This window comes from Paraburkholderia sp. RL17-383-BIF-A (assembly GCF_046028015.1).
Taxonomy (GTDB): domain Bacteria; phylum Pseudomonadota; class Gammaproteobacteria; order Burkholderiales; family Burkholderiaceae; genus Paraburkholderia.
Window position 1 is genome coordinate 1 of the sequence record NZ_JARESR010000023.1, and the last position, 57,671, is coordinate 57,671.

Consider the following 57,671-nt stretch of genomic DNA (forward strand, 5'->3'; position numbering starts at 1 on the left):
CAATTTGCAAGTATCCACCAACTCGTATGGGACCAAAGCGCGCTGCGCGAGACCGGAGTAACGAGCTTTGCATGGGGCCGCATTACGCACCAAAGCGCGAACTCCGGCGACAGCTAAAGCGCTAACTCTGGTCGACACAGGAGACACGCATGACTGACGCCGTAATCGTATCGACCGCCCGCACGGGCCTCGCCAAATCATGGCGCGGCGGTTTCAACATGACGCACGGCGCGACGCTCGGCGGCCATGTCACTCACGCTGCCGTCGAGCGCGCGAAGCTCGACCCGGCGCGCGTCGAGGACGTGATCATGGGCTGCGCCAACCCGGAAGGCGCGACGGGCATGAACATCGCGCGGCAGATCGCGCTGCGCGCCGGTTTGCCGGTCAGCGTGCCGGGTATGACGGTGAACCGTTTCTGTTCGTCTGGATTGCAAACTATCGCGCTTGCCGCGCAACGCGTTATCGCCGGTGAAGGCGACGTGTATGTGGCGGGCGGCGTGGAGTCGATCTCGTGCGTGCAGAACGAGATGAACCGGCACATGATGACCGAAGGCTGGCTCAGCCAGAACAAGCCCGAAATCTACTGGTCGATGTTGCAGACCGCGGAGAATGTCGCGAAACGCTACTCGATCTCGAAGGAACGCCAGGACGAATATGGCGTGCGTTCGCAACAGCGAGCGGCCGCCGCGCTCGAAGCCGGCAAGTTCAAGGACGAGATCGTGCCGTTGACGGTGCTCGCGGGTGTTGCCGACAAGGCGACCGGCCGTCTCTTCACGAAAGAAGTGACCGTCAACGGCGACGAAGGCATTCGCGCCGACACGACGCTCGAAGGTGTGTCGAAGATTCGTACCGCGATGCCGGGCGGCGTGATCACCGCGGGTAACGCAAGCCAGTTCTCGGATGGCGCGTCGGCTTGCGTGGTGATGAACGCGAAGGTGGCGGAGCGCGAAGGCTTGCAGCCGCTCGGGATTTTTCGCGGCTTCGCGGTGGCCGGTTGCGAGCCGGACGAGATGGGCATCGGCCCGGTGTTCGCGGTGCCGAAGCTGCTCAGGCAGGCGGGTTTGAAGGTCGAGGACATCGATCTGTGGGAGCTGAACGAAGCGTTCGCGGTGCAGGTGCTGTATTGCGCCGACAAGCTCGGTATTGCGCACGATCGCCTGAACGTGAACGGCGGCGCGATTGCGGTGGGCCATCCGTATGGCGTATCGGGCGCGCGTTTGACCGGCCATGCGTTGATTGAAGGCAAGCGGCGCGGCGCGAAGCTCGTCGTCGTGACGATGTGTATTGGCGGCGGGCAGGGCGCGGCGGGTTTGTTCGAAGTGGTGTGATCCCGTTCGAGCGGTAAAGAACGGCGAGTGCCGTGTGGTTCGGCGCGACGGCGACGAACCCGCGGCACTCGTTTTTTTATCCGCGCGGTGTAGACCCCGATTACCCGTATCACGGCAACGCCATGCCGGTCGACGGCAGGCTCAACGTGCCTTGATCGACGAATCGCGTCGTGCCCGTGAGGCCACCCGCGAGCTTGCCGCGCAGAATGTACGGAATTTGCCCCGACTGCGCCGCGCCCGCGAAGGCGAACGCCTGGCGAACCGCGGCGAATGCCGGCACGGTCAACGGCACATTGACGACCGTTTCGCCGAAGCGCGGCACGCTGCCGGCCTGATCGCTCACGCCGCTTGCAAACGGCTTGCCGTTCAGTTCGAGATCGAGCGACACGCCGTTGAAGCTGATCGTGGAATCGTTGGGATTCTGCACGCGCAGTTTTACGTTGAAGCGCATCTCCAGACCCTGGCCGTCGATCGGTTCGAGACCGGCCACGTTCACGCGCAATGGATCGCCGCCGAACAGGCCCGCGCAGCCGTTGAGCGTTAGCGTGACGATGGCGAGGACCGTGGCCAGACGAATGGAACGGCCTAACAGCAGCGCGCGGAAGAAGGACATGACCTGCACCTCGAAACAAGCGGCTTGGATCATGCATTGTACCGGGCCGTGTTGGCCGCCGAGCGGCGTTTCAGGCTGTGCGCCGCAGGCGTGTTTTGACGAGACTGGCCAGATGGCGCGCGGTTTGACGGATCAGACTGCGGCGGTCGTGAAGAGCGCGCGAGGGCTGCACGACGAACGCGGCAGTGTTCGCACGCACGCCGCTGATCGACACGACGCCGCGTTGCGGCGTAACGAAGCACTCGCCCTCGTGCAAGGTGATCGACGTGACAGGCACGGCGTCGCCCAGCCAGGCGAGAGCGTGATCGCGGAACGCGAGCTGAAGATCGCCTTCGACGGCGACAATCGAAGTGCCGGCGCGCAACTCATGCACGGCCATTTGACCTGCGGCAAGACGAGAAGCAGTGCGGTGCGCCGGATCGGAGCGACATTGACGAAGAGACATGGCCGTTTCCTTGAAAGCGTTTTCATGCCACTCAGCTTATTGAGTCCGCTCAAATGAAAACAGCCGCAGCCATCAGCAATGTGAACCGGTACAGCAACGCGGTTTAGTGCGCTGTATCGGCTGGAATCGTGCGGATGTGTATCTGTTGCGACGCGCGAACTGTCCGCACCATCGGCGGATGATTCAATCCATTCTGACCCGGCAGGCTGCGGACCCGCTGCCCGATAACCAGCCGCTGTACCGGCAGCTGGCCGATCAATATCGCCGCGCGATCGGCAGCGGCGTGCTGCGCCCGGGCGACCGAATGCCGTCGATACGCGCATTCATGCGCCGGCACGGCGTCAGTCTTGCGACCGCGACCGAGAGCTACCGCGTACTGGAACGCGCCGCGCTGATTGACGCCCGTCCGCGCGCCGGTTACTTCGTGCGTGTGCCGCCCACGGCTGCGTTGCCGGCCGCGTCCGAGCCCGATCTGGCGGTGCTGCCGGGCGCCGCGCAGTTCGTCGGCATCCATTCGGCGATTTCCGCGATCGTGTCGAGATTGCAGCGACATCCGGACGCGCTGAATCTCGGCGGCGCGACCGCCTCGCCCGATCTCTATCCCACCGATGCATTGCAGAAAGCCGCGCTGCGTGCACTGCGCAAGCGGCCCACCTTGCTGACCGCCGCCGGGCACGACCAGGGCGATCCGGCCTTGCGCGCGATCATTGCGCGCCGCGCGCTCGACGCCGGCATCCAGATCGGCGCGGACGACATCATCATGACGCACGGCGGTATCGAAGCCGTGAATCTTGCATTGCGAGCGGTGACTCAACCCGGCGACACCGTCGCGGTCGAATCGCCGTGCTTTTTCGGTCTGCTGCAGGCGCTGGAAAGCCTCGGCTTGCGCGCGCTCGAAATTCCCGCCAGTCCGACCACCGGCCTCGCCATCGAAGCGCTGGCGTTCGCGCTGCACACGCATCCCGACATCAAGGCCGTAGTCGTGGTGCCGAACCTGCAGAACCCGCTCGGCAGCGTAATGCCCGACGCCCACAAGGCGCGGCTCGTCGAACTGTGCGCGCGAGCCGGTATTGCGCTGATCGAGGACGATCCATATCGCGAGCTGGCCGACGCGGCACAGCCGCCCAGATCGTTGAAGGCCTGGGATACGGACGGCACCGTGATCCACTGCACGTCGTTCAACAAGGTGCTGGCACCCGGCATGCGGGTCGGCTGGATCAATGGCGGCCGCTGGCATCCACGTATCGGCATGCTGAAGTTCGCGCAGTCGCGTCACAACGAACAGCTGTCGCAAGTCGTGCTCGCCGAGTTTCTGGAGACGAACGCGTATGAGCGGCATTTGCGGCGTCTGCGCGAGCGGCTGCGGCTTCAGCGCGAACGGATGGCGGCGGCGATCGCCACTTCGTTTCCGGATGGCACGCGCTTCACCCCGCCGGCCGGCGGGATGTTTTTCTGGATCGAATTGCCGCGAGAGACGTCGTCGGCGGCGCTCTTCGAGGCGGCGTTGAACGACGGCATTCGCGTGATGCCGGGGACGGTGTTTTCGAACGCGGGGCGTTTCGATCATTTCATCCGGCTCAGTTCACCAAGCACGGATCTCGATCGCGCCGACGATGCCGTGCGCAGGCTAGGGCGCCTGGCTGCGCGTCTGGCGACGCACGCGGGCTGAGCCGGCGCGGCACGGACGTGGCGCCGACGTACAATTGACAAGTATCTGAAAAAGCATATTGCCCGGCTAGTGGCATCTCCCCGCCATTAGCAATCCGGTCATCTGCTGATTGCTCCCCGGCGGCTTCTGGCAGATCGTTTCCCGGAGGCCAATGGCGATCTGCACCGCGCCACGATTCGAAAATCATCACGGAGACCGATATGCCATTCATTTGCGAAAACGTCGAGTGTCGAGCTGTGCTGGCCCGCAAACAGGTCAAACCGAATCGGGATAACAACGCGTTTTTCTTCTATTGCCCCGACTGCAACACGCGCAACGAGCTGATCGATGTGGGCGCGGCAGGTGGTCCTCTGGAACTGATTCAACCCGTGCGGCAAGGACTCCCGCACAAAGTGGTGGCAACGGCCCGGCCTCTCGAGGACGGCAGGTACGCGGCGCAGTTGAGCATTCAGAAGGCGCTTGGAATCAAGGGGCCTTTCGCGGCGGAAGAACGGTGGGACGAGCTTGGCATTTTCCCCGACGCACAAGGCGCCGTCACTCATGCTAAAACCACTGCAGCGGGTTGGTTGGGGGCTGACTTCAGCCACTAGATCGCTGAAAGAATTGCGTGTCTGAACGTCTGGCAGCCACTCTCTGATTTATCGTCGATAAAGTCCTTACCCGATTGGCGCAACTCGCGGAGCGCGGAGCCCGATCGGGTCACCACCCCTCCAATCGTCCTTCATTTCGATCCTGCCGGCGCAATTCACAGCGAAGCGCAATGCTCGCGAGCGAGCCATTACCGGTGTCGCCTGCGCCTTTGCGTGCCGGCCCGACCTCCTGATAAAGCTCCATCGAAGGTGTAAGTTTGATAGGCTTAGTGTTTGCCTCGGCCGAAGGCATTCTCGCGTCCTGCATCAACCGCATGAACGCACTGACCACGAAATTTGAAAACAGCCATGACCGATTCGCCTTCATCCAAAGCGAGTACCGAAACCCTGCTCGAGAGCCCGTTCGTCGACCGGTTAGGCGCGCAGTTAGTGTCGGCTGCGGACGGCGCTAGCGAAGTCGCGCTGCCGTTGCAGCCGGATCATATGAATACGTGGGACGTCGCCCACGGCGGCGTCACGATGACGCTCGCCGACATCGCGCTCGCCATGGCCGCGCGCAGTCTCGCGGGCGACGGGGTGGGCGTGGTCACGGTCGAAATGAAGGTCAACTTCATGCAGCCGGGCCGCGGCGAATTACGTGCCACTGCCCGCGTGTTGCACCGCTCGACCACCATGGCTTATTGCGAAGGCGAGATTCGCGACAGCGAGGGCCACTTCGTCGCCAAGGCGCTCGGCACGTTCAAATACATGCGGCGTCTCGCCGTCGGCCGCGAGGTGAGGCAGCAGCGTTTGCGCAGCGACCCGTCGGCGAAACCCGGTCCGAGCGACGGCTGAGCGCTGCCTTGAACCGCGCGTGTCAGGGAGGCGTCCGCGCCTCCTGGCTCCGCCTTCGTGTAAGCCGTTCGAATCATCCGCCGATCCCATCGGCAACTTATGGAGACGATCGCCATGACCCAGATCAACCGCCAACTCGTGTTGGCGTCGCGCCCGCAGGGGGCCGTGACCCCCGACAACTTCCGCCTCGTCGAAACGCCGCTCGCGCCGCTGGCCGAAGGCGAATTGCGCGTGCGTAATCACTACCTGTCCCTCGACCCCTACATGCGCGGCCGCATGAACGACAGCAAGTCGTATGCGCCGCCGCAGCCGCTGAACGAAGTGATGATCGGCGGCACGGTGGGTGAAGTGGTCGAGTCGAAAAATCCGAAGTTCGCAGTCGGCGACAAAGTCGTCGCGATGTTTGGCTGGCAGGAGTACGGCACGTCGAACGGAACGGGCCTGCAGAAGGTCGACGACACGCATGTGCCGCTATCGGCCTATCTCGGCCCGGTCGGCATGCCCGGCGTCACGGCGTGGTACGGCCTGAACCGCATCATCGCGCCGAAAGCGGGTGAGACGGTGGTGGTCAGCGCGGCGAGCGGCGCGGTGGGCAGCGTGGTCGGCCAACTGGCGAAGCTGGCCGGCGCGCGCGCAGTCGGCATTGCCGGCGGCGCGGACAAGTGCCGCTATGTCACCGAGACGCTCGGCTTCGACGCGTGCGTCGACTACAAGGCCGGCAATCTCTATCAGGACCTCAAGGCGGTGACGCCGGACGGCGTGGACGGCTACTTCGAAAACGTCGGCGGTGAAGTGCTCGACGCGACGCTCGCGCGTATGAACGCATTCGGCCGGATCGCGCTGTGCGGGTTTATCGCGGGCTATGACGGCCAGCCGTTGCCGCTCAAGCATCCGTCGCTGATGCTCACGCAGCGTCTGCTGGTGCAGGGTTTCATCGTGAGCGAGCATATGGACGTATGGCCCGAAGCGCTCACGCAACTCGGCACGCTGGTTGCGCAGAAGAAGCTGCACTATCGCGAGACCATCGCGCAAGGACTCGATGCGGCGCCTGAGGCGTTCATTGGCCTGCTCAAAGGCAGGAACTTCGGCAAGCAACTCGTCAAGCTGATCTGAGCGCGGCGGCAGTCGGGCAGATCACGCAAGGCGCCGCTCAATCCAATGGAGTGACACGATGTTCGATTTCGCAGGCAAGGTGGCGGTGATCACCGGTGCGGCCAGCGGCTTCGGCCGCGCATTCGCGCAGAAGGGCGCCTCGCTCGGCATGAAGCTCGTGCTGGCCGACGTGAATCCCGGTGCGCTCGCGCAAACCGTCGACGCATTGCGCGCCGGCGGCGCCGAAGCGATCGGCGTGCCGACCGACGTCGCGAGCGCGGCGCAGGTCGAAACGCTGGCGCAAGCCGCACTGGCCGCCTACGGCAAGGTGCATCTGCTGTTCAACAACGCAGGCGTAGGCGCGGGCGGCTTTCTGTGGGAAAGCTCGGCGAACGACTGGTCGTGGGTGTTCGGCGTGAACGTAATGGGCGTCGCGCACGGCGTGCGGGTGTTCACGCCGATCATGCTGGCGCAGAACGAGCCCGCGCATATCGTCAACACGGCGTCCGTCGCGGGCTTGCTGTCGCCGCCCGCCATGGGCATCTACAACGCGTCGAAACACGCGGTGGTGTCGCTCACCGAAACGCTGTATCACGATCTGCAGCTGGCGCAGGCCGCGCAGGCGGGAACGGCAGGCGGCCAGGTCGGCTGTTCGCTGTTGTGCCCGGCCTTCGTGCCGACCGGCATCGCCAATGCGGAACGCGCGCGGCCTGCTGATCTGCGCAACGACAGCGGTCCGACCCGCTCGCAGATCGCCGCGGGCAAGCAGCTGCAGCGCGCGGTGCAGTCGGGCAAGCTGAGTGCCGACGACGTCGCAGACATCACCTTCGAAGCGATCGCGGCGCGGCGTTTTTACATCGTCACGCATCCGGGCATCATGGCAACGGTGAAGCTGCGCCACGAGGATATCGAGCAGTTGCGCAATCCCACTGATCCAATGTCGCTGAAGCCGGAAGTGAACAACGCCGGCTAGCCGGGACGCTTGCCGTATCGCCTGCGCCCGCTGAGATCCAGGGCGCCGGTTTCCTTTTGAACCGCGCCGGTTTATTTCAAACCTTCGGCGCTTATGCGCCATAAGACGCACCATGCCGCTGAATCCGAAGATCGAGCAGGTGCTCGATATGATCGAGCGGGCCAGGCGCCCGAAGCTCCATGAAATGACCGCGCAGGACGCGCGGGCCTCGTACGAGAAAAGCGCGCCGATTCTGGAGATCGCGAGCGCGCCGATGTTCGCGATCGAAGATCTGCAAATCGCGACACGCGACGGCGCGACGATTCGTGCGCGTCTGTACCATCCGGTCGAGCCGAGTTGGGCCGAGCCCGCGCCGGCGTTCGTGTATTACCACGGCGGCGGCTTCACGGTGGGTAGCGTCGATACGCACGATGCGCTGTGCCGGATGTTCGCGCGCGACGGCAATTGCGCGGTGTTGTCCGTGGACTATCGCCTCGCACCGGAATACAAATTTCCCACTGCCGTCGAGGACGCTTTCGACGCCTTGAGCTGGCTGCACGCGCACGCAGCCGAATACGGGCTGGACGCCGGCCGGCTGGCAGTGGGCGGCGATAGCGCGGGCGGTACGCTGGCCACGGTCTGCGCGGTGCTCGCACGCGACGCCGGTATCGAGCTCGCGCTGCAATTGCTGATCTATCCGGGCACGACCGGCCATCAGCAAACCGATTCGCACTCGCGCTTCGCCAACGGCTTTCTGCTGTCGGGCGACACGATTCAATGGTTCTTCGACCACTACGTGCGCGCGCGCAGCGACCGTGACGACTGGCGTTTCGCGCCGCTGGACGGCCAGCTTGGCGCGCCCGAATTCAGCGGCGTCGCGCCTGCGTGGATCGCCACCGCCGAATACGATCCCTTGAGCGACGAGGGCGACGCCTACGCGGAGAAATTGCACGCGCTGGGTAATCGGGTCACGCTCAAGCGCTATCCGGGCATGATCCACGAGTTCTTCAAGATGGGCGGTTTCGTGCCGGACGTCGCGCAGGCGCACGCGGATGCCGCAGCGGCCTTGCGCGCGGCTTTCGATTCCGACTGAGGGCGTTCATCGGGTTGTCGGCGGCCGAGGAGCCACCGGACCCTGGTCACGCGATCTCGCGTTCGATATTGAAGGCGAAGCTGCGCTCGAAGTCGCCGGGCCGCGCGATCCGATGCGAGCCGTTGTCGTCGCTGCGCTCGGCGACGGCCACGCTGATCACTTCGCCGTGCAGGGTCACGCGCAGTGCGGTCGTCCCGCGTGTGCCGTACTCCGGCGTTTCGATGAATGCAGCCGACAGCGCCCGTTCGCGTTCGAGCGGAATGCCGGTGGACGGCAGTTCGTCGTCGCGGGCGAGGCGCGGATCGCGCATCAGGTCGATCAGGCGTTCGAGCGGCGGCATCGCGTTGCGCGCGAGCAGCGTGCCCAGTTCGGCGCGCTTTTTGACGAGCTTCGGCCACGCGGTATCGAGCACCGCGTTCGAGATGCCGTGCGTGCCGGGTTCGAGCAGCGTCGGCGCGCGCTCGGAACGGTTGCAGTACCAGGCGAGTTCGCGGCGCGTCCAGTCGCCCACCAGCAGATTGAACCCGTTATAGATGTCGCCGGTTTGCGCTACGTGCCGCAGGTACGCGAGCGGAGTGCCGTGCGGGTTGCCATTCGAGTCGCGCGTGGCGCCGCTCAGCCAGTCGCTGACGAGCGTGCCGCGGGTCGGCGCGTCGGCGCGCATTTCGTGCGGCGCGCGGTAATTGGTCAGCGCGGCGAAGCGGCCGTCGCGCGACGAGCCGAGCCACGTGCCACCGCCTTGCAGATCGCGCCCGGCCAGCACCGTCGGCGCGTCGTGCCACCAGCCGACCGGTTCGGCCGTGCGGCGAAAGAACTCGTCGCGATTGGCGGCAAGCGTGAAGAGCGGGCCGTCGACCGCGTCGGGTCGCCAGTCGAACACGATCAGGCACATCGGGGGCGTCTCCCGGTGGAGGCGTTGCAGTTGAAAAGGCCAGTAAAAAGCGGCGCCTGACTGCGCCGCTTCGTTCCCCGCGAGAATGTCAGACTTCGGTGGGCAGCCCGTAGGGCAGCGTAAGGAACCGCAGCGCCGGGCCGTCCGCCGCGCCCAGATGTACCGAGCCGTTTTCCAGCGCCGCGAGCTTGATCTCGACCAGCAGATCGACGCCGCCTTCCGGCGCCGACGCCGCGTTCACCACCATGCCGCACGGCTGGCCCGGATCGTCCGAATGGAACAGTTCCGCGCCCGCGCGCACCGTGTCGAGTTCGCCAGCCACATTGGCGAGCGAAGTGCGCCGCTTGATCGTGCCGCGATACTGGCTGCGCGCCACCACTTCCTGGCCGGGATAGCAGCCTTTGCGGAAATTCACCGCGCCCAGCACGTCGAAATTGACCATTTGCGGCACGAACTGCTCGACCACCGGCTGGGTGATGCGCGGCTCGCCCGCGCGAATGTCGAGCCAGTCCCACACGGCCGGCGAGACGCGTTTGAGCTTCTCGTCCAGCAAGGGCAGGTGCGACTCGATCTGCGCCTTCGGGCCGATCCACAGGTAACGCAGGCGCCCGAGCGCGTCCGGTACGCGAATCAGCGAGCCCGCCGCGCCGTCCACTTTCACGTGCACGCCGTCCGGCAGCGCGTCGAACACGTTCGAGAGCGCCTTGCGCACGTCGCCGGCAAGACCGATCACCGCCAGTTCGCCGCTCGCGTCAGTGAGTTTGGCCTTGGCGCGCAGCACGAACATGGAGAGCCGCTTCTGCACCGCGGCCTGCACGTCTTTCGACACCAGCAGGCGGATCGTGTCGCCGCTGCGCCACGTGAGGAACGACGCCAGCAGACGCCCCTTGGCCGAGCAGTAACCGGCCAGACGCGCGTTGGCGGCGTCGAGGTGCTGGGTGTCGTTGGTCAACTGGCCGTGCAGGAAGCTTGCCGCGTCGTCGCCGGTGGCGTCGATCACGCCGAACTGCGTGAGCGGCATATACGCGCCTTGCTGAACGAGCGCGTCGAATTCATCGGCGGAGGGGCGCGGCAGCGCGGGAAGACTAGCCAGTGTGGCGGCGGCTGCCGGAGGAGCTGTGTTTGGAGGCGTGCCTGAAGCGGTAGCGAGCGGTGTGTTCATGGATTCCGGGAACAGTCAATTCTGACTTTGGCTAAGGCAAACAAGTATTATATGCAGTCCAACCCTGCCACGTTTCGCATGTCCCTGTTCAAGAAATGTTTCATTGCCGGCTCACTCGTCGTTGTGCTGGCCGCAGCCGCAATTGCTGGCGGATACCATTGGGCCACCAGTCCGCTCGATCTGACTCCTGCGCAACTCGATGTCACGGTCAAGCCGCATAGCAGCTTGCGCAGCGTCACGCTGCAACTCAATCGAGGCGGCGTGCCGGTCGAAGCGGAGCTGTTCGTCATCATGACGCGGCTGCTCGGACTGCAAAGCGAGCTGAAATCGGGCAACTACGAGTTCAAGACGGGCGTGACGCCGTATGAGGTGCTGCAGAAAATCGCCCGCGGCGACGTCAACGAATACGTGGCGACCATTATCGAAGGCTGGACCTTCAAGCGCATGCGCGCCGAGCTGGATGCCAATCCGGCGCTCAAGCACGACACGGCCGGGATGAGCGACGCCGACCTGATGAACGCGATCAACGCGCCGGAGGCGTCGATCGGCAATGGCGAGGGACTGTTTTTCCCCGACACCTACCTGTTCGACAAAAACACCAGCGACCTCGACGTGTACCGCCGCGCCTACCGTCTGATGCGCCTGCGGCTGGACGAGGCATGGACCGCGCGCGCGGCGAATCTGCCGTACAAGACGCCGTACGACGCGCTGACCATGGCGTCCATCATCGAAAAGGAAACCGGCAAGCCGTCTGACCGGCCCATGGTGGCCGCGGTGTTCGCGAACCGGCTGCGCGTGGGTATGCCGCTGCAAACCGACCCGACCGTGATATACGGCATGGGCGAGAGCTACAGCGGACGCATCAGAAAGAAAGACCTGCAGACCGACACTCCCTACAATACCTACACCCGCATGGGGCTGCCGCCAACGCCCATCGCGCTGCCCGGCGTGGCGTCGCTGCAGGCGGCGCTGAACCCGGCACCCAGCACCGCGCTGTATTTCGTCTCGCGCGGCGACGGCAGCAGTATCTTTTCCGACACCCTCGGCGATCACAACAAGGCCGTGGACAAATACATTCGAGGGCAATGATGGCGCGGGGCAAATTCATTACGTTTGAGGGCATCGACGGAGCGGGCAAGACCACCCACCTCAGCTGGTTTCGGGAGCGCCTCGAACAGAAAGTGGCAAGCACCGGCCGCGCGGTCGTCATGACGCGCGAACCGGGCGGCACGCCGCTCGGCGAGCAGATCCGCGAAATCGTGCTGCATCAGAAAATGGACCTCGAAACCGAGGCGCTGCTAATGTTCGCGCTGCGCCGCCAGCACCTGGCCGAAGTGATCGAGCCTGCGCTCGCACGCGGCGACTGGGTGCTGTCGGACCGTTTCACGGATGCGACCTTCGCCTATCAGGGCGGTGGCCGCGGACTGCCGCGCGACAAGCTGGAAACGCTGGAGCGCTGGGTGCAGGGCGGTTTCCAGCCGGACCTGACAGTGCTGTTCGACCTCGCGCCCGAAATCGCCAGCGAGCGGCGCAGTGCGGCACGCGATCCGGATCGCTTCGAGAGCGAATCGGCGGCATTTTTCAATCGCACCCGCGCCGAATATCTGCGCCGCGCCGAAGAAGCGCCGTACCGGTTCGCTATCATTGACTCCGCGCAGAGCATTACGCAGATTCAGAGAAGACTTGAAGAATTGATCGCAGTTCTTTGATTTAAAAAGAATATAACCTTGGTTTATATCGGTTTTCAGAGTTCATGCGGTACTGCATGTAACGTCTGCAACCGTTTGATCGAAAAGAGAAACAATGATTTATCCGTGGCAAGCCGATGACTGGAACCGCCTGCAGCAACTGCGCGGCCACTGGCCGCACGCCCTGTTGCTGCATGGGCAGGCGGGCATCGGCAAGCTGCGCTTCGCGCAGCATCTCGCGCAGGGCTTGCTGTGCGAGGCTCAGCAGGCCAACGGGGAGCCGTGCGGCGCGTGCGTGGCCTGCAACTGGTTCGCGCAGGGCAATCATCCGGACTACCGGATCGTCGTGCCCGAGGCGCTGGCCGCCGAAGCGGGCCTGAACAACGCCGCGGACGAAAAAGCCGACAAGGCCGATGCCGACGAAGGCAAGAAGACGCGCACGCCCAGCAAGGAAATCAAGATCGAACAGATTCGCGGTTTGCTCGATTTCGTCGGCGTGGGCTCGCACCGCGGCGGCGCGCGCGTGGTCGTGCTGTATCCGGCGGAAGGGCTAAATATCGCCGCGGCCAATGCGCTGCTGAAGACGCTCGAAGAACCGCCGGCGGGAGTCGTGTTCCTGATGGTGTCGGCGCGTATCGATCGCCTGTTGCCCACCATCATCAGCCGCTGCCGCCAGTGGCCGATGACCATGCCCGCGCCGGACGTGGCGACGAAGTGGCTTGCCGCGCAAGGCGTGGCCGAGGCGCCCGCGCTGCTTGCCGAAGCCGGCGGCGCGCCGCTCACGGCGCTCGCGCTCGCCAGCGACGAGAACCGCACGCTGCGCGACTGGACGCTCAAGCAACTGGCCGCCGGCCCCGGGTGCGACGCCTTCGCCTGCGGCGAGGCGTTGCAGAAGCTGCCAGTGCCGCTGGTGCTAGGCTGGCTGCAACGCTGGATGTACGATTTGCTGGCGCAGCGCACGGCCGGCGCGCCCCGTTACTTCCCGCAAGCCTCGGCGGCATTGACGCGCTGCGCGTCGCAGGCCGACGCCAGCGCGTTCGCGCGCTTCATGCGCACTGTGACGCGCCAACGCGCCGTCGAGAACCATCCGCTGAATGCGCGGCTGGTGTTCGAAGAGCTGTTTATCGGCTATCGCGAGTTGTTCGCGTAAGCCGCCGCTGCGTGCGGGGCGCGTTCTCGGCCGCTGGCGCGCTGCGCCGCGCCTCACAGCCGGCGCCGGCCCGCCATTCGTCCTGCGCCGTTCGTCCGCCGTTCGTCCATTATCCGCTTCCATCTCACGTTCAACGCACCATGAGCCTTTCCTACCGCGATGCCACGCTCGACGATCTGCCCGCTATCGTCGCCATCTACAACTCGACGGTGCCGTCGCGGCAAGTCACCGCCGATCTCGAGCCGGTCAGCGTCGAAAGCCGGCTGACCTGGTTTCACGCGCATGGCCCGCACAAGCGTCCGTTGTGGGTGGTGGAAGACTCGCAACAGCCCGGCCGCGTGATCGCATGGCTGAGCTTTTCGGACTTTTATGGCCGCCCGGCCTATCTGCGCACCGCCGAAGTCAGCATCTATCTCGACGAAAGCGCGCGTGGCAAGGGTCTCGGCAAGCAATTGCTGGCGGCTTCGCTAGCGGCGGCGCCGGCGCTCGGCATCGATACCGTGCTCGGCTTCATCTTCGGCCACAATGACGCGAGCTTGCGCCTGTTCCGCGGCTTCGGTTTCGACACGTGGGGATCGTTGCCGCGCGTGGCCGTGCTGGACGGCGTGGAGCGCGATCTGGTGATTCTCGGCAAACGCCTCGACACCGCCGCGACAGCTCCGGCCTCCGCCTGATTCCCTTCGAGCCAGCCCTACGCAGGACACCCCCATGTTTGTCGACTCGCATTGCCATATCAACTTCGAAGGACTCGCCGACCGCCTGCCGCAGGTGCTCGAGAACATGCGCAGCCATTCGGTCACGCATGCGCTGTGCGTGTCCGTTGATCTCGAAACGCTGCCTTCCGTGCTGGATATCGCCAGCCGCCATGAGAACGTGTACGCGTCGGTCGGCGTGCATCCGGATCACGAGCACATGCGCGAGCCGAGCGTCGCCGAACTGGTCGAACTGGCCGCGCATCCCAAAGTGGTCGCGATCGGCGAGACCGGCCTCGACTACTACCGGCTGGAAGGCCGCACCATCGCCGACATGGAATGGCAGCGCGAGCGCTTTCGCACCCATATCCGGGCGGCGCACGCCGCGAACAAGCCGCTGATCATCCATACGCGATCGTCGTCGGAAGACACGCTGCGCATCATGGCCGAGGAGCGCGCAGGCGAGCCGGGCGGCGTGATGCATTGTTTCACCGAGCCGTGGCATGTCGCCGAACAGGCGCTTGCGCAGAATTTTTACATCTCGTTGTCGGGCATCGTCACGTTCAAGAGCGCGACGGACGTGCAGGACGTCGCGCGCCGCGTGCCGCTGGAGCGTTTGCTGATCGAAACCGACTCACCGTATCTCGCGCCCGTGCCGTATCGCGGCAAGCCTAATGAACCTGCGTACGTAAGTTATGTCGGACGGTTCATCGCGCAACAACGCGACATGCCGGAAGCGGCGCTGGCCGAGGCGACCACGCAAAACTTCTTCCGCCTTTTCAAGATTCCCGCGCCGGTTGGTGTGTGAGGCGTAAAGTCGATAAATATCAACAGGATAGGGAATTTTCCTAAAGTTAAATATGAGAGAAATTTCGATGTCGTTGACTGCCCAGCAGGACACTTACGCAGGCGTGACAACGCGTGGCGCGCTGGCTTCGGCACGGCGCGGCGTCTCGCGCTTCACGTTCGCCGCTGCGCTCGTTTGTGCCGCGCTGACTTCGCTGGCGGTGTCGCCGGCCCAGGCGGCGCCGATCGATTCGCTGATCAAATCGGTCAAGTTCGACGACGTGGACGGCGTCAACAAGTTGCTCGCCAAGGGTATGGACCCGAACAGCGTGGATAACCAGGGCATTCCGCTGCTGGTGCTGGCCGCGCGTGAGAAATCGGATAAAGTCGGCGCCGCGCTGCTCGCCAATCCGAAGACCAACATCGAGATTCAGGACAAGGCCGGCGAGAACGCGATGATGATGGCCGCGCTGAACGGCGATCTCGCCTTCGTCAACCAGCTGATCGCGAAAGACGCCGAGGTCAACAAGAAGGGCTGGGCGCCGTTGCACTACGCGGCGGCGAACGGCAACGACGACATCGTCAAGGTGCTGCTCGACCATTCGGCCTACGTCGACGCCGGCTCGCCGAACGGCACCACGCCGCTGATGATGGCCGCGCGCGGCGGCCACGTGTCGACCGTGAAGCTGTTGCTCGACAACGGCGCGGACCTGACGGTGAAGAACCAGATCGGCATGACGGCGCTCGATTTCGCGAAGACCTACAAGGAGCCGGACGTGGTCGAAGGGTTGACCGCGCGCCTGCAGCAGATGCAACAGAAATAGTGTGCGCGGCTCACGGCGGCCGGTTTGCCGGCGGCTTGGAGCGCGGGTAGAAGGTCTAGCGCTCTGTCGGCGGGCTGGAGCGCGAGTCGAAGGTGTATGCGCTCTGCCGGCGGGCTGGAGCGCGAGCCGAAGGTGTATGCGCTCTGGCCGGCGAATTGGAGCGCGAGTCGAAGATCTACGCGCTCTGTCGGCGGCCCGGAGCGCGGGTCGAAGGTCCACCCGCTCTGCCTGCCGCCTGAAGCGCCAATCGAAGGCCCACCCGCACTGACAGCCATCTGAGCTCCTGTCAAAAGCCCGCGCGGTCTGCCTGCCGCGACGGGCGCCGCCCGCGAAACGCTGCCGTGGCATCGCTGAAGCACACGAGTGCCGGAGCACTTGGCGCCGCCAACTCACCCGGCTTAAAAAAAGTGCCTGAAGATAGCGGTGGCGCGCACGCTTGCGCTTCGCAAAACAGTGCAGAATGTCGACTTTGGCGCGCCACATGTGCGCGCCCTTTGGATGCGGCGAAAGACCGCCTGATAAACGACCCTGGAAAGGAACACCATGCTGCGGGCTTTGATTTTCGCCAGCGCGCTCGCCGTACCGCTATCGGCAGCCGCGTTTACGGGAGGCGACCTCAACAAGCTGTGCACCAAGACGGACGTGGCATCGCGTAGCGCGTGCGCCGCTTATATCGAAGGCGCCGCCGACGGCATCTTCAACACCATCGACGCGATCGGCGGCACGACCGGCCCGCGCGTCGGCCAGTACTTCTGCCTGCCGCAGGACGCGCGCTCGGCGCAGCTGACCGACGCGGTGCGCAAATATATCGCTGAGAATCCGATCGTCGCGGGCTATAACGCCAGCACGGCGATCTCGCTCGGGCTCGGTAAAGCGTTTCCCTGCAAGAGCGGCAGTTGAAATGAATCACGGCTGATGCCCTGCGCGTCGGCATCCGGCGTGTTGGGCGTTTCGGCCCATGAGGGTTTTCCGGCTTTTCAGCCGTGGGCACTTCGGGGCATTTCTCATAGCTCTACCTGAGACCCGGTCTCAACGCCGGCTGTCCGCTTGTAGAGGCGGCGGGCCTCGCCACCTTTCGCGGATCGCGCGGAAGAACAATCTAAGATGTCAGTAGGCAGGTCGTGCAGTCGTGCGGCCTCGCGTCCGCTTCAGCGGCGCCTCGCGACCGGCGCCTCCCGGCAGCCGGGCGCCTTTCGCCACTCCGCGGCTACCCCGCGGCCATGTCGGTGGCCGGTTCCGCGCCGGCTCAGCTCAGCACTCATGCCAGGAGGACATTCCCCTTCATGCCTACTCTCGACGACCTCAGCCGTATCGCCGAAGCGCCGCTGCACACGTGGCTCGGCGCGTTGATCGTCTCGGTGATCGCGGTGGTGCTGGCCGTGGGCATCCATCGGGTCGGCGCGCGTATCGTGACGCGGCTCGCGCGGCCTTATCCGCTCACCAGCGTGGTGCTGCGCTATATCGACAGGCCTGCGCTATTCATGCTCGTGATCCTCGCGCTGGAGGCAGTGGGCTGGGAAGCGCCCGACACGCTGACCTTCATCACGCCGTTGCGCGACGCCGCCGCAATCGCGCTGATCGGCGCGATCACCTGGCTCTCGGTGCGTTCGGCGGCGGCGATCGGCGAGGCGATCATTCAGGCCCATCCGCTCGATACCGCCGACAACCTCCAGGCGCGCCGCATCCATACCCAGGCGCGCGTGCTCGCGCGTTCGGTGATGTTCGTGATCGTGATCGTCGGCGTGGGCGGCGCGTTGATGACGTTCCCCAATGTCCGGCAGATCGGCGCGAGCCTGCTTGCTTCGGCGGGTGTGGCGGGACTGGTCGCCGGTATCGCCGCGCGGCCGGTGCTCGGCAATCTGATCGCCGGCTTGCAGATTGCGCTGTCGCAGCCGATCCGTCTCGATGACGTCGTCGTGATTCAGGGCGAGTGGGGGCGTATCGAGGAAATCACCGGCACGTATGTATCGGTGCGTCTGTGGGATCAACGTCGGTTGATCGTTCCGCTGCAATGGTTTATCGAAAACCCGTTTTCGAACTGGACCCGCAGCAGTTCGCAGATCATCGGCACGGTGTTTCTCTACGTCGACTACCGCATGCCGCTCGCGCCGTTGCGCGAAGAACTCGCGCGCATTGTCGAGGACGCGCCCGAGTGGGATCGCCGCGTGCAGGTGTTGCAGGTGACGGACGGCACCGAGCGCTCGATGCAATTGCGCGCCCTCGTCAGTTCGCTCGATTCCGGCCTGAACTGGGATTTGCGCTGCCGGGTGCGCGAGGGATTGCTCGACTACATTCAGAAGCACTACCCGCAGTACCTGCCGCGGGCGCGCGCGGAAGTGTCGGCGGAACTCGAAGCCGGCAAGGGCGAAGCGCTCGACTGGGTGCCGCGCAGCACGCAGACGCCGGCCGGCAGCACGGCCGCGCACACCGAGGCCGATCCGGTGGCGAGTCGCGCCGCGAGGCCACCGGCGGGCGAACTGCAGCAGCATGTGAAGGAAAAAGTTTGACGGCGGTCTGACGGCGGGCTTGACAGCGATCAGACAGCGAATCAGGCATGCGGCCAGACAAGCGGCCAGACAAGCGGTCAGACAAGCGGTCAAACAGGCGGTCAAACAGGCGGTCAAACAGGCGATCAAACATGTGGCTTGAGGGCGTTTTGACGGAGGCTTGACAGCAGTCCGGCGGCAGGTTCGATCGCGGCTTTAACCACGGCTTTGACCACGAAACCGCCAGACTGTGGCACGCCGACGCCGATGAATGCAACTGATCGGGCACCAAAGCGGTCGAACCGTCCACTCACTCACGAAGCCGGCGCGGCTTCGCGTGTCTCATCGTGTTTTGGGTTCTCCTCGCGCGATGGCGCACGAGACGAGACATCGCGAAAGACCCGATGATCGATACGCGAGCGCGCCGCGCGAACCAAGGAGGACATGCAACATGGGCCGACTCATCGTCGTGTCGAATCGCGTCGCAACGCCGACGGAAACCAAAGGATCGGCCGGCGGCCTCGCGGTCGGCGTATTCGGTGCGCTGAAAGATGCCGGAGGCGTGTGGTTCGGCTGGAGCGGCGACGTGGTCAGCGAGACCGTCGCCAATGCGGGTCCGACGCTGGAGCAGGACGGCGCGGTGACCTTCGCGACCGTGGGTCTGACGCGCAAGGATTACGACCAGTACTATCGCGGCTTTTCGAACGCGACGCTGTGGCCGGTATTCCACTACCGCAACGACCTCGCACGTTACGAGCGCGAGGAGTACGCGGGCTACCGGCGCGTCAATGCGTGGCTCGCGCACAAGCTGATCAAGTTGCTCGAACCCGACGACGTGATCTGGATTCACGACTACCATCTGATCCCGTTCGCCGAGGCGCTACGCAACGAGGGCGTGACGAACCGCATCGGCTTCTTCCTGCATATTCCGTTTCCCGCGCCGCAGATCCTGCTCAACATTCCGCCGCATGAAGAACTGGTGAAGTCGCTGTCGTGCTACGACCTGCTGGGCTTCCAGACCGCCACCGACGAACTCGCGTTCAAGGATTACGTCACGCGCCACGCCCGCGGTACGGTGGGCGCGGACGGCGTGGTCGAAGCATTCGGCCGCAAGCTGCGCACCGGCGTATACCGGATCGGCGTGTTCCCCGACGAAATCGCCGAGCAGGCGAAGCGCTACGAAAGCCGTCAGCACGTGCTCGACCTCAAGCAGAGCCTGGAAGGCCGCAAGCTGATCATGAGCGTCGACCGGCTGGATTATTCGAAGGGACTCGTCGAGCGGTTCCGCGCCTTCGAGCATCTGCTGGAGCGCTCGCCGGAGTGGCGCGGCAACGTCACGCTGGTGCAGATCGCGCCGCCCACGCGCTCGGACGTCGCCACCTACCAGAAGATTCGCCAGGATCTGGAGTACGAAGCAGGGCGCATCAACGGCCGCTACTCGGGACTCGATTACACGCCCATTCGCTATCTGAACCAGCAGTACGACCGCTGGAAGCTGATGTCGCTGTTTCGCGAGTCGCAGATCGGTTTCGTGACGCCGCTGCACGACGGCATGAACCTGGTCGCGAAGGAATACGTCGCCGCACAGAATCCCGACGATCCCGGCGTACTGGTGCTGTCGATTTTCGCGGGCGCGGCGGCGGAGCTAACGGGCGCGCTGCTCGTCAATCCACACGACGCGATTGGCATGTGCGAAGCGTTGCAGCGCGCGTTGCAGATGCCGCTCGACGCGCGTCAGCGGCGCCACGAGATCAACATGGCGGCGCTGCGCAAGAACGATCTGGGTGTCTGGCGCGATACCTTCCTGCGCGATCTGCGCAGCGTGCCGGTGCAGAAGCCGGGCAAGGGCGGCGGGCATAAATGACGGCATGTATCGACCAGTGCGTGGCCCGCTCGTCGAGCGGACGTTTCGCCGCGTGTGAGCGCGTAGCGGCGCCACGGAGCGCGCACGCATACGCGGCTGAACGTCAGGCGGACGCATGTTGACCACATTGGCTGTCGCGGGTTACCGGTCGCTGCGCGAGTTGATCGTGCCGCTCGGCCGCCTGAACGTGATCACAGGCGCCAATGGCAGCGGCAAGTCGAGCGTGTATCGGTCGCTGCGGTTGCTGGCGGAGACGGCGCGCGGCGGGGTGATTACTTCGCTGGCGCGCGAGGGCGGCCTGCCATCCACGTTGTGGGCTGGTCCTGAGCGCTTTTCGCGGGCGGTGCTGGCCGGCGAGTTTCCGGTCGAGGGCACGCGGCGCAACGAGCCTGTGAGTCTGCGGCTAGGCTTTGCCGGCGACCAGTTCGGCTATGCGATCGATCTCGGTCTGCCGGCGCCAGAGCGGCCGTCACCTCCCATTCCCAGCAAGTTCACGCTTGATCCAGTCATCAAGCGTGAATGCATCTGGAGCGGCCCGGTGCTGCGGCCTTCAGCCTTGCTGGTGGACCGGCACGGCCCGGCGTTGCGCACGCGCGATGAGCGTGGCGACTGGCAAACCATTCCGCAACCCGTCGCCAGCTTCGACAGCATGATGACGGAGTTCTCCGATCCACGCACCGCGCCCGAGATGGTCACGGTGCGCGAGCAGATCCGCTCGTGGCGCTTCTACGACCATTTCCGCACCGACGCCGAAGCGCCCGCGCGTCTGCCGCAGATCGGCACGCACACGCCGGTGCTCGCGAACGACGGCGCGGACCTCGCCGCGGCCTTGCAAACTATCCGCGAGATCGGCGACCCGGCCGCGCTCGACGCCGCCATCGACGACGCCTTTCCAGGCTCGCGCCTCGACATCGCGACCCAGGACGGCCGCTTCGAAGTGGTGATGCAGCAGCATGGCTTGCTGCGAGCGCTGAAAGGCGCGGAGCTGTCGGACGGCACCTTGCGCTACCTGCTGCTGGTCGCGGCGCTGTTGACGCCGCGTCCGCCCGAACTCCTCGTGCTGAACGAACCCGAAACGAGCCTGCATCCGGATTTGCTGCCGGCGCTCGCCCGCCTGATCGCGCAAGCCGCCACGCATTCGCAGGTGCTGGTGGTGTCGCACGCGGCGCGGCTGATCGCGTCGCTCGAGCGCGAGGAGGCGAGCCAGTCGATCGTGCTGGAGAAACACTTCGGCGCGACCCGTATCGCCGACCCGGACGATCGAGATTTGCCGCCGTGGAAATGGCCGGCGAGATAACCGCACAATCGTATCGGCGGCGCGCCGCATGTAAGCTGGATGTAACAGCGCCGAGAAAATGCAAGATTGGCGGTTTTTTGTTGTCCCGTAGTGAATAATGCATCGATGCCGGTCCTGCATCGCGCCCGAGCGCGACCATTGCATTGATCGGAGGTATCGGCGCTGTCATACGCAGCGCCGCTGACGTGCACCGCCCAAGGCGCAAGCCCGTCAGCTTACGGAGACACAATATGAAGATTGCGCAGATCGCCCCTCTGACCGAATCGGTGCCGCCGAAGCTTTACGGCGGCACGGAGCGCGTCGTGTCGTACATCACCGAGGCGCTGGTCGAACTCGGCCATGACGTGACGCTGTTCGCAAGCGGCGATTCCGTGACCAGCGCGAAGCTCGAAGCCGTCTGGCCGCGCGCGCTGCGGCTCGACCCGGGCATTCGCGATCGCGTCGCGCCCCATATGCTGCTGATGGAACTGGTGCGCCGCCAGGCCGAAGACTTCGACGTTCTGCATTTTCACCTCGACTATTACTCGTTCTCGGTTTTCAAGCGTCAGGAAACGCCGTTCGTAACGACCATGCACGGCCGGCTCGACTTGCCGGAGCAACAGCCGGTATTCGACACCTTTAACACGGCGCCCGTGATCTCGATTTCGAACGCGCAGCGCCATCCGCTGCCGCAGGCCAAGTGGTTGACCACCGTGTATCACGGCTTGCCTGAGCAGCTCTATACGCCGCAACCGGTCGAGCAGAAGTACCTGGCGTTTCTCGGCCGGATTTCGCCGGAAAAGCGGGTCGACACGGCGATCCGGATTGCCGGCCGTTGCGGTATGCCGATTCGCATTGCGGCGAAGGTGGACGCGGCCGACCGCGAGTATTTCGAACGCGACATCCGTCCGTTGCTGGATTTGCCCTATGTGGAGTTCATCGGCGAGATTGCGGATCATCAGAAGGCCGAGTTCCTGTCCGGTGCGCACGCGTTGCTGTTTCCGATCGACTGGCCCGAGCCGTTCGGTCTCGTGATGATCGAAGCAATGGCATGCGGCACGCCGGTGATCGCGTTCAACCGCGGCTCGGTGCCGGAAGTGCTGGAAGACGGCGTGACGGGCTTTATCGTGGAAGACGAGATCGGCGCCGTGGCGGCGGTCAATCGTCTGCACAAGATGCCGCGTGCGGGCGTGCGGCAGCGCTTCGAGGAGCGCTTCACCTCGCACCGCATGGCTCAACAGTATGTGAACGCGTATCAGTCGGTGATTCGCGCGCAGAAGCGTTCGCGCTTCAAGGTGATCGATACGTCGGGAAGCTGATCCGAAGGGATTCAGCCAACGCGGCGGGATAAAAAAGAGCGGCGATGCGTGGTGCGCACCGCCGCTTTTTATTGCCGCATCACTCGGAACAGCGAGGCGCCGCGGACGGCCGGGACTTGTGCGTCAGGCCATGCGGTACGCCCGCGCTGAACCTCGGCCCACAAAAGCTCACCGGCGCGGCGCGTGCCGCGTTGTTTGCAATGCACAGGCGGTCCGCGTGGGATTGCGTCTGATCCGGCCACCGCTGCTCACGGAACCCGGCGGATCAGACGCACACCCCGCAGACCGGCAATCGGACCGCGCGCGTTAGATCTTCAGACGCGAGACCTTGGTGCCTTGCAGTGATACATCGGCCATCAGGCCGGCATTGGTGAGCACGAACACCTCGACCGGCGCCGTTGCCGTGTTGGTGTCGATCGCGCCGTTTGCGCCCATCTTCACCAGCGCGACCGAGGCGTCGCCGCCCGCCGACCAGCCGTCGGCATTGCGGAATTTATCCAGTGCATCCTGCGTCATGAACAGGAAGATGATCGCCTTGGATTGCGCACCTGCCTGAAAGCCGAACGAACCGGAAATCGTGCTGTAGTAGCCGACCGTGCCGCCGCCGACCCGCAGCGAGCCTTCGCCGTACTGACCGCCGACGATAAAGCCCACCTGAAGTACCGACGGGAAAACGAGAACGCCGCGCGCCTTCGAGACCAGTTCGCGCGAGCCTTGCACGGTCGTGAAGAGCCGCGACATGGTGCCTTCGACGCTAGCGTCGATCGACTGGCGTTTGGATGCGTCGGTGGCGGGTGTGTCAGGGTTGCCTTTGTTCGTCGTACAACCAGCGAGTGCAAGGCCTCCGAAAGCGAGCGCAGCGGTAGTCTTCAACATGAAGTTTCGTCTTTGCATCGTTTTTCTCCGTCATGGTTCCGGGGCGCAACCTCATTTGATATTGCCGGGTTGCCTTTGAGTTATATCACACGCAAGCACAAATGGCGCGCTTCCTTGGCAGGCCAAGAGCCTTGTGTGACGGGGGTTTCGGGCAAATCGTAAGACGTCGTGCTGTAATTTTGACTGCTGCGGGAGCCTGCGGCGTAGCCGCGCGCGCCGCGCGTTGGAATGGTTCCGGGGAAATCGTGCCTGATTTGATTGGGCTCAATGGAAGGGTACGCGTGAGCGCGTCGACGGATCATTTTTACCGATTTTTCGCCGGGCGTATAAGCGTTGCAATCAAACTGAAAGTGTTGCTTCGACGCCGCAGATCTGATGCCGGATCGGATGAGCACTTTCATCCGTGATTCGCCGGACTTTTGACCGCAGGCGGACGCCGCAATACGCGACGCACCATGCCGATCAACATGCCGAGCAGGAACAGCGTCACGGCCGGCACGATCCAGTAGCCGACGAATGCATGCCAGAGGTAAGCCATCAGCGTAGCGCGGCGCACGCTGTATTCATTGCGGGCGTCCTGTTGACGCGCCGCGTTCGCGGCCAGCACCTCGCTTGGGCAGCCTGCGGCTTGCGCCTCATCGGGCTTGCCGCGGCAGCGCGCAGGGGCGCCGGCGGCGCGTTGTGCGTCGGTGAAATTCCAGCTGGTGAGCGCGCGGTCGAGGTCGACGGCGTTGTACGCCATTTCCTCGCGAATCTCGCTCACCGCCACGATCGCCACGGGCACCGCCCAGAATATGATGACGACCAGCCACCGCCTCAGCCAGCGGTTTTTATGCTTCGATACCATCCTTGCCTCCGATGGATGCTCTGCAGCACCAACGACAAGATGGCGGCCCGTCTAATGTTGTATATGGGGGTGGGCCGTCTCCGCAGCCATCATAGAAGAAAAATGGCGCGTTCGGGCGGGTGGACAGTGAAGGGCGGGGCGGGAGGCAGGCAAACAGCGCGCCGGATACGGCGTCGCTGTGTTCGAACGGAAAGCGCTCGTGCGCCGCGCTCGTCGCGCGGCGCCGATTCGCTATGTTTGACTTGCTGTGATCACTTGGACGGCGCGGACGACAGGCAACTCTTCATGAACGCCTTGCGGTCATCACCCTTCTTGTCGGTGGCTTGCGTGTTGCACGCCTTCATCTTGTCCTGCTGGCTCATCGGCGCGGCGGCGGCCGGCTTGGCGGACAGGCAGGTCTTCATGAATGCCTTGCGGTCGTCGCCCTTCTTGTCGCCGGCCTGCTTGTTACAGTCGGCCATTTTCGTTTGCTGGCTGTTCTCCGCGAACACCGGCGAAACGAGGACAGCGCCCAGCACCAGCGTAGCGATAGCGGATTGGATTTTCATGTGACACTCCATCGGTGGTGAAAACGTTTTTGGTCGTTCATGCGCGCGGGCGTCAACGGTATCCAGGACCCTCGGCACGTCCATTATGGCAAATGCTGTCTGCCAGAACGGCCAAAACAGCAATCCGGTTGACACGCGCTCACGCTGGTTTTCCCCTACGTGGCGGGGATTCGCGCCGGATTGGAGAATGAAAGGACAATGGCGGCCATGTCGAATTATGTTATGCATTCCAGATTAATTGCATAAGGCGAATACAAACGAATTAGCACGGCATCATTCGATAGAATGAATCTGGAAATTCAAACATGCTTTGTGCATTGCTGCAGGTGCAATTGAATAGTAAATCGGCATGAAATTCTGTATCCCGATATATGGGTAATATTGACCGCGATGCATGCCGCGGTTGCGTCGCTGGTCCCCTTCCCCGCACCGTCCCAAGGAGGCTCTCCATGCACTATCTGTTGATGTATGACCTGGTGTCCGACTACCTGGAACGGCGTGCCGTATACCGCGACGAGCATCTGAAGCTCGCGTGGGCCGCCGCGGGGCGCGGCGAACTGCTGCTGGGCGGCGCGTTGAGCGAGCCCACCGACACCGCTGTTCTGCTCTTTCAGAGCGACTCTCCCGCAGTCGCCGAAGCCTTTGCCCAAGCCGATCCCTATGTGCTCTCCGGTCTCGTGACGCGCTGGCGCGTGCGTGAATGGACGACGGTGGTCGGCGAGGGCGCGGCAAAGCCGGTACGTTGAAACCCAATCGAGCGGGTCGTATCGGAGAAGCGCTGAGCCGCGCAGTCAGTCGGCGGGTGGCGCGCTGCGTTCGCCGCGTCGCACAGGCCGATGTCCACGCGCTCATGTACCGCGCATAGTCTTTCCGGGCGCGGCTTCCCCACGCCTGTTCCTCACAAAGCCGCAAGCGAAATGCATCGAAATATCGAGTCGAGGAGATCGCCGATTCATTAAAGCCTATTCACGCGTGATGCCTAAATGTTGTGCGCCGCAATAGCGTCGTTTTGTGCCCGGAAGCGACAGGAGTTCTGTGACGGTAATGCGAGAAAAGACGCAGCAAAAAGGACAAGATTGTTTCTATCCGTAACACTTGTCTCACTCATATTCACGGAAACCCTGGGGATGGTATGCTTCGTGCACAAATTCTCCCATGCACGAGTGAGACCACGTTTTGTGCTTCGCAATAGGGATAAGCCGCACTAAGAAAGGGCGGGTTTGACCAGCTGACAGAACGTACAAAACATATTTGTGCAACCGCGGGCTGCACACGAATCGTGAAAGTTGAATTCGTGGCGTCCCAAAGCCGCGGCCCGGCCAGGCTGCGTGGAGAAAACCCAATGTTTTTCGATGAGCTAAGCAATGACGAATGGGCGCTGCTGGCAGCGCTTGTCTCAGACGAGCCGGCCGTCCGTTTAAACCGGCGTGGCCGGCCTCGCGCCGAACCGCGCATCGTGGCGAACGCCGTCCTGTGGATTCTCACAACCGGTGAACCCTGGTCAAAACTGCCCGGCCGTTACCCGTCGGGTCCCACTTGCCGGCGCCGCTTTGAAGAGTGGCAATTGAACGGCACGCTGCTGGAGATGGTTCGGCTGTTGTCGCAAACCGGTCGCACTTTTGCGTACGTCCCTCAACCGGCGCCGCCCGTCGCGGCCAAACCCGCCGCACCGGTAGCGGAAAGCCCCCGCACGCGCGACGAGAATCTGCGTGGCGTGTCGTGGAGAAGTCCCGAGTCGTGGCAGGCGCCCGGTATGTCGAGCAGCCTCGCCAACTGGCGTTCGGCCGATCCGATTGCCGACATGACGCGGCAGTTGTCCGGGGTTGCTAATGGAACTTCAAACGGAGTTTCAGGCGCGGTTTCAAGCGGCCTTTCAAGCGGTGTGGCGAACGGCATGACGAACGTCTCGCCAGTGTCGCGCGCACCGGCGTCGCACGGTGCAGCGCCTGCGCGGTATGTCGCGCGCGCAGAACTGCCTCGCGCGGACGAAGCGGGCGCGGTGAATGCGGCCATGCACGGTTTGAACTCCGCCATCGCGTCGGCGCGCGGCACCCCCGCGCCCGATGATCGGCGCAGTCCGCTGTCGATGAGTCTCGCGCCTCGCGGCACGGAAATCGCCGACCGCGGCTATGTGATCTATGTCTCGGCTGAGCGGGTGCCGAACGCCATGTATCGCGCATGGGCGGAAATCATGAAGGACGGCAAACGCGTCGAGCGTTCCGGCCTCGTCGGCCCGCGCTTTGAGGATGCGCAAGCGGCAGAGCACTACGCGCTGGACTGGGCGCGCCAGTGGATCGACCGTGAATGCCTCACGCTGGCAGCGGCAGCTGAATCAGCAGCATCGGCGCATGCGTCAGCGAACCCGGCGCACGCCGCGGCTCGTCCGTTGCCAGCCCTGCGCCATGTGCCGGAGCCGGTCGCGGTCAATCACGGCGCGCCTTTGCATGGACCGCTGAACGCGTTCCGTGGCCCCTTGCGCCGTTATCCCGGCGAACCGGCGGCTGTCAACGCAGCAACCGAGAGCAGTGCATCAGACCGTTTTCCGTCGTACACAGAACTCATCTCCCACGCGGGATGAGGGCGGCGGCTAGCACGGCATTTCCCCGCGGCCGGTAGGAGCAACCGCCGCAGGTTCCCGCTTCATTCGTTGTGATTCACTGGTGATGTCAGCAGGACGCCATTCCTGACGCCCTGGGTTGACGTGCGTTACTGGCGTCCGTAGGTGTCGTCGAAGCGCACGATATCGTCTTCGCCGAGATACGAACCGGACTGGACCTCGATCATTTCGAGCGGCATCTTGCCGGGGTTTTCCAGGCGGTGGGTGACGCCCAGCGGAATATAGGCCGATTCGTTTTCGGAGACGATAAAGCGCTCTTCACCGCGCGTGACGAGTGCGGTGCCGCGCACGACGATCCAATGTTCGGCGCGGTGATGATGCATTTGCAGCGAGAGCCGCGCGCCCGGTTTCACCACGATCCGTTTGACCTGGAAGCGCTCGCCGGTGTCGACGGAATCGTAGTTGCCCCACGGGCGGTGCACCTTGCGATGATTGGCCGCCTCCAGTCCGCCGTCGTTGCGAATCCGTCCCACGATCTTCTTGACGTCCTGCACGCGCGACTTGTCGGCCACCAGAATGGCGTCGGCCGTTTCAACCACCACGAGATCCTGCGTGCCCACGCAGGCAATCAGGCGTCCTTCCGAATGCGCGAAGGTCGAGGCGGCGCCTTCGAACATCACACGTCCACGCCCTACGTTCTGATCGGCGTCCTTGTCCGAGATGTCCCAGATCGCGTCCCACGAACCCACGTCGGACCAGCCCGCCTGCAACGGCACGACGATGCCCGAGGCCGCGCTCTGATCGTTGCCGAGCTGTTCCATCACCGCGTAGTCGATCGAATTCGACGGTGACGCGCTGAACGCGTCGCGTTGCAGACGGAAGAAGTCGCCGTCCGCTTTGCCGCCCGCGAAGGCCGCGTCGCAGGCTTCGTAAATGGCCGGCTGGAAATGGCGGATCGCCTTCAGCCAGGTGGACGCGCGCATGATGAAGATGCCGCTATTCCACCAGTACTCCTGCGATTCGATATAACGCTGCGCCAACTCCAGATGCGGCTTCTCGACGAAGCGATCGAGCTTGTGTGCGCCGATCTTGCCGATGGTTTCGACACCGGCTTCCTGTGCATCATTAGTCGTGCCAAGCGCCGCGCCGATACGAATGTAGCCATAGCCCGTTTCCGCGCGCGTCGGCACGATACCCATCGTGACGATATGACCAGCTGCCGCGTGCTGCACGCCGGTCGCCACTGCCGCATGAAATCCGTCGATATCCGTGACAGCGTGATCGGCGGGCATGACCACCATGATGCCGTCTTCGTCCTGCGCGGCGACGGAGAGGGCGGCCACCGTGAGCGCCGGCGCCGTGTCGCGTCCGGTGGGCTCGAGAATCAGCCGGGTTGGCTTGCCGCTCGTGCGCAGTTGCTCGGCGGTCGTGAAGCGCTGGTCTTCATTAGCCACCACGACGAGTTGCTCGGTAAGCGGATAGCCGGCTTCAAGTCCGTCGAGACGGCGCGTGGTGGATTGCAGCAGCGAATCTTCGCCGAGCAGGCCGATGAGCTGCTTTGGGTGCTGTTCGCGCGACATCGGCCACAACCGCGTGCCGGAGCCGCCTGCCAGAATCACGGGATGAACCTTGAGCTTGACGTTCAGGGACTTGACTTGCATAGACCGGGTGTCGGCGGGCGTGGCCGTAACCGGAGCTGTCATGATGGACTCCTCGAGGCTGGGTGAATGCGTCGAGTTTTATCACGAACTCAGGAATCAATAAAAGCGCGTTAAATAGAAACTATATAAAGCGCCCAATAAATTTATCCATTTCGTGAAGAAAAAATGTCCGGATAATTTTTTAAAAAGAAAAATTACCCGAAAAAAATCCCGCACCATTTTTTTATCGTCATTCATGCCGCAGAATAACGACAGAAGGCGCTGCGTAAGCTTCGTAGGAAAACGCTCAGAAAGCATGAAATTGGCTCGTATAAACGCTTGCCGGGCATCAGTCAAACACCAAATCCGGTAAGAATTGCCGAACAAAATTGAGAAAAAATGCTGGAATTTTGACCGATACAATTTGAGATATTTTGCGGTCTTGCGGCGGGAATTTTAATATCGCTTTATCTATACCTGTACAAGGGTATTCACTCATTCCGACACGCGTTTCCCAATCCGGCCGTGTAGACGGTTTTTCGAACGGGAAACAGAAGGGCAATTAGCACGGCTTCAAATAGTTTCGCGTCGCGCATGAATTTGCATGACGCGCATACCGGCGTTGTGCGTCCCGTCGCTGGACCGGATTTCAATCAACCAACGGATGGCACTTGACTGACGAACTGAGGGGCAGCGCATGCTGAGCGTTCTATCGAGAATCATCGACATCGCCATGGTCGCGCTCGGCGCCGCCATCGCGGCGGCCGTGCACAGCGGGAAAGTGGTGTGGCTGGACGATATGCAAAGCGTCTCGCTCGCGTTCGACTGTCTGCTGGTGGTGGTGTTTTTCCCCGCGCTCGGGATCTATCAGTCATGGCGCGGCAAGCCGCTGTATGACATGCTGAGCCGCGTGGCGGGCGGCTGGCTGCTGGTGGAAATCACCGGCGTGCTGATCAGCTTCAGCCTGCACCGCTCGGACAGCCTGTCGCGGCTGTGGCTCGTTTATTGGGCCGTGGCGACCATCGTGCTCCTGATCGTCACCAAGGTGATCGTCTATTCGATTCTGCGCGGACTGCGCCGCGAGGGCTTCAATCAGCGCGCGGTGGCGATTGTCGGTGGCGCGCCGTATGGGCGCTTTCTGATCCAGCAGATGCGCAGCCGTCCGGAGGCTGGGTTCAGCCCGGTCGTGGTGTTCGACGAGGACGGCACGATCAATCCGTATGAAGACCCGGATGCGGGCGAGGCGATCGAAGGCGTGCCGGTCGAGCGCGACTATCAACGCATGCTGCACCTCGTGCGCCAGCGCGCGATCCGCGAACTGTGGCTCGCGCTGCCGATCTCGAAGGAGAAAGCGATCCATCGCTTCGTGATGGACCTGCGCAACGACTTCGTGAACATCCGCTTCATTCCGGACGTGCGCAGCCTCACGCTCTTCAATCAGCCGATGGTCGATCTGCTCGGCGTGCCGGCGATCAACCTGGCCGCCTCGCCGATCACCGATCTGCGCGTGCTGCCCAAGCGCGTGTTCGACCGTCTGTTCGCGCTCGCCGCGTTGACCGCGCTCGCGCCGATCATGCTGGTGATCGCCGCCGCGGTGAAGCTGAACTCGCCCGGTCCCGTGTTCTTCCGGCAGAAGCGCAAAGGTATCGACGGCAATCAGTTCGAGATCTACAAGTTCCGCTCGATGCGCGTGCACAAGGAAGAGGTTGGCAAGATCACCCAGGCTACGCGGCGCGATCCGCGCATCACCGCGGTCGGCGCGTTCTTGCGGCGCACGAGCCTCGACGAGCTGCCGCAGTTCATCAACGTGCTGCGCGGCGAGATGTCGGTGGTCGGCCCGCGTCCGCATGCGCTCGAACACGACGACATCTACAAGGACCTGGTCAAGGGCTACATGCACCGCTACCGGATCAAGCCGGGCATTACCGGTTGGGCACAGATCAACGGCTATCGCGGCGAAACCGATCGCATCGAAAAGATGATGGGCCGCGTCAAGCTCGATCTGTACTACATGCAGCACTGGACCTTCTGGCTCGACATCAAGATCGTCGTGCTGACGCTGTGGAAGGGCTTCGTGGGCAGCAACGCATATTGACCCGCTGATTACCCGCTCATTGCACGCTTATTGAGCCTTAGCCGCGCAACGCATCGCGCGAGCGCATTCCTGAATCAACTCCATTTTCGAGGTGTAATACATGAACCTGACGATCATCGGTAGTGGCTACGTGGGCCTCGTGACGGGCGCGTGTCTGGCCGACATCGGCCACGATGTGTTCTGTCTCGACGTCGATCAGCGCAAGATCGACGTGCTCAACAACGGCGGTGTGCCGATCCATGAACCGGGTCTGCAGGAGATCATCGCGCGCAATCGCAAGGCCGGCCGTCTGAAGTTCTCGACCGACGTCGAAGCGGCCGTCGCGCACGGCGATATCCAGTTCATCGCGGTCGGCACGCCCTCCGACGAGGACGGTTCCGCCGACCTGCAATACGTGCTGGCCGCCGCGCGCAATATCGGCCGATATATGTCGGGCTTCAAGGTGATCGTCGACAAATCGACGGTGCCGGTCGGCACGGCCTCGCGCGTGCGCGAGGTGATCGCCGCCGAGCTGGCCGAACGCAATGCCGCGCATATGTTCTCGGTGGTGTCGAATCCCGAGTTCCTGAAAGAGGGCGCGGCGGTGGAAGACTTCACGCGGCCCGATCGCATCGTGCTGGGTTGCGACGAAGACGTGCCCGGCGAGAAAGCGCGCGAACTGATGAAGCGCCTCTACGCGCCGTTCAACCGCAATCGTGAACGCACGCTGTACATGGACGTGCGCTCGGCCGAATTCACCAAATACGCGGCCAACGCCATGCTGGCCACGCGTATTTCGTACATGAACGAACTCGCGAATCTGGCCGACCGCGTTGGCGCGGATATCGAGGCGGTGCGCCGCGGCATCGGTTCCGATCCGCGCATCGGTTATGACTTCCTGTATGCCGGTTGCGGCTACGGCGGTTCGTGCTTTCCGAAAGACGTGCAGGCGCTGATCCGCACGGCCGCGGACCACAAGGCGAATCTGCGCATTCTCGAAGCGGTCGAAGCGGTCAACGACACGCAGAAGAAAGTGCTCGCGCACAAGATCGTCTCGCGTCTGGGCGAAGATCTGTCGGACCGCACCTTCGGCGTATGGGGCCTCGCCTTCAAGCCGAATACCGACGACATGCGCGAAGCGCCGAGCCGTCCGCTGATCGCCGAACTGCTGCGCCGCGGCGCTCGCGTGAAGGCGTACGACCCGGTCGCGATCGACGAATCGAAGCGGGTGTTCGCGCTCGATCTGAAGGACGTGCCGCAGCAGCACGCGCGCCTCGAATTCGTGAAGGAAGAGATGGATGCGGCCGTTGGCGCCGACGCGCTGGTGATCCTCACCGAGTGGAAGGTGTTCAAGAGCCCGGACTTCGATTCGCTCAAACGGATTCTCAAGACGCCGCTGATTTTCGACGGCCGCAACCTGTACGAACCGGACGCGCTGCTCGAACTCGGCATCGAGTATCAGGCGATCGGCCGTCAGCACGCGCTGCGCAACGCACCGGCGAAGGTCGGCGCAAACGGCTTGCCGCTCGCGCGATCGGAAGCGGCGGAAACGCCGGATACGGCCGAAGCCGGCCGCTGATCCGGTTCCGACGCACGGATACGCCGTCACCACGCGCCTCATCCCGGAGCCTGCCATGTTTGCCAACGTTCTGATCGTTTGCCACGCCAACGTGTGCCGTTCGCCTGCCGCGGAAATGCTGTTCAAGGCCCGGCAACGCGCGGCGTCGCGTTCGCATTCGGCGCCGATCGCGTTTCATTCGGCGGGCCTGCGCGCGGTGAACGGTCACGGCATGGACCCTGTGATGCGGCGCCTGCTCGACGAGCAGGGCGTCGCCTCGGGCATCCACTACTCACGGCGTCTGAACCGGCAACTCGTGCGCAACGCCGATCTGGTGCTGGTCACCGAGCGCGCGCAGGTGAGCGACGTCGAAGCGCTCGATCCGGCCTCGCGCGGCAAGGTCTATCCGCTCGGCAAGTGGGAAGCGGATTCCGACGTCGCCGATCCGCATGGCGGTGCGGAAACCGCTTATAGGGAGAGTCTCGTGCTCATCGAACATCTGGTCATGGGATGGCTGAAAAAAATATGCTGATGAAAAAACTCGCTGCACACTCGTTCGCGAACGGCAAGTACACGAATTTCAAGTCGAACCTTGCCGCCACGCTTTTGCTGACGTCCTTTCTGTCGGCCTGCGCCACCGCACCTGGCAATTACCTCGACACCTCCCGTCTGAAAGACGATGGCCAGCACGACAGTCAACCCGCCGAGACCTATCCGGTCCATGTGATCGACGCCGCCGTCGTGACCGCGCAGGCGCAAGCCGCCGCCGCGAAGACGCAGGTGCTGCCGCCCTCGACGCTGAGCGACCCGTCGCAGTACGTGTACCGCCTGTCGCCGCAGGACATTCTCGGCATCACCGTGTGGGACCACCCTGAACTGACCACGCCGCAGGGCAGCACGCTGTCGGCGGGCGGCAACACCACGCAGTCGGTCGGCGGCGCCTTGCAGCAGCCGTATACGGCCGCGCTGCCGGGCCAGGCCGACCCGTACGGCCAGACCATCGCCGCCGACGGCACGATCTTCTTCCCGTTCGTCGGCCGCATCCGGGCCGCCGGCAAAACCGTCGGCGAGGTGCGCGATCAGTTGAGCGCCGGCCTCGTGCGCTATATCCGCAATCCGCAAGTCGACGTGCGCGTGCTGTCGTACCGCGGCCAGAAGGTGCAGGTGACCGGCGAAGTGAAGACGCCGGGCCCGCTCGCCATGAGCGACGTGCCCCTCACGCTGGTCGACGCGATCACCCGTTCGGGCGGCACGAATGCGGACGCCGACATTCAGCGCGTACGTCTCACGCGCAACAACAAACTCTATGTGCTCGACGCCGACCGCATGCTCGATCGCGGCGACACCACGCAGAACGTGATGCTCCAGAACGGCGACGTGATCAACGTGCCGGACCGCACCGACAGCCGCGTGTTCGTGATGGGTGAGGTGAAGACGCCGATCCAGTTGCCGATCATCAAAGGCCGCATGACGATCGCCGATGCGCTCACGCAAGGCGGCGGCATTCTCGACACGGACGCCAATCCGCGCCAGATCTTCGTGATGCGCGGCATGAAAGACCATCCGACCACGCCGGATGTCTACCGCCTCGACATGACGCAACCGGACGCCATCATGCTGTCCTCGCAGTTCCAGTTGCAGCCGCTGGATGTCGTGTACGTGGGCACCGCTGCGTCGACCACCTTCAACCGTGTGTTGCAGCAGGTGTTGCCGAGTGTGCAGACGTTGTTCTACCTGAAACAGCTGACGCGCTAATCGTCTGAGCCGTCGTCAGGCCCGCGCCGCGCCGTCCTTCAGGGACGCGGCGCGGGACCGAAGCAAATGCCGATGTAACCGATACGGGAAGCGAACTGTGAGCAACCAAATCTCTCCACACATGGCCGGTCCGATCAAGACCGAAGAAGAGGACGTCGTCCTCGGACAACTGGTCCAGGTGATCCTCGACGACATCTGGTGGCTCATCGCGATTGCCGCCGTGATCGTCGCGATCGCGGGCGCGTACTGTTTCCTCGCCAAGCCGATCTATTCCGCCGACGCGCATGTACGGGTCGAGCAGTCCGACAACACGTCGCAGGCGCTCACGCAGACGCAGACAGGTGCCGCGATCACCACCGGCTCGACCTCGCTGCCCACCGACGCGGAAATCGAAATCATCAAGAGCCGCGGCGTGGTCGGCCCGGTCGTGCAGCAACTGAAGCTGAACTTCAGCGTCACGCCGAAGACGCTGCCGCTCCTCGGCAGCATCGCCGCGCGCATGGCGACGCCGGGTCAGCCGGCGCGTCCGTGGCTGGGTCTGTCGTCGTACGCATGGGGCGGTGAAGAGGCCGACGTCGATTCGATCGACGTGGTGCCCGCGCTGGAAGGCCAGAAGCTCACCATGAAGGTGATCGACGACCAGCACTACGAACTGTATGCGGCAAACGGCGCGCTGTTGCTGCGCGGCCTCGTCGGCCAGCAGGAGCAGGGCGGCGGCGTGACCATGATGGTCAACAAACTGGTGGCGCGCCCGGGCGAGGAATTCACGGTGATGCGCGCCAACGACCTCGACGCGATCTCCGCGTTCCAGTCGGCCATCACGGTGCAGGAGCAGGGTAAGCAAACCGGCGTGATCCAGATCTCGCTGGAAGACAAGAGCCCCGAACATGCCGCGCTCGTCGCCAATGCGCTGGCCGAGTCGTATGTGCGCCAGCACGTGCTGAACAAGCAGGCCGACGCGAGCAAGATGCTCGACTTCCTGAAGAGTGAAGAGCCGCGCCTGAAGTCCGATCTCGAACGCGCCGAGGCCGCCTTGACCGCGTATCAGCGTCAGTCCGGCTCGATCAACGCGAGCGACGAGGCCAAGGTCTACCTCGAAGGCAGCGTGCAGTACGAGCAGCAGATCGCCGGCTTGCGCCTGCAGATGGCGCAGCTCACCGAGCGTTACGGGGACGATCACCCGATGCTCGTCGCCGCGCGTGCGCAGATGGCCGAATTGCAGGCGCAACGCACCAAATACGCCGACCGCTTCCGCGATCTGCCGGCCACCGAAGTGAAGGCCGTGCAATTGCAGCGCGACGCGAAGGTGGCCGAAGACATCTACGTGCTGCTCCTCAACCGCGTGCAGGAACTGTCGGTGCAGAAGGCCGGCACCGGCGGCAACGTGCATATCGTCGACGTCGCGCTGCGTCCGGGCGTGCCGGTCAAGCCGAAAAAGGCGCTGATCCTGTCGGCGGCGGTGATTCTCGGGCTGATCGCGGGTACGGGTTTCGTGTTCCTGCGCCGCAATATGTTCAAGGGCATCGACGACCCGGATCACATCGAGCGCGCATTCCATCTGCCGGTGTTCGGCCTCGTGCCGCAGAGCGCCGAACAGGCCGTGCTCGAGACCAGCTTCCAGCGCGGCGGCGAACGCCTGCGCTCGGTGCTCGCGAATGCGCGGCCCAAGGACGTCACGGTGGAAAGCCTGCGCAGCCTGCGCACCTCCATGCAGTTCACCATGATGGATGCGAAGAACCGCATCGTCATGCTGACGGGTCCGATGGCCGGGGTCGGCAAGAGCTTCCTGACGGTCAACCTCGCCGTGCTGCTCGCGAATTCGGGCAAGCGCGTGCTGATGATCGATGGCGACATGCGCCGCGGCGTGCTCGAGCGCTATCTGGGCGGCGTGCCGGATAACGGTCTGTCCGAATTGCTGAGCGGGCAGATCTCGCTGGAAGAAGCGATCCGCAGCTCGAACGTGGACGGCCTGAGCTTCATCTCGTGCGGCCGCCGTCCGCCCAATCCGTCGGAACTGCTGATGTCGCCGCGCCTGCCGCAATACCTCGACGGTCTCGCCAAACGCTACGACGTGATCATGATCGACACGCCGCCGGTGCTGGCCGTGACCGATGCGTCGATTATCGGCGCGTATGCCGGTTCGACCTTCTTCGTGATGCGCTCGGGCGTACACAGCGAAGGCGAGATCGCGGACGCGTTGAAGCGTCTGCGCGCGGCCGGCGTGCACGTGCAGGGCGGCATTTTCAACGGCATGCCGGCCCGCTCGCGCGGCGGCTACGACCGGGGCTACGCGGCGGTTCAGGAATACCTGAGCACTTGAGCCGGATGCGTTTAGGGATGCAACTCGAACCTCGCCCAACGACGTTAAAAAAGGACATCACGATGAAAGTGACGGTACTGGTTCCGACTTATCGACGCCCGGCCGATCTGGCGCGCTGCCTCGCCGCGCTGCAACGGCAGTCGCGTCTGCCGGACGAAGTAGTGGTGGTGGCGCGCGCCGACGACGAAGCGACCCACGCCTGCCTGCGCGATCCGGCCGTGCCGGGCGCGTTGCCGCTCTCGGTGGCGCTGGTCGAGGTGCCCGGCCAGGTCGCGGCGCTGAATCGCGGGCTGGACGCGGCCAAAGGCGACGTGATCGCGATCACCGACGACGACGCCGCGCCGCACGCCGACTGGGTCGAACGCATTGCGGCCGCGTTCGCGAGCGATGCGCGCCTCGGCGCACTCGGCGGGCGCGACTGGGTGCACGAGAAAGGTCGCGTGCTCGACGGCGAGCGGCCGCTGGTGGGCAAGGTCACGGCGCACGGCAAGATTATCGGCAATCATCATCTCGGCGTGGGCGGTGCGCGCGAAGTCGACATTCTGAAGGGCGCGAACATGAGCTACCGCCGCGAGGCGGTGCGCACCATCCGCTTCGACGCGCGCCTGCGCGGCGCGGGCGCACAGGTTCACAACGACATGGCGTTCAGCCTGGCAGTGAGGAACGCCGGCTGGAAGCTGATGTACGACCCGCGCGTGGCGGTCGATCACTTTCCCGCCGAGCGTTTCGACGACGACCGGCGCGACGCGCAAACCATGGCGGCCTTGCGCAACGCCGCGTTCAACTTCCATCTGATCCTGCGCGACCAGTTGCCGCCGCTGCACCGCGAGACCGCGTGGTGGTGGTGGACGCTGGTCGGCACGCGAGTTTATCCAGGGCTCACGCACGCGGCGCTCGCGCTGCTCTCGAAGCAGGCGGGCCTGAAGCTCACGCGCTGGCGAGCCGTGCGCACCGGCGCGCACGAAGCGCGCCGCGCGCTGTCCCGCGCCGCGTGAGCACGACACCGCGCCGCACGTCCCGCACGTTCGCGCATCGGCGCACGGCCCGCATCAGGGCCGCCGATGCCCCTTTCCACCGGCAGAGCGGAGTGTCTGCATGAGTACGAAAGTTCACGTTCATCTGTTTTACGGCGCCGACCCGCGCTTTTATCGACAGGGCGACGACATTGGTTGTCTGTACGGCTATCACCACGCGGAATCCGACGCGTTCAAGCTCACCTATTCGCAGGACGCCCGCGAAGGCAAACCGGTGCGCCTGTTGCGCCGTGCGCTGAAGGCGGCGCTCGGCTTCGACTTCATTCATACGTGGCGCAACCGCGCCGAGATGCTGCGCTCGGACGTGATCTGGACGCACACCGAACAGGAATGGCTCTCCGCGGCGCTCATGCTGCTGCTGAGCGGCCGCAAGGCCGGCGCCGATCACGGCCCCTTGCTGCTCGCGCAAAGCGTGTGGCTGCTCGATAAATGGCCTTCTTACGGCATGCTGCGCAGTTGGCTGTATCGCAAGCTGATGGCGCGCGCCGACCAGCTCACCACGCTCGCGAGCGAAAACGCCGGGCTGTGCCAGCGTTACTTCGATCGCGACGCCAAGGCGTTGCTGTACGGTCTGAATACGCGCGATTTCCCGGTCAAGACGCCCACCGAATGGACGCCGCACACGCCGATCCGCATCGCCGCCATCGGCAACGACCGTGACCGCGATTGGGAAACGCTCATCAAGGCATTCGGCAACGACGCGCGCTACACGGTGAAGCTCGCGACGCGGCGGCGCATTCCCGCTTCGCTGCGGGCGCCCAACGTCGAGATCGCGCTGTTCTCCGGCATCAGGAAACAACACGAACTGTACGACTGGGCCGATGTGATCGTCGTGCCGCTGCGGCCGAATTCGCACGCCTCCGGCATCACCGTCATGCTCGAAGCCGCCGCGGTCGGCAAGCCGATGGTGGTCACGAATGTCGGCGCGTTGCAGGATTATTTTCCGGCCGGCGAGGCGTCTTATATCCCGCCGTTCAACCCGCAGGCGTTGCGCGAGGCCGTGGACCAGCTCGCCGCCGAGCCCATGCACGCATTGCGCCAGGCGCAGGCGGCCGCGGCCGGCCTGCTCGCCCGCGATCTGACCACGCAGCACTACGCCATGCAGCATGTGCGGATCACGCAGGAGATGCTGCGCTCGCGCGCCGCGACACGCGCGCGCTCGGCGGCCGGCATGACGACGGTGGCTGCGGGTGTGTCCGAGTCCGAGCGGTCGGCGCGCCAGTCGCGCGGGGGTCTCTGAACGATGTCGACGATTGCGCGAAGCGCCGCAAGCGCGAACGGCACGGGGCGGGCCAAGTCCCGCGCCCGCAAGGAATGGCTGCCGGAGGCTTTGCTGTGGTTCGTCACGACGCTGTTGATCGGCGCGCATCAGGGCACGGTGCTCACGCTCGCGTTTCCGGTGCTCGCGATCCTGACCGGCCTGTGGCTCTACTTCAAGAGCCCGGCGCGCTATATCGGCTTCATGTGGTGGCTGTGGTTCCTGAGTCCGGAGGTGCGGCGTCTGGCCGACTGGTCCAAGGGATCGTTCACACCGACCAGCCTGATTCAGGTCGCACCGCTCGCGGTGACGATGATCAGCGCGCTGTCGCTGCTGCGCTACTACAAGCTGCTCGCGCAACGGCGCGGCCTGCCGGTGCTGCTGGTCCTGCTCGGGCTGATCTATGCGTTCCTCGTGGGCGTGATGTCGAGCGGGCCGCTCGCGGCCACCTACGACCTCGCGAACTGGCTCTATCCGATCCTGATCGGCTTTCACATCATGGCGAACACGCGCCAGTATCCGCAGTACCGCGACACCATCGTCAACACGTTCATCTGGGGCATGCTGGTGATGGGCGGCTACGGCCTCGTGCAGTTCTTCATCATGCCGCAGTGGGACGCGCTGTGGATGCTCGGCTCGCAGATGAACTCGCAAGGCGATCCGGTGCCGATGGGCGTGCGCGTGTTCAGCACGATGAATTCGTCGGGACCGTTCGCGTTCGCGATGATGGGCGCGATGGTCTTCGTGATGGCGGCCACGCACCGGGTGCGCTGGGTTGCCGCGGCGCTGGGCTTTTTCTCGTTCGCGCTGAGCCTCGTGCGCTCGACGTGGGGCGGGTGGGTCATCGCGTTGCTGATCCAGCTCGTCAAGTCGAACAACAAGGTGCGCGTGCGTATCGTGGCCAGCGCGGTGTTGCTGGCGGGGCTATGCGTGCCGCTGCTGGCGGTCGGCCCGGTGGCCGAGCGGATGCAGGCGCGCCTGACCACCATCGTCAACCTGAACGACGACCAGAGCTACGCCGCGCGTAACGAGTTCTACGCGACCTTCGCCAAAACGGCCTTTACCGATGTATCCGGCGAAGGCATGGGCGCCACCGGCACCTCCACCAAGCTCTCGAACGACGGCGGCCAGCTCGGCCAGTACGGCAACTTCGACAGCGGCGTGATGAACATTCCGTTCGTGCTCGGCTGGCCCGGCACGCTGCTCTACATGTCCGGGATCATCTGGCTGGTGACGCGCGCGGTGCTCGCGTCGTTCAAGCTGCGCAACGACAAATTCGTGTCCGCCTGCATGAGCCTGAGTCTTGCCACCTTTGCGATGCTGGTGTTCACCAATTCGCTGGTCGGCACCGGCGGTCTGCTGCTTTTCATGGGTGTTTTCTCGATTCTTTCCGCGGTGCATTACGAAAAAATCGACCGCGCCAATGCGTCATACCGCACGCTATCTATCCACGGAGGCACTGATTGAGAGTCGCCATTGTCACGCACGTTGTGCGCCATAACGACGGCCAGGGCCGCGTCAACCACGAGATCGCCCGCGCGGCGCTCGACGAGAACATCGGCGTCACGCTGGTCGCCTCGCACGTCGCGCCGGATCTGCTCGCGCATCCGAACGTCCGCTGGGTGCCGGTAAAAATCGGCCGCTGGTGGCCGACCAATCTGCTGCGCCAGCAGGTGTTCGCATTCAAGAGCGCGATGTGGCTGCGCGCGCATCGCCGCGAGTACGACGTGCTGCACGTGAACGGCTTCATTACGTGGATGCCCGCCGACGTCAACACCTCGCACTTCGTGCATAGCGGCTGGTTCGGCAGCAAGTACTACCCGTTCGGGCTCACCAAGGGCGTGTGGTCCGCGTATCAGTCGGTCTATACGCGCTGCAATGCGCTGCTGGAGCGCTGGGCTTACCGGCGCTCGAAGGTCATCACCGCAGTGTCGCAAAAGGTCGCCGATGAGATCCGCGCGATCGGCCTTACGCCCGACAACCGTGTCGACGTGATCTACAACGGCGTCGATACGCAAGGCTTTGCCGCGGCCTCCGGCGACCGCGAGAAATTCGGTTTGCCGAAGGACGCGTTCCTGCTGCTGTTCGTCGGCGACCTGCGCACGCCGCGCAAGAACCTTGGCACCGTACTCGCCGCGCTCAAGTTTTTGCCCGAGCACGTGCAGATCGCGGTGGCCGGCTTCCTGCCGGGCAGTCCGTATCCGGAAGAGGCGAAGGCGCTCGGCATCGCGCATCGCGTGCATTTTCTCGGTCTCGTGAAAGAAATGCCGGTGCTGATGCATTCGGTCGACGCCTTCGTGTTCCCGTCGCGCTATGAGGCGATGAGCCTGTCGCTGCTCGAAGCGATGGCGGCGGGCTTGCCCGTGGTCACAGCGCGCACGGCAGGCGGCGCTGAAATCATCACGCCGGAATGCGGCATCGTGCTCGACGATCCGGACGATCCCAAGGCGCTGGCCCACGCGGTCGCACGCCTCGCCGAGAACCACGCGGCGCGCCGTGCGATGGGCGTGGCCGCCAACGAACTCGCAACCGGCTTCGGCTGGGCGCGCATGGCCGCGCAATACATCGCGCTGTATCGCCAGTTGGCGGGGCAGCAGAAGGATCGCCGGCGCAGCGAAGCGGAAGCAGCGGCGGTCGCCAAGACCGACGCGCTGACGCTGAACACGCTGGCCGGCCAGAAGAGCGCGGAATGACGTGGCGGGTTCGCATCGACCCGCCGGCGGTTTCATCGCTTAACCATCACAACTCTCAAAACGCACAGGGGTCACAACCATGACGACGAGCTCTATCAAATCGCTGCAGATCGGGATGCATTGGTTCCCCGAGCGCGCGGGCGGCCTCGACCGCATGTACTACTCGCTGGTCGGCGCGCTGCCGGGCGCGGGCGTCGCGGTGCGCGGCGTGGTGGCCGGCTCGCCGAAGGTAGCCGCCGACACCGGTGGCGCGATCAACGGCTTCGGCTCCGCCGCGCAATCGCTGCCGTTGCGGCTGATGGCCGCGCGCCGCGCGCTGCGCCAGGAACTCAGCACGTCACGCCCGGACGTGATTTCGTCGCACTTTGCGCTCTACACGTTTCCGGGCCTCGACGTGACGCGCGGCATTCCGCAGGTCTCGCATTTTCAGGGGCCGTGGGCCGACGAGAGTCACGTGGAAGGCGCCGATTCGCTTGGCCAGCGCGCCAAGCGCTATCTGGAGCAATCGGTCTATGCGCGCTCGTCGCGGCTGATCGTGTTGTCCGAAGCGTTCGGCAAGATTCTGACGTCGCGCTATCGCATCGCGCCGGACCGCGTGCGCGTCGTGCCCGGTTGCGTCGATGTCGAGCAGTTCAATCTGCCGATATCTCCGGCCGAGGCGCGACTCAAACTGCAATTGCCGCAAGACCGGCCGATCGTGCTGGCGGTGCGGCGTCTGGTGCGCCGCATGGGCCTCGAAGATCTGATCGATGCGATCAAGCTGCTCAAGCGCAGTGCGCCGGACGTGCTGCTGCTGATCGCGGGCAAGGGGCGGCTCGAGGGCGAACTGCAGGCGCGCATCAATGAAGCGGGTCTGGAAGATAACGTCAAGCTGCTGGGTTTCGTGCCCGATCAGCATCTGGCGGCGCTCTATCGCGCGGCGAATATCAGTGTCGTGCCGACCGTCGCGCTGGAAGGGTTCGGCCTGATCACGGTCGAATCGCTGGCCTCGGGCACGCCGGTGCTGGTCACGCCGGTGGGCGGCTTGCCGGAAGCGGTGGCGGGTTTGTCGCCGGATCTGGTGCTGCCGCAGACGGGTGCGAAGGCGATCGCGGACGGACTGGCGGGCGCGCTCAACGGTACGCTGAAATTGCCGGATGCCCAGGCATGCCGCCGTTATGCGCGCGAGAACTTCGATAACGCGGTGATCGCGAAACGGGTGGCCTCCGTGTATAGCGAGGCGATTGCGGCGGGCGGGGTGCACTGAATCAAGCCTGCGGCGCGGTGAAATGAAAAAGACGCGGGGCGTTGATCAGTGCGATCAGGCGCCGCGTCTCTTCTTGCAAGAGCGCATTCTTAGCGAACGCGGAACTCGGTTTTTGGCATCACATCCGGCATGGAGGAACTTGCGGCGTTGTAACTAATGCGCAAGGGGCGGAAGGGGGTTTTTTAGATCGGCCGACCGTATCCATCCGGTAATAACGGGATCGCGGGTCGACGAAACCAGGTTGGGGTTCGCAAACCGGACATGGGCAAAGTCGCCGCGCTTCGAAATTATCAGCGCAATATCTCCCCTCAGCAAAAATCTTTTCTCTATTTCTGCGCCAGGCTGGCGATAGAAAAAAGTCTTCCGGTTCGCAATTCCAATCCCAACGACCTCGATCTTTTTCTCGACGGTGAAACGCGTCGCAGCGGGATCGTCGGGAGACCTTCCAAAATCTGCTCCGATCCCATTGCAGGCGCCTTGAGGCTTTTCTGTTCTAATAACCCATTTTTCTGAGCTAACAAATAAATCTCCTGATACGTCAAACAGTTTATCCCTGTCCGTGTAGGCAAAAGATGCCTGGTGAAGGTTTGGGCTATATGTTTCGATTCTTATTTGGGCGGGGGATCTATTATCGATATTTTTAAGCTGGTTGACTCCTGAAAACATGAATAGACAGGAAAACCTTTCGTCTTTGGAGTAATAGTATCCGTAGACATTGTCTCCAGCGCGAATTGCCACAAAAAAAGGGTTGTCGAAAATCAATGCCTCTGCGGAGCTGGCGGCATTGCAAGTAAGTGCAGCCAACGTCATCAGGCACAGGCGCCCCCATTTACTTATATTTATCATAGTTTCTCTTCAGATTCCATTCTCTGCGGGCTCGCCCATGCTGTAGCCTCCTGATTTGGGCCACGACAAATCAGGCACCTTCGGGAACGGATTCCTCTGTTTTTGCCAAACCCCATTGGCTCTTTTGTTGACAGGCAATGATGCTCTAAAAAAATAATGGCGTTCGAAGCGGATCTTTGGCAACCCATTGTCACAGAATCCGAATCCCGAGGATTCGGTCTCGGCTACAGCCTTAACAGCAGCGACTTCGCAATTTATTCTCCGCGAAATCTCGGCGTACTTCGCATCGGAAATATCCAGACTCTTTGGGAAATTCAACCGGGATGCAAGTAGATTTATCGCGATGGTTCGCGGCTTGCCTGTATCGACTACGCGGTAATGATGCTCAATCGTGATTGTGGTTTTTGATTTGCCGGTGGCGGGATCGTTTTGCGTTTCATTCCTTTTCGCCGGAAAGTCCTTTTTTACCTTGCCCTGCTCGGTGACCTTTCGAGCGGAGCCGATGTAAGGGCCAAACTCATTAATCAGCCTATCCATCGTCATGATTTCGCCGTCTTTCATGACGGGAATGGTCACGTCCTGCTCGAATGTATTCTGCGGCGTAATCTGCGTCACACCGTCAAGATGATATTCGGGACTGTTGATCACATAGGCATTCACGTCCTTTGCTGGCGTACCGTTGCCTTCCATACATATTGTCCATGGCGGTTCCTGACCAGTACATCAAGCGGCTGGCCGCGCGCGGCGTTCTGGATCGTTATGGCGTACCCGTCTTTGTCTGTCACAGCGTCAGTACTGTTGTTCGCCGTTGCCTCTAGTGCTGGCGGTTCTGACTCGGGCCGGGGGGCCGTGTCGGAGCCCGTCACCCAAATCGAAGCCGGCGCCGCGCCAGTCCCGGCTGCAACGCGCACAGCGAGCCGCTCGATAGGGTGATTCAGTGCATCGCGGAAAACGATAGTCACTTCAACAAACGGATCAGGCGGCGCTTTTGGGCGCGTCGAGGCATGCCCATTCTGATGCGGTTTATTCAAGGACTTCCTCCAGCGTGTTTAACGTTATCGCCCGATAGCTGCCCTTTGCCCCCGCGGCCCAATTCGATGCGGTCAAAACCCGCTCGACAACGAAACGATTTTCCACACCGATCTCGTAGTTGACCTTTGTGGGCGTGGGCGCGTGGGCGGCTGCCGTAGCGCCTTCCTTCAACATTCCCCGCTGCCTGCAATCAGCCGTCTGACAGGTAGATGCGATCAAGCTGACTCTCCCGCCATTGAACCCACACAATGAAATACGGCAGCCGTAATGGTGTGGGCGGTCATGGGCCGCGGTTGGGGACTAGCCAAGGAGAGGTGCACGCCAGGCGGGAGCGGAGCGAACGGTTGACGGGACCGCCTGAGCGCGACCCCCGATTTGACCGCATGGCGAGAGTTTCAGGTATCGGACCGTTCCGGTTCTGCTGTCAGATCATTACGACAGGCTGTTGGATTGCGCGAGCGCATCGACGGTGCGGGCTCCCTCGTCCTGAGTTGGGCGCCTTCGCGCGTAGGCGTGCGCAAGCTGACTGATCGTCAGGCCGCGATACGGGCGCCATGCAGTGACGGCACGCAGATTTCGGTGAGCTGGGGCATGTATAGATTCATGGCGAAGGACGGCCACGAATGCGGGGTCGACTGGCACTTCACGACGGACCCTGGCGGCACCGGTTGTGCCTCCGGTTGCGAAACATCATCGTGCTTTGCGTCGAACTGTTGCCGATCTAACGGAGGTCTATCGGGCGCGGTGAAAGGCGGTCGAATTCCTTGAATCGCCGCTCCATAAGGGGCGACGCCTGTTCGCGTGTTCTCGCAACGAGGCATGGCATGAGAAAAGACACCAGCCGGTGACGATGCGCGACCGCCGGCACGGCGGCGCCTCGTCACCGCGAATCAGAACGTCTCGTGATGCTGGTTACGTCCGAGATCCGCATGAACCATCATGTGGCACAGCTGTTCCAGCGTGGTTTCCGGCTTCCAGCCGAGTTTTTCGTGAGCCTTGTCGGCACAGCCGATCAGCAGGTCCACTTCGGCGGGGCGATAGAACTTCGGATTGACGCGCACCAGGGTCTTGCCGGTGGCGACATCGATACCGGTTTCGCGTTCTTCCTTGCCCGACCATTCAAGCTGGTAGCCCGCGGCAGCGAACGCCATGCGCACGAAATCGCGGACCGTTTCGGTGCGGCCGGTGGCGAGCACGAAGGTGTCCGGTTCATCGGCTTGCAGCATGCGCCACATGCCTTCCACGTATTCGAGCGCGAAGCCCCAGTCGCGTCGTGCGCTCATGTTGCCGAGTTCGAGCACGTCCTGCTTGCCGAGCTTGATCTTGGCGACGGTGTCGGTGATCTTGCGGGTGACGAATTCGCGGCCACGCAGCGGCGATTCGTGATTGAACAGAATCCCGCTGCTCGCGAAAAGACCGTACGACTCGCGATAGTTGATCGTCGACCAGTGCGCGAACAGCTTGGCCACGCCATAAGGGCTGCGCGGATAGAAGGGCGTGTCCTCGCGTTGCGGGACGGCCTGCACGAGGCCGAACATTTCCGACGTCGACGCCTGGTAGTAGCGGGTCTTCGGGTTGAGAATGCGGATGCCTTCGAGCAGATTCAGTGCGCCGATGCCGGTCACTTCAGCGGTCGTCACCGGCTGGTCGAACGAAACGCCCACGAAGCTCTGCGCGGCGAGGTTGTATAACTCGTCGGCCTGCGCGCCTTCGAGCAGACGCAGCGTCGAACCGAGATCGGTGAGGTCGTGTTCGACGAGGCGCAGATTCGGATGATCGAGCACGCCAAGCTCACGCATGCGCCAGAAGTTGACGGAACTCGTGCGCCGGTAGGTGCCGGTCACGTGGTAGCCCTTGTCGAGCAGCAGTTTGGTCAGATAGGCGCCGTCCTGTCCGGATACGCCGGTGATGATCGCTTTGCGTGGTTGGCTCATAGCTTGCCTTCGGAATTGTTAAAAGAAAAAGAAAAAGCAGTCGCGCCGGTTAAGGCGCATTTCATCGGCACTCGGAAAGCACATCTCAGAAGCACGTTTTCGCCCGCGGCAAAGATGCCGAAGAGGCGAAACGCACTTGAAAAAGCGCTTCACGGCGTGCCGTCCAGCAGCCGCCGCACCAACGGTTCGACGACCTGAAAATCCTGTTCGGCCTTCAGCCGGTACAACCCCGGCCTGGGATGCGCGCCGTCGGACATCAACGTCTTCCAGTCCGGCAAACTGCTGATGTAGGCGAACTGATCGACGAGCGGCACCTGCTGCTCGGTGGCCACCCGGCGCGTCATCGCGACCATCGTGGCGAGCCGCGCGTTGAGCCGGTTGTCCGGCATCGGGTTCGCGGTCTGCAGAACCGGCTGTTTGCCGAGCGCGCGAGCGGTCGTTACGAGCGCCGTCTCGGCCGTGTAGAACTGCTCGGGCGTCTGGTTCTGCATGACTTCGTTGATGCCGTAGTTGATCAGCACGATCTGCGCGGGCGAAGCGGCGAGCCGCTCCTGCCACGGCAGACCGGCCGTCGGCCCGGCCCGGCGATTGCCCGTGCCGTCGCGCAGTTGCATCGCCATCGTGTTGCCCACGCCGTAGTTCGTGACGCGCACCTGGCCGCCGTGATGCGCCTGCAATTCGTCCTGTAGATACGTCACCGCGTTTTGCGCCTGCGGGCCGCAATGGCCGTCGCTGCAGGTAATGCCGAGCGTGGTCGAATCGCCGTAGGCCTCGATCAGCACTTGCGTTCGCGGGCCCGGCGTCGTGGCGAGCGCGGCCGATCCGAGCATCGTCGCGCTCGCCCATACGCTTGCAACGAGCCATGCGCGGCGCTTCATGCGCGGCTTTGCGGCGCTTGCGGCGCCGTGCTGACGCCGCCGCCCGGCGCGGCTTGCGTATGCGGTTGGGGATGCGTTTGCGTCGATGTCTGCGCTTTTAGCGGGGCATGCGCGTTGCCCGCCGAGCCGAAAATCAGGCGCTTCTCGAATGCGAACCAGGTGAAGGTGGCGTAGACGAGCGTGATCGCTAGCGCGAGCGCGGCGGTCACATAGCGGTTCAGATGCAGCGGCCACAGCGCGTACAGCACGCTCAGGTGAATCAGATAGATCGTGTAGCTGATGGTGCCGATATAGACGAGCACGGGATTGCACAGCAGCCGTTTGACGATGCCCTTGCTTTGCAGGGCGATGACCACGACGGAAGTACAAAGCACCAACGAAACGCTATAGAGCCCTGCATTCGAGAGCGGCGTGTTAGCCGCGCGAAAACGCGGAAAGTGCAGGTGCAGCCACGCCAGCACCGCGAGCGCCGCGATCATTCCCAGCACTGCGAGCCCCTTGAACGGCTCGAGCGCATTGCGGTCACGCCGTACGGCGACCGCCAGCAACGCGCCGGCCGCGAGCAGATCCATCCGGAACGGCGTGAGGTAGTAGATCGGCCAGAACGAATCGAACCAGGGCGTGGCCACCGCGCGCAGCACGGGCACGAGCAGGATCAACGCGGCCGCCACGTAGCCGAGCACGCGCTCGGGCACAAGCAGGATCACGAATGGCCAGAAAATATAGAACTGCTCTTCGACAGCGAGCGACCACAGCACATTCAGGCTGTCGTGACCGCTCTGGTTGAGCGCGTCGCCGATATTGGTCGCGAAGAATGCGTACCACTGCCAGTGCTGCGCCCAGCCGAAGCCGAACAGAATCGACGACACCACCATCAGCAGCACGTAGGGCGGCAGGATGCGGCGCGCCCGGCGCGCGTAGAAATAGCCGAAATACGACTGCCCACGCGCCTTGCGTTCGAGCAGGATGCCGGTAATCAGAAACCCGCTCAGAACAAAGAACAGATCGACACCCATCCACAGCGGCGCCTTCAACGCGTGCTGCGCGAACACGGCGAGCACGGCGATGGCGCGCAAGCCGTCGAGCTGCACGATGCGGCGGGAGTGGGAGGGCGCTAAGGGCAGTGCGCTGGCAGTCATGAACCGTCCATGGTGTGAAGCAGATGGGCCGGGCGAAGGATCGCGCGAGGGTTGCGGAGAACAGGCGCGCTCGCTTCGCGTCGCAACGGAAGTGCAATTGATTCTAGGGAAAAGAAAATCGTGAAAAAACGGGAATGAATTGGATAAATGAATCAGATTGCAACAGGGTGTTTCGTTGTCCATTCGCAATGGATTTTTATGCTTGTATCGAATGGATGAGCAGCCGTGTAATAAATGCGGATCGCCGCGCGGAAGATCGGTAAGGATGCCGCAAAGGCGCGTACGGCGATATGCGCCGCAGTCGATCTGTTTTTAATCGATTTTTAAATTGAATTCTTTCACAACGCTTAAAGCGCAGAATATTTTTGAATTATTTTCGATTTTCGTCGCGGTGTTTTTTCCGCGTAATGTGAGCCGTGCGGATTGGGCGGCCAAGGACGGCGCGTGGGCTTCGCGCTTTGCCTCTTTGCCGGCGCATCAGGCACGCGGCAACTGTTCTTGTCGATGCCCTGCCTGAGTCCTGTCCGCGCACGAATCTGTCTCATGTCCTTGCATGGCTTCTGGCGACTTGCATCACGAGATCGACCGCGATTCGTACCGTCATTTCACTGGGTTGTGCACCCGCGATCCGCGCGCGAGCCAAGTTGCGGCGCGCGCGGCGCAGCGTTGATTGGAGGAAATACCTTGCCCCGTTTCACGTTCAAAAGCTGGCTCGCCGTGTTCGCATGCGCCGCTGGACTGACTGCGCAATCGGTCAGTTTCGCGGTTCATGCGGAAACCGCGTTGAACGCGAAGACGTCATGGATTGGCAACACATTTGGTTTCGGCGATGGCACCTGGGCGCAGATCAACATCACCGCCATCGCGGTGACGCCGGACGGCAAGGTCTATACGAACGCGCCCTGGGACGAAAGCGGCGCTGAGGCGAGCGTCTATCAGAACGGCAAGATGCTCGGCTTCGCAGGGGGCACGCATGGCTGGGGCAACAGCGGCGGCAGCGCGGTTGCGGTGAATCGCAAATATGCGTTCGTCGCGATCGCGGTCGGCAACGAGAAGGGCCGGCTGGTCGAGCAGGGCGTGTGGCCGGAGAAGGGCAAGCAATGGTTCGGCATTTCGCGCCGGCAGATCGCCGATCCGAAACGCGCCGCCCCGTTCCAGCCCGCAGCGAAAAGCGCCGACCCGCATGCGCAACTGGCGGCGGGTTTCCTGATGATGAACGAAGTGCCGACCGACACGAGCGCCGAAATCGGCGGCCTCGCGGCGAGCGACACCACGCTGTACGCGGCCAACACGGCGCGCGATCGTATCGAGGTGTACGACGCGGAATCGATGCAGCAGAAAACCACCTGGAGCGTGCACGAGCCGGGCCGACTCGCGCTGGCGCCGGACGGCACGCTGTGGCTCTTGAGCGGCACGCGCAACGACGCTGCACCGCACGTCGAGCACTACACGGCGGCGGGCAAACGCATCGACGAAAATTTCACGCTGCCTGCCGGCACGATTGCGGTGGATATCGCGGTCGATGCGCAAGGCCGCATCCTGATCGCGGACAACGGTCCGCGTCAACAGGTGCTGTATTTCAGCAGGAATAACGGCCGCTACGCGGAGTCGGGCTCGCTCGGCGAGCGCGGCGGCATTTTTAGCGGCGTCGCCGGCAAGCCGGGCCCGCAGCGTTTCAACGGACTGACCGGCGTGGGCGTGGATGCGCGCGGCAACGTGTATGTGTCGACCAACGGCATTGGTCCGCGCTATGCCCCGATCGGCGCGGGACTCGGCGCCACGCTCGAAAGCTATGCGCCGGACGGAAAGCAGAACTGGCAGGTGCAGGGGCTGCTGTTCGTCGACGGCGCATGGATCGATCCGTCGCGTCCGGACAGCGTCTATACCGGCAACAAACGCTTCGAACTCGATCTGTCGAAGCCGGCCGGACAGGACTGGAAATACGCGGGTTTTCTATCGAACCGCTTCAAGTATCCGGACGACCCGGTGTTTCACACCGATCAGTACCCGGGCCTGCCGATCGCCCGCAAATTGAAGGGCCGCACGTTTCTGTATCTCACGGACATGTATGCCGACCATCTGAAGATCTATCGCTTCGATCCGCAGCATGACGGCGAGACGGCGATTCCCTCGGGCTTCATCGCGGGACGTGAGCGCGCCGTGGCCAAGGTGCCGAATGCGCCGCCCGGCGGCGACTGGATCTGGCGCGATGCGAATGGCGACGGCAAGTTCAACACCGACGAATTCACGCTCAATACGTCCGGCACGAAGCTCGCGGGCGGCTGGGGCTGGTGGGTCGATACCGCCGGCGACATCTGGCGCACGCGCGATACCAAGGGCATTTATCGCTTCCGTTTCGGCGGGCTGGATGCGAAGGGCAATCCGGTCTACGCGTACTCGAACATGACGCAGTACCCGGTGCCGCAACCGTTCACTGAACTGCACCGCGCGATCTACGACCCGGACACCGACGCCATGTATGTGACGGGCTACACGGCCGACACGCCGGTCGATCGCGGCTTCTGGAAAGAAGTGGGCCGCGTGCTGGTGCGCTACGACAAATGGTCGAGCGGCAATCCGGTGCAGCGCTATGCAGTCACGCTGCCGTGGCAGACGCAGAGCAAACCCATCGCCACCATCATCGGCCTGACGGTCGAGGGGCAATACATCTTCGGCGTCGAGCCGGTCGGCGCGGTGCACGTGTGGGACAAGGACAGCGGCAAGGAGATCGGCGTGATCCGGCCGGGCCCGGAAGTGGGCCGCGCGTCGGGCTGGGTCGATGTGCCGAACGGCATCAGCGCTTCCAGGCGCGCCAATGGCGAATACCTCGTGTTCGTCGAGGAAGACGCGCGCGGCAAAGTGATGATGTACCGCTGGAAACCTTGATGAGCGAGGCGTGAACGCTTCATTCGCATAGCGAGGCAACACACAGGAAAGACCCAGGAAAGACCCAGGAAAGACCCAGGCAGCACGCAGGCAAACGTAGTCAACCCCAAGGCATCCGATGGACAAAGGCATTCTCAAGAACGTAGCGATCAATTTCTTCGGATTGGTGCTGCCGACTTTCGTCTCGCTCGTGACCGTGCCGTCGTATATCAAGCTGCTCGGTGTCGAGCGCTACGGCGTGATCAGTCTCGTGTGGACGCTGATCGGCTACTTCGGGATTCTCGATCTCGGCATGAGCATGGCCGCGCAGAATCACATCTCGAAGGCACGCGCATCCGGCGACAAGGAAGAGAGCGCACGCGTGTTCTGGAGCGCGACATGGCTCAATCTCGCGACCGGCGTGATAGGTGGATTGATCATCTACTTCGGCGCGTTTCTCTACACCGCGTATTTCACCAAGGTCTCGCCCGAGTTGCAGCACGAGGTGTATATGGCGCTGCCGTGGCTCGCGGTGGCGATTCCGATTGCCAACGTGTCGTGGGTGTTCGCGGGTGCGATCAACGGCGCGGAACGCTTCGGCGTCTACAACACCAATCAGACCATCGGCACGTTCCTGTTCCAGTTGCTGCCGCTCGGCGCCGCACTGTGGATGGGCGCGACCTTGCAGAACGTGCTCGCCGCCGCGGTGTTCGCGCGGATCCTGGCCGCGCTTCTGCTGGGCCGTTCCGCGCTGAAAGTGCTGGAGATTCGCCGCGTTCTGCCGCCGCAATTCGGCGTGGCGAAAGGGCTGTTCAATTTCGGCGGCTGGATGCTGATTGCGAGCGTCACCACCATGATCGCCGACTCGCTCGACCGGGTGATGCTCGGCACGAGCCTCGGCGCGCGTTTCGTTACGTATTACACGGTGCCGCAAAACCTCGTCACGCGTCTGAACATCGTGCCGACGGCGCTGGTGCGCACGCTGTTTCCGCGGCTCTCCGCAGTCGGCCGCGCCGACGCCGACACCATCACCCGGCAGTCGCTGGAGTTTCTCAACGGTGTGTTCACGCCCGTCGCGCTGGTCGCGATGCTGGTGCTCGAACCTTTCCTGCATCTGTGGGTGGGCAATGAAATCGCCACCGTGGCGGCGCCCGTGGGCCGCATCATGATCGTTGCCGTGTGGCTCGTCGGGCAGGCCAATGTGACGCGGATTCTGATCCAGTCACAGGTCAATCCGGCCACCGCCGCGCGCGTCGGTCTGTTCGAATTGCCCCTGTTTGCAGGCGCGTTGTGGTTCGGCATCACCCATTTCGGTCTGACGGGCGCGGCAGTGGCCGTGGCCGGCCGGGCGCTGTTCGACTACGCGGTGCTGCTGCGCCTGTCGGCGATTCACGCGCGGCAGATCGCGCTCGACATGCTCGCCCACCTTGCTTTCCTGCTGGCGAGCCTGTGGCTTGCCAGCTTCCTGCCGGGTCTCGCGGCGGCGATTGTCGCCGGCGTATTGATGGTCGGCGCGAATGTCGCCTGGTCGATCACGATGACCCCTGCCTTGCGCGATCTTGCGCGTTCACTGCTGTTGCGACTGAATCCGAGGAAAAGCGCATGAACCACGAAGTCCTTGAAGAAGCCGTGCTGCAACCCGCGACGCGCAGCGCACTGGCCGAACTCACCACCGTTCCCGGTGTTCAGGCGCCGCCGCGCCGCACCCCATTCCGTGGCGATAAAACGGTGCGCGTTGCGATCGTGCATGACTGGCTCGTCACGTATGCGGGGGCCGAGAAGGTGCTCGAACAGATCGTTGCGTGCTTTCCGGACGCGGACCTGTTCAGCCTCGTCGATTTTCTCGACGATCGCAGCTTTCTGCGCGGCAAAACCGTCACCACGTCGTTCATCCAGAAGCTGCCGCTCGCGCGCACCAAGTACCGCTCGTATCTGCCGCTTATGCCGCTCGCGATCGAGCAACTCGACGTGTCGGCCTACGACGTGGTGATTTCGAGCAGCCACGCGGTCGCCAAGGGCATTCTGACCGGACCCGATCAGGTGCATATCAGCTACGTGCATTCGCCGATCCGCTACGCGTGGGATTTGCAGCATCAGTACCTCAAGCAGTCCAGGCTGACCGCCGGCCTGAAGTCGGCCATGGCGCGGCTGATTCTGCATTACATCCGCAACTGGGATATCCGCACTTCGAATTCGGTGGATGGCTTCGTGGCCAATTCCGACTTCATCGCGCGGCGTATCAAGAAGGTCTATCAGCGTGACGCGCGAGTGATTTTTCCGCCGGTCGATGTCGAAGCATTCACGCTGTGCGCGGACAAGGACGACTTCTATCTGACCGCGTCGCGGATGGTGCCGTACAAGAAGATCGATCTGATCGTCGAAGCGTTCGCGCGCATGCCGCAGCGCAAGCTCGTCGTGATCGGCGACGGTCCCGAAATGCAGAAGATCCGCGCGAAAGCGGGGCCCAACGTCGAGATCATGGGCTACCAGCCGTTCAAGGTCCTCAAGGACCGGATGAGCCGCGCGAAGGCTTTCGTGTTCGCCGCGGAAGAAGACTTCGGCATTTCGGTGGTCGAGGCGCAAGCCTGCGGCACGCCGGTGATCGCTTACGGCAAGGGCGGTGCGCTCGAAACCGTGCGCGATCTGTCCGAGTCACGGCCCACCGGCATGTTTTTCGACGAACAGAATGCCGAGTCGATCATCGCCGCGGTCGAACGTTTCGACGACCACGTGAAGCGTTTTTCGCCACTGGATTGCCGCGCGAACGCCGAGCAGTTTTCGGCCGCGCATTTCCGCGAGCGTTTCTTCGCGCATGTGCGCGCGTCGGTGCCCGCGCTGCGCACGGCGACACTGCCGCCCTACGTGCCGCATAAGGCTGAGACCGCAGCTAACGGGCCGCGCATTCTGGCCGTCGATCAAAGCGGCGTGCTGGGCGGCGCCGAGTTGTCGCTGCTGGAGATCGTCAAGGCATTGCGCTCGCGCATCGAAGTCGTGCTGTTCGACGACGGCCCGTTCCGCACCGCGCTGGCCAAAGCCGGCGTAGCGGTCGAGGTGCTCGATGCGGGCGCGCTGCGCCATGTGCGCAAGCAGGGCGGTTCATTGCCGAAGGGGCAAGCGCTCAAGGGCCTGATGTCGCTCGTGCGCGCCACGGCCAAACGCGCGCGCAAGTCCGACGTGATCTACGCGAACACCCAGCGCGCCATGGTGATCGGTGCGCTCGCCGGCAAACTGGCGCGGCGCCCGGTGGTCTGGCATCTGCGCGATATCGTGAGCCCCGAGCATTTCGGCGGCAAGCAACTGGCGATCATCAAATGGTGCGCGCGTCTTGGCCTCACCCATGTGATCGCCAATTCGGCCGCCTCGGCGCGCGCGTTCGCCGAGCTCACGCAGTTCGACGAAAAACGCATCGACGTGGTGTTCAACGGCATTTCCGCCGCGCCGTTCGACGCGTTGCGCACGGTGCCGCAAGCGGCGCTGCGCCAGCGCCTCGGCCTGCCGCAGGACGCGTTTCTGGTCGGCTCGTTCAGCCGTCTCGCGCGCTGGAAAGGACAGCACGTGCTGCTCGAAGCGATGGTCCTCAATCCGCAGATGCATGCGGTGCTGGTGGGTGCGCCGTTGTTCGGCGAGGATCAGTACGAGATTGAATTGCACGCATTCGTCGCCGCGCACAACCTCGGCGAGCGCGTGCATTTTCTCGGCTTCCAGCACGACATCGCGGCTTGCATGTGCGCGGTCGACGCGGTGGTCCACACGTCGATCACGCCGGAGCCGTTCGGCCGCGTGATCGTCGAAGGGATGCTGGCGCAGCGGCCGGTGGTGGCCGCGCGCGCGGGCGGCGTGCTGGAGATCATCGACGACTACGAGAACGGCGTGCTGTGCACGCCGGGGGATGCGCACGGCCTCGCCGACACGCTCGCCGAATTGCGCTCGAACGACGAACTGCGTAACAGGCTGGTTCGGAACGGATATCAGACGGCGCTGGGCCGGTTCGGCACCGCAACCTATGTGGAAGGCGTCGAGCAGATCCTGAAGCGCGTGGCGGCCTCCAGAACGGCTTAAGCAAGTTCAACGCGGGGTAGGCAGGGGCTCGGCCAGTCCCTGCCGTTTGCGCAGCGGAGCGAAAGTCCAAGGACGTTCGCTCCGTTTTTTTATCGCGCGGGCTGGTTGCTCTCGTTCAGCCCTGTTTTCGCGCCGCTTTCGGCTTGAAACTGGCCGACCACTTCATGGCCGCCAGCTCGACCAGCCGGTAGAACATGTATGCGGCGGGCACAGCCACCAGCATGTAGGCGAACGACGGCCAGATCGACATTTGCAGCGACGAGCGGAACAGCAGCGACGACAGCAGTACGAAGATCGGCAGATGGATCAGATACAGCGAGAAGCTGAAATCGCCGAACCGCGATAGCAGGCGCACGCCGGCTCCGGGGCTGCGGTCCGCGTTGCCGCGGTCGAGCGCCTTGTACAGGTAGAACGCGAAGCCGATCGCCCACAACTGGAATGCACCGTACTGACCGAAATGGAACGCCGCGCAACCGAGCGCGACGAAACCGGCGGCGAGCGCGTAGAGCCACACCGGCGAGCGGGCGTGCGGCGCGCTGCGCGCGCGGGTGTCGGCGATCCACGCGCCGAGCGTCCATGAAAACCAATAGGACGTGAAGAACTGAATGTCGTGACGCTCCAGCACGTAGGCCGACACCACGTTGATCACCGCGACGATCGCCAGCACGGAGGTCATGCCGATGCGCCGGCGCAGCGCGAACAGCAGCGGATAGATCGCGTAGAACTGCACTTCGAGCGATAGCGTCCAGAGCGCGCCGTTCGAGCCGAATGTGTGACCGGCCACGCCCTGCAGCGAGAACAGGTTGACGAGGAAGGCCTGCAGGCCGATCTCGCGGATCTTGTGATTGACGGGCGGCAATTGCAGGCTGAACCAGTCGAGCGCGAAGGTCAGCACGAGCGCCGCGAGCAGCACGGGATAAATGCGCGCAAAGCGGCGCACCCAGAAATTGCCCGTATCGAGCCGGTAGTCGGGATTGCCGGCGAGCCGCAGCGCGCCGCCGCGGTGAATGCAATAGCCGCTGATCACGAAGAAAATCGGCACCCCCGCCGAGCCCCACGCAATCGGGAAGGTCAGATACGCGGCGATCGCATTCAGGCTGAAGGCGTGGCCCACGCTCTGGTGAAACGCCTGCATGCCCACCCATTCGACCTGGCGGCAATGAAAATAGGCCACCAGCAAGGCGGCGAAGCCTCGCATCGCGTCGATGACATGCTCCTTGCCGGCGCTGTTCGCGCGTGCTTCGCTGTGCGCGCGCGACGCGGCGCTCGTGCGGGGCGGGGAGAGGGGCAGGGATGAGCCGGCGGCATCCAGTGCAGAGTCGCTCATGCGCGGTCCTTATTCTGACGGAGGAAAAAGCGGGTTCGCGCGGACGCCGTACGCGTCCACGGTGCATGACATGCTAGTGCACGGCGCAGGCAAAAAATCGATAAAAAAATTGCGTGCTGAATTGAATTAGACGGCAATTTTGTGACGAATTGTAATTGCATATATCCGGATGTAGCGGCGAATTATTTACCGCTTTTGTCGTGCTAATTTGAGTGACGGATTCTCTTGACCCGAGGTGAAGTCATGAACCTGCATTTACTCGCCGGCATTGCCGTGCTGCTGATCCTTGTCGCCGCCTCCGCCTATCGGGAGGCGCTGCGCAACGAGCCGATCCGCCGTTTTCGCATGAATCCGGGCAAGCTGCCCCAGCTCGACGACAACGAATAACGCGGCGCGCGAGGCGTCTGGCGGGCGCGAACGGCCCGTATGC

At 63.5% G+C, this 57,671-nt stretch carries 50 protein-coding genes; 34 read left to right on the plus strand and 16 right to left on the minus strand.

Features of this window, described 5'->3' with window-relative positions:
* Positions 1-149: 149 nt before the first annotated feature.
* Positions 150-1,328, plus strand: coding sequence for an acetyl-CoA C-acyltransferase (locus P0D71_RS23770; protein ID WP_408482411.1), 1,179 nt, complete (start codon positions 150-152; stop codon positions 1,326-1,328).
* Positions 1,329-1,437: 109 nt separating this feature from the next.
* Here P0D71_RS23770 and P0D71_RS23775 read toward each other — a convergent pair whose 3' ends face one another.
* Positions 1,438-1,941: an LEA/WHy family protein gene (locus P0D71_RS23775; protein WP_408184709.1), complete on the minus strand. Its 504-nt coding sequence runs from the start codon at positions 1,939-1,941 to the stop codon at positions 1,438-1,440.
* A gap of 70 nt (positions 1,942-2,011) precedes the next feature.
* A complete protein-coding gene (locus tag P0D71_RS23780) occupies positions 2,012-2,386 on the minus strand; it encodes a hypothetical protein (RefSeq protein ID WP_408482413.1) in 375 nt (124 codons plus the stop codon).
* A 178-nt stretch (positions 2,387-2,564) separates the two neighbouring features.
* Here P0D71_RS23780 and P0D71_RS23785 point away from each other — a divergent pair, with 178 nt between their 5' ends.
* The 6 genes from P0D71_RS23785 to P0D71_RS23810 all read left to right on the plus strand — a co-directional run bounded on the left by P0D71_RS23785 (position 2,565) and on the right by P0D71_RS23810 (position 8,616).
* Positions 2,565-4,055 carry an aminotransferase-like domain-containing protein gene (locus P0D71_RS23785; RefSeq protein ID WP_408482415.1) on the plus strand — a complete coding sequence of 497 codons (1,491 nt, stop codon included), beginning with the start codon at positions 2,565-2,567 and terminating at the stop codon, positions 4,053-4,055.
* Positions 4,056-4,255: 200 nt separating this feature from the next.
* The gene (locus tag P0D71_RS23790; protein WP_091794346.1) at positions 4,256-4,645 is read left to right on the plus strand and encodes a hypothetical protein; all 390 of its coding nucleotides are present in this window, start codon (positions 4,256-4,258) and stop codon (positions 4,643-4,645) included.
* Positions 4,646-4,993: 348 nt separating this feature from the next.
* A complete protein-coding gene (locus P0D71_RS23795) occupies positions 4,994-5,479 on the plus strand; it encodes a PaaI family thioesterase (RefSeq protein ID WP_091794342.1) in 486 nt (161 codons plus the stop codon).
* Between the two features lie 114 nt (positions 5,480-5,593).
* A complete protein-coding gene (locus P0D71_RS23800) occupies positions 5,594-6,592 on the plus strand; it encodes an NADP-dependent oxidoreductase (RefSeq protein ID WP_408184677.1) in 999 nt (332 codons plus the stop codon).
* A 58-nt stretch (positions 6,593-6,650) separates the two neighbouring features.
* The gene (locus tag P0D71_RS23805; protein ID WP_408482416.1) at positions 6,651-7,544 is read left to right on the plus strand and encodes an SDR family oxidoreductase; all 894 of its coding nucleotides are present in this window, start codon (positions 6,651-6,653) and stop codon (positions 7,542-7,544) included.
* Between the two features lie 112 nt (positions 7,545-7,656).
* The gene (locus tag P0D71_RS23810) at positions 7,657-8,616 is read left to right on the plus strand and encodes an alpha/beta hydrolase (protein WP_408292806.1); all 960 of its coding nucleotides are present in this window, start codon (positions 7,657-7,659) and stop codon (positions 8,614-8,616) included.
* 46 nt (positions 8,617-8,662) lie between these two features.
* Here the strand turns inward: P0D71_RS23810 and P0D71_RS23815 are convergent, their stop codons facing one another.
* Positions 8,663-9,508, minus strand: a complete 846-nt coding sequence (locus tag P0D71_RS23815; RefSeq protein WP_408184680.1) for an NRDE family protein — start codon at positions 9,506-9,508, stop codon at positions 8,663-8,665.
* An 88-nt stretch (positions 9,509-9,596) separates the two neighbouring features.
* A complete protein-coding gene (gene ygfZ, locus P0D71_RS23820; RefSeq protein ID WP_408482417.1) occupies positions 9,597-10,670 on the minus strand; it encodes a CAF17-like 4Fe-4S cluster assembly/insertion protein YgfZ in 1,074 nt (357 codons plus the stop codon).
* Between the two features lie 78 nt (positions 10,671-10,748).
* Between ygfZ and mltG the strand changes: the two genes are divergently transcribed.
* From mltG to P0D71_RS23875, 11 genes are all read left to right on the plus strand, one after another.
* Positions 10,749-11,759 (plus strand): endolytic transglycosylase MltG, encoded by a 1,011-nt coding sequence (mltG, locus tag P0D71_RS23825; RefSeq protein WP_091800527.1) that lies wholly within the window; start codon positions 10,749-10,751, stop codon positions 11,757-11,759.
* The gene (tmk, locus tag P0D71_RS23830) at positions 11,759-12,379 is read left to right on the plus strand and encodes a dTMP kinase (protein ID WP_408184710.1); all 621 of its coding nucleotides are present in this window, start codon (positions 11,759-11,761) and stop codon (positions 12,377-12,379) included. Before mltG ends, tmk begins: the two co-directional genes overlap by 1 nt.
* A gap of 94 nt (positions 12,380-12,473) precedes the next feature.
* Complete coding sequence (locus tag P0D71_RS23835; RefSeq protein WP_408482418.1) at positions 12,474-13,508, plus strand: DNA polymerase III subunit delta'; 1,035 nt, start codon at positions 12,474-12,476, stop codon at positions 13,506-13,508.
* A 140-nt stretch (positions 13,509-13,648) separates the two neighbouring features.
* Positions 13,649-14,182, plus strand: a complete 534-nt coding sequence (locus P0D71_RS23840; RefSeq protein WP_408482420.1) for a GNAT family N-acetyltransferase — start codon at positions 13,649-13,651, stop codon at positions 14,180-14,182.
* A 34-nt stretch (positions 14,183-14,216) separates the two neighbouring features.
* Positions 14,217-15,008, plus strand: coding sequence for a TatD family hydrolase (locus P0D71_RS23845; protein ID WP_408482422.1), 792 nt, complete (start codon positions 14,217-14,219; stop codon positions 15,006-15,008).
* 67 nt (positions 15,009-15,075) lie between these two features.
* Positions 15,076-15,810 carry an ankyrin repeat domain-containing protein gene (locus P0D71_RS23850; protein WP_408482423.1) on the plus strand — a complete coding sequence of 245 codons (735 nt, stop codon included), beginning with the start codon at positions 15,076-15,078 and terminating at the stop codon, positions 15,808-15,810.
* A gap of 543 nt (positions 15,811-16,353) precedes the next feature.
* Positions 16,354-16,710, plus strand: a complete 357-nt coding sequence (locus tag P0D71_RS23855; protein ID WP_091794320.1) for a Rap1a/Tai family immunity protein — start codon at positions 16,354-16,356, stop codon at positions 16,708-16,710.
* A 383-nt stretch (positions 16,711-17,093) separates the two neighbouring features.
* Positions 17,094-18,317 carry a mechanosensitive ion channel family protein gene (locus P0D71_RS23860; RefSeq protein WP_408482425.1) on the plus strand — a complete coding sequence of 408 codons (1,224 nt, stop codon included), beginning with the start codon at positions 17,094-17,096 and terminating at the stop codon, positions 18,315-18,317.
* Between the two features lie 430 nt (positions 18,318-18,747).
* Positions 18,748-20,160, plus strand: coding sequence for an alpha,alpha-trehalose-phosphate synthase (UDP-forming) (gene otsA, locus P0D71_RS23865; protein WP_408184686.1), 1,413 nt, complete (start codon positions 18,748-18,750; stop codon positions 20,158-20,160).
* A 115-nt stretch (positions 20,161-20,275) separates the two neighbouring features.
* Positions 20,276-21,457 carry an AAA family ATPase gene (locus tag P0D71_RS23870; protein ID WP_408292788.1) on the plus strand — a complete coding sequence of 394 codons (1,182 nt, stop codon included), beginning with the start codon at positions 20,276-20,278 and terminating at the stop codon, positions 21,455-21,457.
* Between the two features lie 230 nt (positions 21,458-21,687).
* The gene (locus P0D71_RS23875) at positions 21,688-22,755 is read left to right on the plus strand and encodes a glycosyltransferase family 4 protein (protein ID WP_408292786.1); all 1,068 of its coding nucleotides are present in this window, start codon (positions 21,688-21,690) and stop codon (positions 22,753-22,755) included.
* 306 nt (positions 22,756-23,061) lie between these two features.
* Here P0D71_RS23875 and P0D71_RS23880 read toward each other — a convergent pair whose 3' ends face one another.
* The 4 genes from P0D71_RS23880 to P0D71_RS23895 form a co-directional block, all read right to left on the minus strand.
* Entirely contained in the window at positions 23,062-23,649 is a 588-nt protein-coding gene (locus P0D71_RS23880; protein WP_408184687.1) for a BPSL1445 family SYLF domain-containing lipoprotein, read from the minus strand.
* A 62-nt stretch (positions 23,650-23,711) separates the two neighbouring features.
* The gene (locus P0D71_RS23885) at positions 23,712-24,032 is read right to left on the minus strand and encodes a hypothetical protein (RefSeq protein ID WP_408482427.1); all 321 of its coding nucleotides are present in this window, start codon (positions 24,030-24,032) and stop codon (positions 23,712-23,714) included.
* Positions 24,029-24,478, minus strand: coding sequence for a hypothetical protein (locus tag P0D71_RS23890; RefSeq protein ID WP_408482428.1), 450 nt, complete (start codon positions 24,476-24,478; stop codon positions 24,029-24,031). The genes P0D71_RS23885 and P0D71_RS23890 overlap by 4 nt, the downstream gene beginning before the upstream one ends.
* Before the next feature lie 251 nt (positions 24,479-24,729).
* The gene (locus tag P0D71_RS23895) at positions 24,730-25,026 is read right to left on the minus strand and encodes a PsiF family protein (RefSeq protein WP_408184690.1); all 297 of its coding nucleotides are present in this window, start codon (positions 25,024-25,026) and stop codon (positions 24,730-24,732) included.
* Between the two features lie 449 nt (positions 25,027-25,475).
* Here P0D71_RS23895 and P0D71_RS23900 point away from each other — a divergent pair, with 449 nt between their 5' ends.
* Positions 25,476-25,772, plus strand: coding sequence for a YciI-like protein (locus tag P0D71_RS23900; RefSeq protein WP_408292780.1), 297 nt, complete (start codon positions 25,476-25,478; stop codon positions 25,770-25,772).
* A 596-nt stretch (positions 25,773-26,368) separates the two neighbouring features.
* The gene (locus P0D71_RS23905) at positions 26,369-27,604 is read left to right on the plus strand and encodes a DUF6566 family protein (protein WP_408292777.1); all 1,236 of its coding nucleotides are present in this window, start codon (positions 26,369-26,371) and stop codon (positions 27,602-27,604) included.
* A gap of 128 nt (positions 27,605-27,732) precedes the next feature.
* Here P0D71_RS23905 and P0D71_RS23910 read toward each other — a convergent pair whose 3' ends face one another.
* A complete protein-coding gene (locus tag P0D71_RS23910) occupies positions 27,733-29,286 on the minus strand; it encodes a mannose-1-phosphate guanylyltransferase/mannose-6-phosphate isomerase (protein ID WP_408482430.1) in 1,554 nt (517 codons plus the stop codon).
* 634 nt (positions 29,287-29,920) lie between these two features.
* Here P0D71_RS23910 and P0D71_RS23915 point away from each other — a divergent pair.
* The 10 genes from P0D71_RS23915 (at position 29,921) to P0D71_RS23960 (ending at position 43,161) form a co-directional block, all read left to right on the plus strand.
* Positions 29,921-31,318: an undecaprenyl-phosphate glucose phosphotransferase gene (locus tag P0D71_RS23915; protein WP_408482432.1), complete on the plus strand. Its 1,398-nt coding sequence runs from the start codon at positions 29,921-29,923 to the stop codon at positions 31,316-31,318.
* Between the two features lie 100 nt (positions 31,319-31,418).
* Entirely contained in the window at positions 31,419-32,876 is a 1,458-nt protein-coding gene (locus tag P0D71_RS23920; protein ID WP_408482433.1) for a UDP-glucose dehydrogenase family protein, read from the plus strand.
* A 55-nt stretch (positions 32,877-32,931) separates the two neighbouring features.
* Positions 32,932-33,387: an arsenate reductase/protein-tyrosine-phosphatase family protein gene (locus tag P0D71_RS23925; protein ID WP_091794292.1), complete on the plus strand. Its 456-nt coding sequence runs from the start codon at positions 32,932-32,934 to the stop codon at positions 33,385-33,387.
* Positions 33,381-34,610, plus strand: coding sequence for a polysaccharide biosynthesis/export family protein (locus P0D71_RS23930; RefSeq protein WP_091794289.1), 1,230 nt, complete (start codon positions 33,381-33,383; stop codon positions 34,608-34,610). The genes P0D71_RS23925 and P0D71_RS23930 overlap by 7 nt, the downstream gene beginning before the upstream one ends.
* A gap of 121 nt (positions 34,611-34,731) precedes the next feature.
* Complete coding sequence (locus P0D71_RS23935) at positions 34,732-36,930, plus strand: polysaccharide biosynthesis tyrosine autokinase (protein ID WP_408343594.1); 2,199 nt, start codon at positions 34,732-34,734, stop codon at positions 36,928-36,930.
* Positions 36,931-36,992: 62 nt separating this feature from the next.
* A complete protein-coding gene (locus tag P0D71_RS23940) occupies positions 36,993-37,925 on the plus strand; it encodes a glycosyltransferase family 2 protein (protein ID WP_091800524.1) in 933 nt (310 codons plus the stop codon).
* Positions 37,926-38,025: 100 nt separating this feature from the next.
* Positions 38,026-39,204 (plus strand): glycosyltransferase, encoded by a 1,179-nt coding sequence (locus P0D71_RS23945; RefSeq protein ID WP_408482435.1) that lies wholly within the window; start codon positions 38,026-38,028, stop codon positions 39,202-39,204.
* A gap of 3 nt (positions 39,205-39,207) precedes the next feature.
* Positions 39,208-40,689, plus strand: a complete 1,482-nt coding sequence (locus tag P0D71_RS23950) for a glucose-6-phosphate isomerase (RefSeq protein ID WP_408482437.1) — start codon at positions 39,208-39,210, stop codon at positions 40,687-40,689.
* A complete protein-coding gene (locus tag P0D71_RS23955) occupies positions 40,686-41,915 on the plus strand; it encodes a glycosyltransferase family 4 protein (RefSeq protein ID WP_408482439.1) in 1,230 nt (409 codons plus the stop codon). Before P0D71_RS23950 ends, P0D71_RS23955 begins: the two co-directional genes overlap by 4 nt.
* A 79-nt stretch (positions 41,916-41,994) precedes the next feature.
* On the plus strand, positions 41,995-43,161 hold the full coding sequence (locus P0D71_RS23960) for a glycosyltransferase family 4 protein (protein ID WP_408184698.1): 1,167 nt from the start codon (positions 41,995-41,997) through the stop codon (positions 43,159-43,161).
* Positions 43,162-43,314: 153 nt separating this feature from the next.
* Here P0D71_RS23960 and P0D71_RS23965 read toward each other — a convergent pair whose 3' ends face one another.
* The 6 genes from P0D71_RS23965 to P0D71_RS23990 form a co-directional block, all read right to left on the minus strand.
* Positions 43,315-43,971 carry a hypothetical protein gene (locus tag P0D71_RS23965; protein ID WP_408482441.1) on the minus strand — a complete coding sequence of 219 codons (657 nt, stop codon included), beginning with the start codon at positions 43,969-43,971 and terminating at the stop codon, positions 43,315-43,317.
* A gap of 45 nt (positions 43,972-44,016) precedes the next feature.
* The gene (locus P0D71_RS23970) at positions 44,017-44,697 is read right to left on the minus strand and encodes an N-acetylmuramidase domain-containing protein (RefSeq protein ID WP_408482442.1); all 681 of its coding nucleotides are present in this window, start codon (positions 44,695-44,697) and stop codon (positions 44,017-44,019) included.
* A 333-nt stretch (positions 44,698-45,030) separates the two neighbouring features.
* Positions 45,031-45,213, minus strand: coding sequence for a hypothetical protein (locus tag P0D71_RS23975; protein WP_408482444.1), 183 nt, complete (start codon positions 45,211-45,213; stop codon positions 45,031-45,033).
* Positions 45,214-45,929: 716 nt separating this feature from the next.
* Positions 45,930-46,973 carry a GDP-mannose 4,6-dehydratase gene (gmd, locus tag P0D71_RS23980; protein ID WP_408184702.1) on the minus strand — a complete coding sequence of 348 codons (1,044 nt, stop codon included), beginning with the start codon at positions 46,971-46,973 and terminating at the stop codon, positions 45,930-45,932.
* A 149-nt stretch (positions 46,974-47,122) separates the two neighbouring features.
* A complete protein-coding gene (locus tag P0D71_RS23985) occupies positions 47,123-47,851 on the minus strand; it encodes an SGNH/GDSL hydrolase family protein (RefSeq protein WP_408482446.1) in 729 nt (242 codons plus the stop codon).
* Entirely contained in the window at positions 47,848-48,990 is a 1,143-nt protein-coding gene (locus P0D71_RS23990; RefSeq protein WP_408482448.1) for an acyltransferase family protein, read from the minus strand. The genes P0D71_RS23985 and P0D71_RS23990 overlap by 4 nt, the downstream gene beginning before the upstream one ends.
* 684 nt (positions 48,991-49,674) lie before the next feature.
* Between P0D71_RS23990 and P0D71_RS23995 the strand changes: the two genes are divergently transcribed.
* The 3 genes from P0D71_RS23995 to P0D71_RS24005 all read left to right on the plus strand — a co-directional run bounded on the left by P0D71_RS23995 (position 49,675) and on the right by P0D71_RS24005 (position 55,914).
* Positions 49,675-51,876, plus strand: a complete 2,202-nt coding sequence (locus tag P0D71_RS23995) for an NHL repeat-containing protein (RefSeq protein ID WP_408482450.1) — start codon at positions 49,675-49,677, stop codon at positions 51,874-51,876.
* A gap of 118 nt (positions 51,877-51,994) precedes the next feature.
* Positions 51,995-53,461: a flippase gene (locus P0D71_RS24000; protein WP_091794267.1), complete on the plus strand. Its 1,467-nt coding sequence runs from the start codon at positions 51,995-51,997 to the stop codon at positions 53,459-53,461.
* Positions 53,458-55,914: a glycosyltransferase family 4 protein gene (locus tag P0D71_RS24005; protein ID WP_408482451.1), complete on the plus strand. Its 2,457-nt coding sequence runs from the start codon at positions 53,458-53,460 to the stop codon at positions 55,912-55,914. The genes P0D71_RS24000 and P0D71_RS24005 overlap by 4 nt, the downstream gene beginning before the upstream one ends.
* 115 nt (positions 55,915-56,029) lie before the next feature.
* On the opposite strand, the gene P0D71_RS24010 is transcribed toward P0D71_RS24005, so the two are convergent.
* On the minus strand, positions 56,030-57,241 hold the full coding sequence (locus tag P0D71_RS24010; protein WP_408482453.1) for an acyltransferase family protein: 1,212 nt from the start codon (positions 57,239-57,241) through the stop codon (positions 56,030-56,032).
* Between the two features lie 243 nt (positions 57,242-57,484).
* Between P0D71_RS24010 and P0D71_RS24015 the strand changes: the two genes are divergently transcribed.
* Positions 57,485-57,628, plus strand: coding sequence for a hypothetical protein (locus tag P0D71_RS24015; protein WP_007181947.1), 144 nt, complete (start codon positions 57,485-57,487; stop codon positions 57,626-57,628).
* Positions 57,629-57,671: the final 43 nt, after the last annotated feature.

Bases quoted from the DNA above. Each gene is read 5' to 3' on its own strand.
- P0D71_RS23770 (WP_408482411.1), top strand. From the start codon at position 150: ATGACTGACGCCGTAATCGTATCGACCGCCCGCACGGGCCTCGCCAAA.
- P0D71_RS23775 (WP_408184709.1), bottom strand. From the start codon at position 1,941: ATGTCCTTCTTCCGCGCGCTGCTGTTAGGCCGTTCCATTCGTCTGGCC.
- P0D71_RS23780 (WP_408482413.1), bottom strand. From the start codon at position 2,386: ATGTCTCTTCGTCAATGTCGCTCCGATCCGGCGCACCGCACTGCTTCT.
- P0D71_RS23785 (WP_408482415.1), top strand. From the start codon at position 2,565: ATGATTCAATCCATTCTGACCCGGCAGGCTGCGGACCCGCTGCCCGAT.
- P0D71_RS23790 (WP_091794346.1), top strand. From the start codon at position 4,256: ATGCCATTCATTTGCGAAAACGTCGAGTGTCGAGCTGTGCTGGCCCGC.
- P0D71_RS23795 (WP_091794342.1), top strand. From the start codon at position 4,994: ATGACCGATTCGCCTTCATCCAAAGCGAGTACCGAAACCCTGCTCGAG.
- P0D71_RS23800 (WP_408184677.1), top strand. From the start codon at position 5,594: ATGACCCAGATCAACCGCCAACTCGTGTTGGCGTCGCGCCCGCAGGGG.
- P0D71_RS23805 (WP_408482416.1), top strand. From the start codon at position 6,651: ATGTTCGATTTCGCAGGCAAGGTGGCGGTGATCACCGGTGCGGCCAGC.
- P0D71_RS23810 (WP_408292806.1), top strand. From the start codon at position 7,657: ATGCCGCTGAATCCGAAGATCGAGCAGGTGCTCGATATGATCGAGCGG.
- P0D71_RS23815 (WP_408184680.1), bottom strand. From the start codon at position 9,508: ATGTGCCTGATCGTGTTCGACTGGCGACCCGACGCGGTCGACGGCCCG.
- ygfZ (WP_408482417.1), bottom strand. From the start codon at position 10,670: ATGAACACACCGCTCGCTACCGCTTCAGGCACGCCTCCAAACACAGCT.
- mltG (WP_091800527.1), top strand. From the start codon at position 10,749: ATGTCCCTGTTCAAGAAATGTTTCATTGCCGGCTCACTCGTCGTTGTG.
- tmk (WP_408184710.1), top strand. From the start codon at position 11,759: ATGGCGCGGGGCAAATTCATTACGTTTGAGGGCATCGACGGAGCGGGC.
- P0D71_RS23835 (WP_408482418.1), top strand. From the start codon at position 12,474: ATGATTTATCCGTGGCAAGCCGATGACTGGAACCGCCTGCAGCAACTG.
- P0D71_RS23840 (WP_408482420.1), top strand. From the start codon at position 13,649: ATGAGCCTTTCCTACCGCGATGCCACGCTCGACGATCTGCCCGCTATC.
- P0D71_RS23845 (WP_408482422.1), top strand. From the start codon at position 14,217: ATGTTTGTCGACTCGCATTGCCATATCAACTTCGAAGGACTCGCCGAC.
- P0D71_RS23850 (WP_408482423.1), top strand. From the start codon at position 15,076: ATGTCGTTGACTGCCCAGCAGGACACTTACGCAGGCGTGACAACGCGT.
- P0D71_RS23855 (WP_091794320.1), top strand. From the start codon at position 16,354: ATGCTGCGGGCTTTGATTTTCGCCAGCGCGCTCGCCGTACCGCTATCG.
- P0D71_RS23860 (WP_408482425.1), top strand. From the start codon at position 17,094: ATGCCTACTCTCGACGACCTCAGCCGTATCGCCGAAGCGCCGCTGCAC.
- otsA (WP_408184686.1), top strand. From the start codon at position 18,748: ATGGGCCGACTCATCGTCGTGTCGAATCGCGTCGCAACGCCGACGGAA.
- P0D71_RS23870 (WP_408292788.1), top strand. From the start codon at position 20,276: ATGTTGACCACATTGGCTGTCGCGGGTTACCGGTCGCTGCGCGAGTTG.
- P0D71_RS23875 (WP_408292786.1), top strand. From the start codon at position 21,688: ATGAAGATTGCGCAGATCGCCCCTCTGACCGAATCGGTGCCGCCGAAG.
- P0D71_RS23880 (WP_408184687.1), bottom strand. From the start codon at position 23,649: ATGCAAAGACGAAACTTCATGTTGAAGACTACCGCTGCGCTCGCTTTC.
- P0D71_RS23885 (WP_408482427.1), bottom strand. From the start codon at position 24,032: ATGAAAGTGCTCATCCGATCCGGCATCAGATCTGCGGCGTCGAAGCAA.
- P0D71_RS23890 (WP_408482428.1), bottom strand. From the start codon at position 24,478: ATGGTATCGAAGCATAAAAACCGCTGGCTGAGGCGGTGGCTGGTCGTC.
- P0D71_RS23895 (WP_408184690.1), bottom strand. From the start codon at position 25,026: ATGAAAATCCAATCCGCTATCGCTACGCTGGTGCTGGGCGCTGTCCTC.
- P0D71_RS23900 (WP_408292780.1), top strand. From the start codon at position 25,476: ATGCACTATCTGTTGATGTATGACCTGGTGTCCGACTACCTGGAACGG.
- P0D71_RS23905 (WP_408292777.1), top strand. From the start codon at position 26,369: ATGTTTTTCGATGAGCTAAGCAATGACGAATGGGCGCTGCTGGCAGCG.
- P0D71_RS23910 (WP_408482430.1), bottom strand. From the start codon at position 29,286: ATGACAGCTCCGGTTACGGCCACGCCCGCCGACACCCGGTCTATGCAA.
- P0D71_RS23915 (WP_408482432.1), top strand. From the start codon at position 29,921: ATGCTGAGCGTTCTATCGAGAATCATCGACATCGCCATGGTCGCGCTC.
- P0D71_RS23920 (WP_408482433.1), top strand. From the start codon at position 31,419: ATGAACCTGACGATCATCGGTAGTGGCTACGTGGGCCTCGTGACGGGC.
- P0D71_RS23925 (WP_091794292.1), top strand. From the start codon at position 32,932: ATGTTTGCCAACGTTCTGATCGTTTGCCACGCCAACGTGTGCCGTTCG.
- P0D71_RS23930 (WP_091794289.1), top strand. From the start codon at position 33,381: ATGCTGATGAAAAAACTCGCTGCACACTCGTTCGCGAACGGCAAGTAC.
- P0D71_RS23935 (WP_408343594.1), top strand. From the start codon at position 34,732: ATGGCCGGTCCGATCAAGACCGAAGAAGAGGACGTCGTCCTCGGACAA.
- P0D71_RS23940 (WP_091800524.1), top strand. From the start codon at position 36,993: ATGAAAGTGACGGTACTGGTTCCGACTTATCGACGCCCGGCCGATCTG.
- P0D71_RS23945 (WP_408482435.1), top strand. From the start codon at position 38,026: ATGAGTACGAAAGTTCACGTTCATCTGTTTTACGGCGCCGACCCGCGC.
- P0D71_RS23950 (WP_408482437.1), top strand. From the start codon at position 39,208: ATGTCGACGATTGCGCGAAGCGCCGCAAGCGCGAACGGCACGGGGCGG.
- P0D71_RS23960 (WP_408184698.1), top strand. From the start codon at position 41,995: ATGACGACGAGCTCTATCAAATCGCTGCAGATCGGGATGCATTGGTTC.
- P0D71_RS23965 (WP_408482441.1), bottom strand. From the start codon at position 43,971: ATGACGTTGGCTGCACTTACTTGCAATGCCGCCAGCTCCGCAGAGGCA.
- P0D71_RS23970 (WP_408482442.1), bottom strand. From the start codon at position 44,697: ATGGAAGGCAACGGTACGCCAGCAAAGGACGTGAATGCCTATGTGATC.
- P0D71_RS23975 (WP_408482444.1), bottom strand. From the start codon at position 45,213: ATGTTGAAGGAAGGCGCTACGGCAGCCGCCCACGCGCCCACGCCCACA.
- gmd (WP_408184702.1), bottom strand. From the start codon at position 46,973: ATGAGCCAACCACGCAAAGCGATCATCACCGGCGTATCCGGACAGGAC.
- P0D71_RS23985 (WP_408482446.1), bottom strand. From the start codon at position 47,851: ATGAAGCGCCGCGCATGGCTCGTTGCAAGCGTATGGGCGAGCGCGACG.
- P0D71_RS23990 (WP_408482448.1), bottom strand. From the start codon at position 48,990: ATGACTGCCAGCGCACTGCCCTTAGCGCCCTCCCACTCCCGCCGCATC.
- P0D71_RS24000 (WP_091794267.1), top strand. From the start codon at position 51,995: ATGGACAAAGGCATTCTCAAGAACGTAGCGATCAATTTCTTCGGATTG.
- P0D71_RS24005 (WP_408482451.1), top strand. From the start codon at position 53,458: ATGAACCACGAAGTCCTTGAAGAAGCCGTGCTGCAACCCGCGACGCGC.
- P0D71_RS24010 (WP_408482453.1), bottom strand. From the start codon at position 57,241: ATGAGCGACTCTGCACTGGATGCCGCCGGCTCATCCCTGCCCCTCTCC.
- P0D71_RS24015 (WP_007181947.1), top strand. From the start codon at position 57,485: ATGAACCTGCATTTACTCGCCGGCATTGCCGTGCTGCTGATCCTTGTC.